Source organism: Streptomyces sp. G-G2, from assembly GCF_030063135.1.
Lineage (GTDB): Bacteria > Actinomycetota > Actinomycetes > Streptomycetales > Streptomycetaceae > Streptomyces.
In genome coordinates, this window is sequence record NZ_JASISO010000005.1 from 1 (window position 1) to 55,291 (window position 55,291).

General features: G+C 72.7%; 56 protein-coding genes and 2 pseudogenes (1 of these 58 cut by a window edge). 34 read left to right on the forward strand and 24 right to left on the reverse strand.

Features of this window, described 5'->3' with window-relative positions; translation table 11 throughout:
• Both QMF80_RS05585 and QMF80_RS05590 read right to left on the reverse strand, forming a co-directional pair.
• Window positions 1-1,523: hypothetical protein (locus tag QMF80_RS05585; protein WP_283450064.1), on the reverse strand; the 1,523-nt coding region annotated here is incomplete at its 3' end.
• A 19-nt stretch (window positions 1,524-1,542) separates the two neighbouring features.
• Entirely contained in the window at window positions 1,543-2,994 is a 1,452-nt protein-coding gene (locus QMF80_RS05590; protein ID WP_283450066.1) for a lipase family protein, read from the reverse strand.
• A 341-nt stretch (window positions 2,995-3,335) separates the two neighbouring features.
• Here QMF80_RS05590 and QMF80_RS05595 point away from each other — a divergent pair, with 341 nt between their 5' ends.
• Window positions 3,336-4,430, forward strand: coding sequence for a P1 family peptidase (locus QMF80_RS05595; protein ID WP_283450068.1), 1,095 nt, complete (start codon window positions 3,336-3,338; stop codon window positions 4,428-4,430).
• A 106-nt stretch (window positions 4,431-4,536) separates the two neighbouring features.
• Here QMF80_RS05595 and QMF80_RS05600 read toward each other — a convergent pair whose 3' ends face one another.
• Window positions 4,537-6,006, reverse strand: coding sequence for an MFS transporter (locus tag QMF80_RS05600; RefSeq protein WP_283450070.1), 1,470 nt, complete (start codon window positions 6,004-6,006; stop codon window positions 4,537-4,539).
• A 194-nt stretch (window positions 6,007-6,200) separates the two neighbouring features.
• On the opposite strand from QMF80_RS05600, the gene QMF80_RS05605 reads away from it, so the two are divergent.
• Together QMF80_RS05605 and QMF80_RS05610 are read left to right on the forward strand one after the other, a co-directional pair.
• On the forward strand, window positions 6,201-6,818 hold the full coding sequence (locus QMF80_RS05605) for a TetR/AcrR family transcriptional regulator (protein WP_283450071.1): 618 nt from the start codon (window positions 6,201-6,203) through the stop codon (window positions 6,816-6,818).
• A 165-nt stretch (window positions 6,819-6,983) separates the two neighbouring features.
• Window positions 6,984-7,205: a hypothetical protein gene (locus QMF80_RS05610; RefSeq protein ID WP_283450072.1), complete on the forward strand. Its 222-nt coding sequence runs from the start codon at window positions 6,984-6,986 to the stop codon at window positions 7,203-7,205.
• A 103-nt stretch (window positions 7,206-7,308) separates the two neighbouring features.
• Here QMF80_RS05610 and QMF80_RS05615 read toward each other — a convergent pair whose 3' ends face one another.
• Window positions 7,309-8,556 (reverse strand): MFS transporter, encoded by a 1,248-nt coding sequence (locus tag QMF80_RS05615; protein ID WP_283450074.1) that lies wholly within the window; start codon window positions 8,554-8,556, stop codon window positions 7,309-7,311.
• Between the two features lie 133 nt (window positions 8,557-8,689).
• Here QMF80_RS05615 and QMF80_RS05620 point away from each other — a divergent pair, with 133 nt between their 5' ends.
• Entirely contained in the window at window positions 8,690-9,637 is a 948-nt protein-coding gene (locus QMF80_RS05620) for a LysR family transcriptional regulator (RefSeq protein WP_502962778.1), read from the forward strand.
• A gap of 130 nt (window positions 9,638-9,767) precedes the next feature.
• Here QMF80_RS05620 and QMF80_RS05625 read toward each other — a convergent pair whose 3' ends face one another.
• The 3 genes from QMF80_RS05625 to QMF80_RS05635 form a co-directional block, all read right to left on the reverse strand.
• Window positions 9,768-10,760 (reverse strand): anti-sigma factor RsbA family regulatory protein, encoded by a 993-nt coding sequence (locus tag QMF80_RS05625; RefSeq protein ID WP_283450076.1) that lies wholly within the window; start codon window positions 10,758-10,760, stop codon window positions 9,768-9,770.
• Window positions 10,757-11,554 carry an MEDS domain-containing protein gene (locus tag QMF80_RS05630; protein ID WP_283450078.1) on the reverse strand — a complete coding sequence of 266 codons (798 nt, stop codon included), beginning with the start codon at window positions 11,552-11,554 and terminating at the stop codon, window positions 10,757-10,759. The genes QMF80_RS05625 and QMF80_RS05630 overlap by 4 nt, the downstream gene beginning before the upstream one ends.
• 533 nt (window positions 11,555-12,087) lie before the next feature.
• Window positions 12,088-12,588 carry a VOC family protein gene (locus QMF80_RS05635; protein ID WP_283450079.1) on the reverse strand — a complete coding sequence of 167 codons (501 nt, stop codon included), beginning with the start codon at window positions 12,586-12,588 and terminating at the stop codon, window positions 12,088-12,090.
• Window positions 12,589-12,743: 155 nt separating this feature from the next.
• On the opposite strand from QMF80_RS05635, the gene QMF80_RS05640 reads away from it, so the two are divergent.
• Window positions 12,744-13,253: a cupin domain-containing protein gene (locus QMF80_RS05640; protein ID WP_283450081.1), complete on the forward strand. Its 510-nt coding sequence runs from the start codon at window positions 12,744-12,746 to the stop codon at window positions 13,251-13,253.
• A 63-nt stretch (window positions 13,254-13,316) separates the two neighbouring features.
• Here the strand turns inward: QMF80_RS05640 and QMF80_RS05645 are convergent, their stop codons facing one another.
• On the reverse strand, window positions 13,317-14,378 hold the full coding sequence (locus QMF80_RS05645) for an ArsR/SmtB family transcription factor (RefSeq protein WP_283450083.1): 1,062 nt from the start codon (window positions 14,376-14,378) through the stop codon (window positions 13,317-13,319).
• A 98-nt stretch (window positions 14,379-14,476) separates the two neighbouring features.
• Here QMF80_RS05645 and QMF80_RS05650 point away from each other — a divergent pair, with 98 nt between their 5' ends.
• Together QMF80_RS05650 and QMF80_RS05655 are read left to right on the forward strand one after the other, a co-directional pair.
• Window positions 14,477-15,403: an aldo/keto reductase gene (locus tag QMF80_RS05650; protein ID WP_283450085.1), complete on the forward strand. Its 927-nt coding sequence runs from the start codon at window positions 14,477-14,479 to the stop codon at window positions 15,401-15,403.
• A 179-nt stretch (window positions 15,404-15,582) separates the two neighbouring features.
• On the forward strand, window positions 15,583-15,855 hold the full coding sequence (locus tag QMF80_RS05655) for a hypothetical protein (protein ID WP_283450087.1): 273 nt from the start codon (window positions 15,583-15,585) through the stop codon (window positions 15,853-15,855).
• Window positions 15,856-16,487: 632 nt separating this feature from the next.
• Here the strand turns inward: QMF80_RS05655 and bla are convergent.
• Window positions 16,488-17,208, reverse strand: a pseudogene (bla, locus tag QMF80_RS05660) (class A beta-lactamase).
• Window positions 17,209-17,758: 550 nt separating this feature from the next.
• On the opposite strand from bla, the gene QMF80_RS05665 reads away from it, so the two are divergent.
• Window positions 17,759-19,069: a GNAT family N-acetyltransferase gene (locus QMF80_RS05665; RefSeq protein ID WP_283450089.1), complete on the forward strand. Its 1,311-nt coding sequence runs from the start codon at window positions 17,759-17,761 to the stop codon at window positions 19,067-19,069.
• 218 nt (window positions 19,070-19,287) lie between these two features.
• Here QMF80_RS05665 and QMF80_RS05670 read toward each other — a convergent pair whose 3' ends face one another.
• The gene (locus tag QMF80_RS05670; protein WP_283450091.1) at window positions 19,288-19,956 is read right to left on the reverse strand and encodes a TetR/AcrR family transcriptional regulator; all 669 of its coding nucleotides are present in this window, start codon (window positions 19,954-19,956) and stop codon (window positions 19,288-19,290) included.
• A gap of 80 nt (window positions 19,957-20,036) precedes the next feature.
• Between QMF80_RS05670 and QMF80_RS05675 the strand changes: the two genes are divergently transcribed.
• The gene (locus QMF80_RS05675) at window positions 20,037-20,309 is read left to right on the forward strand and encodes a hypothetical protein (RefSeq protein ID WP_283450093.1); all 273 of its coding nucleotides are present in this window, start codon (window positions 20,037-20,039) and stop codon (window positions 20,307-20,309) included.
• Complete coding sequence (locus QMF80_RS05680) at window positions 20,306-20,467, forward strand: hypothetical protein (RefSeq protein ID WP_283450095.1); 162 nt, start codon at window positions 20,306-20,308, stop codon at window positions 20,465-20,467. The genes QMF80_RS05675 and QMF80_RS05680 overlap by 4 nt, the downstream gene beginning before the upstream one ends.
• A gap of 104 nt (window positions 20,468-20,571) precedes the next feature.
• Here the strand turns inward: QMF80_RS05680 and QMF80_RS05685 are convergent, their stop codons facing one another.
• Window positions 20,572-20,775, reverse strand: coding sequence for a hypothetical protein (locus QMF80_RS05685; RefSeq protein WP_283450097.1), 204 nt, complete (start codon window positions 20,773-20,775; stop codon window positions 20,572-20,574).
• A 157-nt stretch (window positions 20,776-20,932) separates the two neighbouring features.
• On the opposite strand from QMF80_RS05685, the gene QMF80_RS05690 reads away from it, so the two are divergent.
• From QMF80_RS05690 to QMF80_RS05710, 5 genes are all read left to right on the forward strand, one after another.
• Window positions 20,933-21,139 carry a hypothetical protein gene (locus QMF80_RS05690; protein WP_283450099.1) on the forward strand — a complete coding sequence of 69 codons (207 nt, stop codon included), beginning with the start codon at window positions 20,933-20,935 and terminating at the stop codon, window positions 21,137-21,139.
• A 90-nt stretch (window positions 21,140-21,229) separates the two neighbouring features.
• Complete coding sequence (locus tag QMF80_RS05695; protein WP_283450101.1) at window positions 21,230-21,685, forward strand: SRPBCC domain-containing protein; 456 nt, start codon at window positions 21,230-21,232, stop codon at window positions 21,683-21,685.
• Window positions 21,682-22,071 (forward strand): ArsR/SmtB family transcription factor, encoded by a 390-nt coding sequence (locus tag QMF80_RS05700; protein WP_283450103.1) that lies wholly within the window; start codon window positions 21,682-21,684, stop codon window positions 22,069-22,071. The genes QMF80_RS05695 and QMF80_RS05700 overlap by 4 nt, the downstream gene beginning before the upstream one ends.
• Before the next feature lie 200 nt (window positions 22,072-22,271).
• A complete protein-coding gene (locus QMF80_RS05705) occupies window positions 22,272-23,126 on the forward strand; it encodes an arylamine N-acetyltransferase family protein (RefSeq protein WP_283450105.1) in 855 nt (284 codons plus the stop codon).
• 118 nt (window positions 23,127-23,244) lie between these two features.
• Entirely contained in the window at window positions 23,245-23,835 is a 591-nt protein-coding gene (locus QMF80_RS05710; protein WP_283450107.1) for a GNAT family N-acetyltransferase, read from the forward strand.
• On the opposite strand, the gene QMF80_RS05715 is transcribed toward QMF80_RS05710, so the two are convergent.
• The 4 genes from QMF80_RS05715 to QMF80_RS05730 all read right to left on the reverse strand — a co-directional run bounded on the left by QMF80_RS05715 (window position 23,822) and on the right by QMF80_RS05730 (window position 28,192).
• Window positions 23,822-24,451, reverse strand: coding sequence for a TOPRIM nucleotidyl transferase/hydrolase domain-containing protein (locus tag QMF80_RS05715; RefSeq protein WP_283450109.1), 630 nt, complete (start codon window positions 24,449-24,451; stop codon window positions 23,822-23,824). The two genes, QMF80_RS05710 and QMF80_RS05715, sit on opposite strands and share 14 nt — an antisense overlap.
• Window positions 24,452-24,580: 129 nt before the next feature.
• Window positions 24,581-25,318 (reverse strand): class I SAM-dependent methyltransferase, encoded by a 738-nt coding sequence (locus tag QMF80_RS05720; protein ID WP_283450111.1) that lies wholly within the window; start codon window positions 25,316-25,318, stop codon window positions 24,581-24,583.
• Window positions 25,319-25,351: 33 nt separating this feature from the next.
• A complete protein-coding gene (locus QMF80_RS05725) occupies window positions 25,352-26,053 on the reverse strand; it encodes an aspartate/glutamate racemase family protein (protein WP_283450113.1) in 702 nt (233 codons plus the stop codon).
• Between the two features lie 180 nt (window positions 26,054-26,233).
• The gene (locus QMF80_RS05730; RefSeq protein ID WP_283450115.1) at window positions 26,234-28,192 is read right to left on the reverse strand and encodes a S53 family peptidase; all 1,959 of its coding nucleotides are present in this window, start codon (window positions 28,190-28,192) and stop codon (window positions 26,234-26,236) included.
• Between the two features lie 366 nt (window positions 28,193-28,558).
• Here QMF80_RS05730 and QMF80_RS05735 point away from each other — a divergent pair, with 366 nt between their 5' ends.
• Window positions 28,559-28,828, forward strand: a complete 270-nt coding sequence (locus QMF80_RS05735; RefSeq protein ID WP_283450116.1) for a hypothetical protein — start codon at window positions 28,559-28,561, stop codon at window positions 28,826-28,828.
• 163 nt (window positions 28,829-28,991) lie between these two features.
• On the opposite strand, the gene QMF80_RS05740 is transcribed toward QMF80_RS05735, so the two are convergent.
• Together QMF80_RS05740 and QMF80_RS05745 are read right to left on the reverse strand one after the other, a co-directional pair.
• Window positions 28,992-29,129 carry a hypothetical protein gene (locus QMF80_RS05740; RefSeq protein ID WP_502962779.1) on the reverse strand — a complete coding sequence of 46 codons (138 nt, stop codon included), beginning with the start codon at window positions 29,127-29,129 and terminating at the stop codon, window positions 28,992-28,994.
• A gap of 57 nt (window positions 29,130-29,186) precedes the next feature.
• Entirely contained in the window at window positions 29,187-30,068 is an 882-nt protein-coding gene (locus QMF80_RS05745) for an NAD(P)H-binding protein (protein ID WP_283450117.1), read from the reverse strand.
• 334 nt (window positions 30,069-30,402) lie between these two features.
• Between QMF80_RS05745 and QMF80_RS05750 the strand changes: the two genes are divergently transcribed.
• Entirely contained in the window at window positions 30,403-30,639 is a 237-nt protein-coding gene (locus QMF80_RS05750) for a hypothetical protein (protein WP_283450119.1), read from the forward strand.
• Window positions 30,640-30,780: 141 nt separating this feature from the next.
• On the opposite strand, the pseudogene QMF80_RS05755 reads toward QMF80_RS05750, so the two are convergent.
• Window positions 30,781-30,885, reverse strand: a pseudogene (locus QMF80_RS05755) (aldo/keto reductase); the annotation flags it as partial.
• 185 nt (window positions 30,886-31,070) lie between these two features.
• A complete protein-coding gene (locus tag QMF80_RS05760) occupies window positions 31,071-31,808 on the reverse strand; it encodes an SDR family oxidoreductase (protein WP_283450121.1) in 738 nt (245 codons plus the stop codon).
• 92 nt (window positions 31,809-31,900) lie between these two features.
• Here QMF80_RS05760 and QMF80_RS05765 point away from each other — a divergent pair, with 92 nt between their 5' ends.
• On the forward strand, window positions 31,901-32,749 hold the full coding sequence (locus QMF80_RS05765) for a LysR family transcriptional regulator (protein ID WP_283450123.1): 849 nt from the start codon (window positions 31,901-31,903) through the stop codon (window positions 32,747-32,749).
• On the opposite strand, the gene QMF80_RS05770 is transcribed toward QMF80_RS05765, so the two are convergent.
• Window positions 32,652-33,233 (reverse strand): PaaX family transcriptional regulator C-terminal domain-containing protein, encoded by a 582-nt coding sequence (locus QMF80_RS05770; protein ID WP_283450125.1) that lies wholly within the window; start codon window positions 33,231-33,233, stop codon window positions 32,652-32,654. The genes QMF80_RS05765 and QMF80_RS05770 overlap by 98 nt on opposite strands.
• Here QMF80_RS05770 and QMF80_RS05775 point away from each other — a divergent pair.
• From QMF80_RS05775 to asnB, 4 genes are all read left to right on the forward strand, one after another.
• A complete protein-coding gene (locus QMF80_RS05775; protein ID WP_283450401.1) occupies window positions 33,184-33,399 on the forward strand; it encodes a hypothetical protein in 216 nt (71 codons plus the stop codon). The two genes, QMF80_RS05770 and QMF80_RS05775, sit on opposite strands and share 50 nt — an antisense overlap.
• A gap of 490 nt (window positions 33,400-33,889) precedes the next feature.
• The gene (locus tag QMF80_RS05780) at window positions 33,890-35,389 is read left to right on the forward strand and encodes a SulP family inorganic anion transporter (RefSeq protein WP_283450380.1); all 1,500 of its coding nucleotides are present in this window, start codon (window positions 33,890-33,892) and stop codon (window positions 35,387-35,389) included.
• Between the two features lie 372 nt (window positions 35,390-35,761).
• Window positions 35,762-36,805, forward strand: coding sequence for a zinc-binding dehydrogenase (locus QMF80_RS05785; RefSeq protein ID WP_283450127.1), 1,044 nt, complete (start codon window positions 35,762-35,764; stop codon window positions 36,803-36,805).
• Between the two features lie 502 nt (window positions 36,806-37,307).
• Entirely contained in the window at window positions 37,308-39,149 is a 1,842-nt protein-coding gene (gene asnB / locus QMF80_RS05790; RefSeq protein ID WP_283450128.1) for an asparagine synthase (glutamine-hydrolyzing), read from the forward strand.
• Window positions 39,150-39,204: 55 nt separating this feature from the next.
• On the opposite strand, the gene QMF80_RS05795 is transcribed toward asnB, so the two are convergent.
• On the reverse strand, window positions 39,205-40,299 hold the full coding sequence (locus QMF80_RS05795) for a glycosyltransferase family 2 protein (protein ID WP_283450129.1): 1,095 nt from the start codon (window positions 40,297-40,299) through the stop codon (window positions 39,205-39,207).
• 327 nt (window positions 40,300-40,626) lie between these two features.
• On the opposite strand from QMF80_RS05795, the gene QMF80_RS05800 reads away from it, so the two are divergent.
• From QMF80_RS05800 to QMF80_RS05820, 5 genes are all read left to right on the forward strand, one after another.
• Entirely contained in the window at window positions 40,627-40,962 is a 336-nt protein-coding gene (locus QMF80_RS05800; protein WP_283450132.1) for a hypothetical protein, read from the forward strand.
• Window positions 40,963-41,544: 582 nt separating this feature from the next.
• Window positions 41,545-43,191: a M4 family metallopeptidase gene (locus QMF80_RS05805; RefSeq protein WP_283450134.1), complete on the forward strand. Its 1,647-nt coding sequence runs from the start codon at window positions 41,545-41,547 to the stop codon at window positions 43,189-43,191.
• Between the two features lie 89 nt (window positions 43,192-43,280).
• On the forward strand, window positions 43,281-43,418 hold the full coding sequence (locus tag QMF80_RS05810) for a hypothetical protein (RefSeq protein WP_283450136.1): 138 nt from the start codon (window positions 43,281-43,283) through the stop codon (window positions 43,416-43,418).
• Entirely contained in the window at window positions 43,415-43,990 is a 576-nt protein-coding gene (locus tag QMF80_RS05815; RefSeq protein ID WP_283450138.1) for a hypothetical protein, read from the forward strand. The genes QMF80_RS05810 and QMF80_RS05815 overlap by 4 nt, the downstream gene beginning before the upstream one ends.
• 193 nt (window positions 43,991-44,183) lie before the next feature.
• On the forward strand, window positions 44,184-44,645 hold the full coding sequence (locus QMF80_RS05820) for an RICIN domain-containing protein (RefSeq protein WP_283450140.1): 462 nt from the start codon (window positions 44,184-44,186) through the stop codon (window positions 44,643-44,645).
• Between the two features lie 157 nt (window positions 44,646-44,802).
• Here the strand turns inward: QMF80_RS05820 and QMF80_RS05825 are convergent, their stop codons facing one another.
• Entirely contained in the window at window positions 44,803-45,252 is a 450-nt protein-coding gene (locus tag QMF80_RS05825; RefSeq protein WP_283450142.1) for a hypothetical protein, read from the reverse strand.
• The gene (locus QMF80_RS05830; RefSeq protein ID WP_283450144.1) at window positions 45,237-45,506 is read right to left on the reverse strand and encodes an SH3 domain-containing protein; all 270 of its coding nucleotides are present in this window, start codon (window positions 45,504-45,506) and stop codon (window positions 45,237-45,239) included. Before QMF80_RS05830 ends, QMF80_RS05825 begins: the two co-directional genes overlap by 16 nt.
• Before the next feature lie 481 nt (window positions 45,507-45,987).
• On the opposite strand from QMF80_RS05830, the gene QMF80_RS05835 reads away from it, so the two are divergent.
• Complete coding sequence (locus QMF80_RS05835) at window positions 45,988-47,379, forward strand: AfsR/SARP family transcriptional regulator (protein ID WP_283450146.1); 1,392 nt, start codon at window positions 45,988-45,990, stop codon at window positions 47,377-47,379.
• Here the strand turns inward: QMF80_RS05835 and QMF80_RS05840 are convergent.
• Window positions 47,359-48,045 carry an NUDIX domain-containing protein gene (locus QMF80_RS05840; protein WP_283450148.1) on the reverse strand — a complete coding sequence of 229 codons (687 nt, stop codon included), beginning with the start codon at window positions 48,043-48,045 and terminating at the stop codon, window positions 47,359-47,361. The genes QMF80_RS05835 and QMF80_RS05840 overlap by 21 nt on opposite strands.
• A gap of 49 nt (window positions 48,046-48,094) precedes the next feature.
• Here QMF80_RS05840 and QMF80_RS05845 point away from each other — a divergent pair, with 49 nt between their 5' ends.
• From QMF80_RS05845 to QMF80_RS05870, 6 genes are all read left to right on the forward strand, one after another.
• A complete protein-coding gene (locus tag QMF80_RS05845; protein WP_283450150.1) occupies window positions 48,095-48,853 on the forward strand; it encodes a DeoR/GlpR family DNA-binding transcription regulator in 759 nt (252 codons plus the stop codon).
• A 382-nt stretch (window positions 48,854-49,235) separates the two neighbouring features.
• Window positions 49,236-49,787, forward strand: a complete 552-nt coding sequence (locus QMF80_RS05850) for a putative immunity protein (RefSeq protein ID WP_283450152.1) — start codon at window positions 49,236-49,238, stop codon at window positions 49,785-49,787.
• 325 nt (window positions 49,788-50,112) lie between these two features.
• Window positions 50,113-50,832: a two-component system response regulator CseB gene (gene cseB / locus QMF80_RS05855; protein WP_283450153.1), complete on the forward strand. Its 720-nt coding sequence runs from the start codon at window positions 50,113-50,115 to the stop codon at window positions 50,830-50,832.
• A 5-nt stretch (window positions 50,833-50,837) separates the two neighbouring features.
• Entirely contained in the window at window positions 50,838-52,196 is a 1,359-nt protein-coding gene (locus QMF80_RS05860; protein ID WP_283450155.1) for a sensor histidine kinase, read from the forward strand.
• Window positions 52,197-52,347: 151 nt separating this feature from the next.
• Window positions 52,348-53,130: an ABC transporter ATP-binding protein gene (locus QMF80_RS05865; protein WP_283450157.1), complete on the forward strand. Its 783-nt coding sequence runs from the start codon at window positions 52,348-52,350 to the stop codon at window positions 53,128-53,130.
• Between the two features lie 69 nt (window positions 53,131-53,199).
• Window positions 53,200-55,291, forward strand: partial view of an ABC transporter permease gene (locus tag QMF80_RS05870; protein WP_283450159.1) — the 5' portion only. Its footprint extends 548 nt past the window's final position; the window shows 2,092 of its 2,640 coding nt (coding positions 1-2,092); its start codon is at window positions 53,200-53,202; its stop codon lies beyond the right edge, outside the window.

Consider the following 55,291-nt stretch of genomic DNA (forward strand, 5'->3'; position numbering starts at 1 on the left):
GACAAGCGCCGCGCGGCCCGCCGTACGTCGTCGGCAGCTCCCGCGCACCGGTCGGCGTGTCCCAGGAGGACCATGCGGAACCGTTCGGCCGCCGCGCTCGCGTTCCATCCGGCGTCGGCGGCGCAGCGGGCGAGGCTCTCCGCGTGACGGTCCAGCCGGTCCGCGTCCGCCTGCGCCGGCGCCCCGTACGAGCCGGGAGCGCACCCGTACGCGGAGGCCGGCGCGGAATCCGACGAGCCGTCGCCGGGGCCGTCGAACGGAACGAGGGCCACGACGACGCTCCCGGGATCGAGGCTCTCCGGCAGGCGGTCCGCCGTGAAGCGCGGCGAGCGGAGCACGGGGCGTCCCTCGGCGGTGACCCCGCGGACGACCTCCCGGCCGACGAGCGCGGCGAACCGTGCACCGGCACAACCGGAGGGATGCGGGCACAGGGCCGACGCCGGGTCCGCGCGCTCCCCCTCGCCCCGGCGCACCAGCATGCGCAGGTCCAGGATCTCGGTTCCGGCTTCGATGGTCAGGCCGTCCGCGGCCAGCGGCGCGCGCACGGGGTGCACCGTGGCGGCGAGCGGCGGGTAGCGGTCCAAGGCCTGCTCCACGGCCCACTGCGCGCCCCACTCCAGGCCCTGCTCCACGCCCTGCTCCGATCCCTGCTCCACGGCCCACGCCGCGGCCTCGTCGACCGTCGAGGGGTTCCGCTCGGCAGACCCGTCGCCCGTGCCCGCGCCGAGCAGTGCGAGCGCCTGGAGCGCCGACGTGCCGGTGGCCGTCGACACGAGCGCCAGCGCGTGCGCGACGGCCAGATGGGCCTCCGGGCCGCCATCGCCCCGGGCCAACAGCCGGCCGGCCAGGGAGTCGGGCACCGGATCGGCCAGGTACGGCTCCAGCCGACGTCGTACGGCGGCTGCCCGCGCCTCGTACGCACGGCTGCCCGCGGCGTCCGTGGCCGCCGCGACCACCGTGCTCAGCAGGGTGTCCTCCGTGGCGGCGGGCCCCACCACGACGCGTCGGCTCAGCCGCAGCATGCCCTCGTGCCAGTCGGCCCGGTCCAGGACGCGGTCCTCGCGCCGGGCCGCCAGTACCGGGGTCAGGTGCTCGGCCACCCGCACGCTCAGCCCGTCACGTTCCTCCTCCGTCAGGACGTCCCAGGTGCCGGGCGGAGACACGTGTGGTGAGAGCCCGTACCGGCGCCCGTCGGAGGCGAGACCGGAGGCGGGCCCCAGGACACCCGCTCGATCGGCGCTGCCCAGCAGGCTCGCGGCGTCCGCCCCGGTCAGGGGCACAAGGAACGTGCCGAAGGGCGTGCGCAGCCGCACGGGGCGCCCGGACCGGCTGCCCCGCAGGTGCGTCATCAGCCGGCGGGTCAGCGCCTCGCGGGTCAGTGCGTCCAGACCGAGCGCACGCGCGGGCAGATCCGCCCACGGCAGTCGCCGGGCGATCAGCGCGGCGCTGAACAGGACGTTCTCCACGGGCCACGCCGTCTCGGGGCGCGGCGTCGTCGTGGCCGGGCCGTCGGTACGGGTCATCGGTCGGTCTCCCTCGTGGTCACTTGTCGCGGAGCATGTACGTCTGGTTCCCGGCGACTTCGCCGTCGTACGCCCTGATCAGTTCGTTCACCCGGTCCCGGAGGTGCGTCATCTCCCCGCGCAGGGTGTCGGAGTACGCCTGCGGTGCGTGGGACAGCGGATAGTCGTACGACTCGTCCAGCCAGGTCAGTTCGACCCAGCTGTCGGGGATGTCATTGGGTGAGGCGGGCCCGCGGCCGTCGAGCATCGGGATCACGTCGTGGTTGTTGACCAGGCTGATCACCTGGGTGGTGTGGTCGACCGGGCGCTTGTTGTCGATGGGGGAGCCGAGGGTGACCACGTGCGTGACGCGGTACGTGGACGCCAGGTCGACGTCCATCGCCAGGTTCATCGCCGTCAGCCCGCCCAGACTGTGTCCGACGAACATCAGCTCCGTTCCGGCCGGGACGCCCGCGCGCAGCAGCAACTGCTTCGCGGCGCGGGTGTAGGTCGTGTCGACGCGCACACACCCGTCGAAGGCGCCGATGAGGTCCTGCGGTGTGCTGTTGCTCGGCAGGCCGAAGCTCGTACCCGGCAACAGCAGTACGTACCTGACGCGGCCGTCGGCGCACTCGACCCGCCGGAGCAGCACCAACCCGTGGTTCCCCAGGGCGCCGATGTCGTTGATGTAGCTGACGACGTCGTTGCGGGACCCCGCGAGGATCTTCGTCAGGATGGAGTCCGGCTCGATCCGCTCCGCCCGCCCGGGGCCGGGATTGAGGTACTGGATCAGCGAACTCGGCAGCCCGAAGAAGGGGTCCGTGGTCGGCACCCCTCCGGCGAGCGTCACCCACGAGAAGCTGTCGTTGGCCGGATTCTCGTCGAGCAGCCCCAGCAATGCCAACAGCTCCATGATCACGGGGCTCACGGTCGTCAGGGCGCGGGTGAAGCCCAGCCGCTCGACCAACGCGCGCAGCGCCCGCAGCGCCTCCCACCGGTTCCCCGCCACCATGGCGTCGGTGAGCCGTTTGGCGAGCGGCGAGTCGAGGTTCGGGTGCTCGACCGCCGCCGCCTCGATCCGCAGCGCGAACGCGTCCACGGCCATGGCCACCGCGGCCGGACGGCGGTACGTCACGCTCCCCGCCACCCGCGCCAGCTCCCCGACGAACCCGCCGTTCGAACCGAACGCGAGCCCCGCGGGGTTGGTCAGCGCCTTCGCGCAGGACGCCGCCGTGGCCAGTGCCCAGCCGGGACGGCGTACGGCCGCCAGCCCGACGCGCCAGCTGCTCAACGCGCCGGTCAGCTGCGCACCGGCGCGCCGCGCGGTGAGGGCGGCGTCCGCCAGCAGCACGGACGCGGCGAGCAGGAGTTCGGTGTCGATCTGCCCCGACGCAGGCCCCGCCACCGCGGGGTGGGCTCCGGGGGTGTGCACGTGCGGCTTCGTCTGTTCCGGAATGGGCTGCGCTGCTTCGTCGACCACCTGAGGCGCCACGGTCCTCCCTCTCATCACGGTGCGGCCGCTTCACCGCGTTCCACCTGTTTTCGCCAGGCATGGTGGCACCGAAAGTGATCTACGCCGCGCAGGCGTGAGGCCGGGGGAGGACCGATCCGGCCTCCGCCGCCCCGGGCACGCGTGCCGCGCGAGCGGGGCGGAGCCTGATGGCAGGGGGTGGCGGCCGGACGCGGTCACGCGGAGCGAGCCCCACGGGATTCGCCGCCCCGGGGGATGAGCACACGATCACCGCGTTGACCCGTACCGACCTGGACCCTCTCGCTGCGCCGGTGGCCCGCTAGTGCCGCACTAGGGCCGCGGGGGCGGTGAGAATCGACGCCATGGAACTCATGGACGCGATAACGGCGGTTGCGGGAGTACGGGTGGGCCATGCCCGCGTCGCGGGTGCGGGCGCGCTGACCGGCACGACCGTCGTACTGGCCCCGGTGGGCGGGGCCGTGGCCGCCGTCGATGTACGCGGCGGCGGACCCGGTACCCACGAGACCGACGCGCTCGACCCGCGCAACCTCGTCCAGCGCGTCGACGCGATCGTGCTGACCGGCGGCAGTGCCTACGGTCCGGCCGCCGTGCACGGGGTGATGGGCTGGCTGGAGGAGCAGGGCCGCGGCGTGCGGGTCGGGCCCCTGTCGCACCAGGTCGTGCCGGTCGTACCGGCTGCCGCCCTGCTGGACCTCGGTCGCGGCGGGAACTTCCGGGCCAGGCCCGACGCGGCCCTCGGCCGCGCGGCCGTGGAAGCCGCGGCGGCCACCGCACCGCGAGCCGCGGTACCCCAGGGGTGCGTGGGTGCGGGCACGGGCGCAGTGGCGGGCGGCTTGCGCGGGGGTACCGGATCGGCCGCCGTCCGACTGGAATCGGGTATCACCGTCGGAGCGTTGGCCGTGGTCAATGCCGCTGGATCCGTTCTCGACCCCGACACCGGTGTGCTGTACGGGGAGTTCTACGGAGCGCGTACCGACCATCCGCGACCGTCGGTCCACGAGGCCGCGCAGCGCCGCCTCGCATGGGCGCGGGACGAGACCCGGCGCCGCCGCGACGATCCCGACGGCGCCCACGCTCTGCTGAACACGACGCTGGCCGTCGTGGCCACGGACGCCCGGCTCACCAAGGCCCAGGCCCAGAAGATGGCGGGTGTCGCGCACGACGGCCTCGCACGTGCGATACGGCCGGTGCACCTGATGAACGACGGCGACACCGTGTTCGCCCTGTCCACGGAGGCGTTCGAGGTGCCCGACACCGCCACGATGAACGCGGTCCTGGGGGGCGCGGCCGATGCCGTGATGCGGGCCATCGTGAAAGCGGTGCGCGCGGCCCAGGGCTTCGACGGCCCGGGCGGCGTCTTCCCCGCGTACGCCGACCTGTACGGTCCTGCCACGGGCCGGCCCGGCCAGTCCTGCCAACCCGGCCCGCGGCACTAGCCCGACGGGACACGACGTCGGCCACCTCGTGGCGCAAGGACCCCACGCCTCGCCTCCCCGGGTCGCCCGCTCCGCCTCGCGCCGTACGGGACGCGGGGTGGGGCCGCTACCTGCTCACCGAAGTGTGCGCGGAATCGGTCTCGTTCGCGGTCCCCGCCGGGTTCCGCGGCGCGAGTCGTTCCGGCCGGGGCGCGGGGATGAGGGCGGCGATCGCCGCGGACACCAGGGCGAAGCCGCCGCCCAGCAGCAGGCCGGTCCGGAAGCCGTTCTCGGAGGTGAAGGTGACACCGCCGACCGAGGTGGTCATCTGGGCCAGGACGACACCGATGACGGCGGCGCCCACCGAGGTTCCGAGGGAGCGCATGAGCGCGTTGAAGCCGTTGGCGGCGCCGGTCTCGGCCAGGGGCACCGCGCCCATGATCAGGGCGGGCATGGCTCCGTAGGCGAGGGCGATACCACTGTTCATGACCACGATGGCGAGCATCAGTCCGGGGGCCGTCGCGGACAGCAGCAGCGCGGCGCCGTAGCCCGTGGCGAGGACGACCGCTCCGCAGACGAGGGTGACCTTCGGGCCGCGGGCGTTGGTGAGCCTGCCCCCGAGGGGGGAGACCGCCATCATCGCCAGGCCGCCGGGGAGCATCCACAACCCGGCCGCCAGCATGGACTGGCCCAGGCCGTAGCCGGTGGCCGCGGGGAACTGGAGGAGCTGCGGTACGACCAGCATGCTGGCGTACATGCCGAAACCGATGAAGACCGACGTGAGGTTGGTCAGCAGGACGCGGGGGCGGACCGTGGTGCGCAGGTCCACCAGCGGGTCGGTGGTCCGCCATTCGAACCAGCCCCACGCGGCCAGGACCACCACGGCGGCAACGGCCAGGCCGAGCGTGGTGGGCGAACCCCAGCCCCAGTCGGCGCCCTTGGACACGGTGAGCAGCAGGCACACCAGCCCCATCGCGAGGCCCAGCGCGCCGATCGTGTCGAAGCGCTGCCCCTTGGCGGCGATCGGGACATCCGGTACGAAGGCCAGGATCAGGACGGCGACGGCGGTGGCGAGCGCCGCGGACCCCCAGAACAGGAAGCGCCAGTCGGCGTACTGCGCCACGGCCGCGGAGACGGGAAGGCCGATCCCGCCGCCGATGCCCATCGAGGCGCTCACCAGGGCGATGGAGGAACTGAGCTTCTCGGCGGGCAGGATGTCACGCAGCAGAGCGATGCCCAGGGGGATCATGCCCATGCCGATGCCCTGCAGGCCGCGTCCGGTGATCATCAGGACGGCGCTGCTCGACAGCGCGCACACCACCGATCCGGCGATCAGCGGTATGCAACACACCAGGAGCATGCGCCGTTTGCCGATCATGTCGCCCAGGCGGCCGCTGATGGGGACGCACACCCCCGCTACCAGAAGGGTGGCGGTGACGACCCAGGCGGCGTTGGAGTGGGACGTGTGGAGGATCGTCGGCAGGTCGGCCAGCAGCGGAGTGACCAGGGTCTGCATGACGGCCGCGGTGACTCCCGCGAGCGCGAGTGTCGCGATCACTCTTCCGGTGCGGGGGACGGCCATGAGCGGCTGTGACATCGAGAGTCCTCGGGACGTAGGTCGGGTGCCCGGCCGGCCGGACGGTTCGGGACGTACGAGGTACGGACCGGGCTGCCCGGCGGCGGTGGGCGCGCGATCGGCGCACACCACAAGCAGTAGTCAACTATCAGTTCGAGGCGGACGGCGTGTCAACAAAATCCGAGGGTCGACTACCAGTTGGTATTCTCGGTGGTGTGCCGAACGACAACGTCAAACCCCTGCGCGCTGACGCCGTGCGCAACGTCGAGAAGATCGTCAGCGCCGCACGCGACGTCTACGCCGAGCGGGGACCCGACGCGCCGCTCGACGAGATCGCCCAGCGGGCCGGCGTGGGGATCGCGACGCTCTTTCGCCGCTTCCCGGACAAGGCGACCCTCCTGCGGGCGGTCCTCGACCAGCAGTTCACCGAGGACGTCCTTCCCGTCATCGACCGCGCGCTCGCCGACGAGGACCCCCGTCGCGGCCTGACCGTCGTGATCGAAACCGCCCTGGACTCGGCGGCCGACGAGCACCACGTACTCACCGCGGCACGGAACGCGGGCGTCTTCTCCGCGGAGACCAGCGCCCGCTTCTTCGGCGCGCTCGACCCGCTGGTCGCGCGGGGCCAGGAGGCCGGGGTGATCCGGGGTGACCTCGTGCCCGACGACCTGAAGCGGATCATGAGCATGCTCGTCAGCGTGCTGTGGACCATGGACCCGGCCGAGGGTGGCTGGCGCCGCTACGTGACCCTGGTCCTGGACTGCCTCGCCCCCGCGACGGCCACCCCTCTGCCGAACCCGGCGCCCCCGCTGCTGCGCAGGCAGCAGAGCTGACGCGTGGGTGCACGGCGGGCGGTGGGACGCCGGGGCGGGGCCGTCGGCGGCCGCCGGGGCCGTCGGGGACCGGGGGCCGGACCGCGCCCGTCGGGAAGCGGCGCCCGCTCACCGGCCGGACCCTTCCCAGGTGCGGCCTCGCTTCAGCGCGGCGAGGCTGGGGCCATGCAGAAGCCGCGCCTGGTCGTCCACCCGCCCGACGAGAACGGGTGGCGGAGAATTCGCTACGACGATGTCGCCATCGGTGTGGCCCACCGCCCCTCGGACATCGCGGTGCTCCTGGAGGCGGCCGGACTGGAGAATGCCGAGAGCCTGGACCTCGCCGATCCCGAACTCGTCGAGTGGCGCGGCGCCGGTCCCGAAAGCTGGGCCGAATCCCCGCCGTAGACCGAAGCGGCGCACCTCGGCCGCGCGGCGGCAGCCAGAACCACGGGAACGCCCCGATCGCCCCCACGCACACGCCGCGGCCCTCGCGGCCGCGGCGGCCCCGTCAGGCGCGGCTCTCCGCCGAGTCCGCCTCGGAGCGCTCCTGTGCCGCGCCGCGGGGGAGCAGGAGGGGAGTCGCCAGCAGGAGCACGCCGGCCAGGGCGATGGCCGTCCGAGGGCCGAGCAGGGTGCCCAGTACGCCCCAGAGGGCCGTCAGCAGTGCGGTCGAGGCCTTGGTGGTCACCGCCCACGCGGACAGGGTGCGGGTCACCCGGTCGGCCGGGGTGCGTTCGAGGCGGAAGGTGGCGGAGACGGGGTTGAAGACCCCGCAGCCGAAGATGAGCCCGAACTCGACCCCCATCGCCAGCAGCAGCCCGCCCGTCCCGGGCCCCACGAAGGCCAGGCCGACGGGCCAGACCGCGCGCGACGCCCCGGCCACGACCAGCACCCGGTGTTTTCCGTACCGGGTGGTGAGCGGTCGGGCCAGCCGCGAACCGAGCAGGCCGCCGATCGCGGGCGCGGCGAAGGCGAGGCCGTACTGCCACGGTGCGAATCCGAGCCGACCGAGCATCAGGACGGCCAGTAGCGGCTCGGCCGCCATCACCAGGCCGTTGAACAAGGCGGTGTGGAAGAACAGCGGACGCAGCGTCGCGTCGGTGAGGATGAACCGCCAGCCGTCGAGCAGGTCCCCGGCCCGCATGCGTCGCGCGGCCTTCCGCGGCTCGGGCAGCGGCTCGGGTCCGCCCATCGCACGGATGCCCAGGGCCGAGAGCAGGTAGCTGACCGCGTCGGCCACCAGCGTCACCACCGGACCGAGGAGCCCGATCGCGGCGCCGCCCAGCGGCGGCCCGATGATCGTGGTCGTCCAGGCCGTGGACTCGAACCGCGCGTTGGCGACGAGCAGGTCCTCGGCCGACAGCAGTGTCTTGAGGTACGCGCCGGAGGCGGCGCGGAACGTGATGTCGGCCGCCGCGACGACGACCGAGACCAGCAGGAGCTGGAGGAAGGTGAGCGCGCCGAGCGCGAACGCGGCGGGGACCGTCAGCAGCGCCGCGCACCGCACCAGGTCCATCGTGATCAGCACCGGCCGCTTGGGGCGGAACTCCACCCACGGGCCGAGCGGCACCGCCACGGCCGCGCCCACGGCGGTCCCCACGGAGGAGAGCGCGGCGACTTCGGCCGGCCCGGCGTGCAGCACTTGGATGGCGATCAGGGGGAACGCGCCGAAGGCCAGCCAGGTGCCGAGCGCACTGGTCCCGTACGCGCCCCAGAGCCACCCGAACCGCCGCCCCAGCCGATGCCCGCTCCCCATGCCCACCGCCCCTCGTTCCCATCCGTACAACCAACTAGCGATCGGATGTATCAAAGCGAGTCCTGCGCCCGGGGGTCAAACACCCACTGAGGCACCCATCCACAACTACGAGTTGTGACAGTACGCTTTCGGCGTGGACATCGGACTCGACCTCGACACCGTGCGTACTTTCGTGGCCGCCGCCGACGCGGGCCGGTTCCAGGAGGCCGCCGCGCAGCTGGCGGTCACCCAGCAGGCCGTCTCCAAGCGCATCGCCGGGCTGGAGCGCGACCTCGGCGTGCGGCTGTTCACCCGCACCGCGCGCGGTGCCGAGCTCACCATCGACGGGCAGGCGTTCCTGCCCCACGCGCGCGAGTTGCTACGCGTCGCCGAGCGCGCGATCACGTCCGTGCGCACCGGCCGCCGCCCGCTGCGCGTCGACGTGATCAACTCGCGCGGCGCGGCGTCGGGCCTGATGCGCGGCTTCCACCGAGGTCACGCCGAGATCGACCTCGACGTGCTGATGCTGTTCGACATCGAGACGGCCGTCGCCGCCCTTCGGTCGGGTGCGATCGACGCGTCCTTCCGCGCCGTCGCCGCGCCCGGCCGGCCTCTTCCCGCGGACATCGAGTCCGTCCGGGTGGTGGACGAGGTGCTCCAGCTCCTCACCGGCCCCGCCCACGCGCTGGCGGGCGCCCGGTCGGTGACCGTGGCACAGCTCGCCGGGCACCGGATCTGGATGCCCGGCATCGTCCCCGGTACCGAGTGGGCCGCCTACTACGACGGCCTCGTCGCCGAGTTCGGCCTCACCATCGAGGCGACCGGCCCCAACTTCGGGTCCGACGTGCTCCTCGACACCGTCGCCGACACCCCGGCGCTGGCCACCTTCATGGGCGAGCAGACCCGCCTCGTCTGGCCCGCCGGCCACGGCCTGCGCCGCATCCCGGTCACCGACCCGACCCCCGTCTACCCGCACTCCCTCATCTGGCACCGCGACAACCCCCACCCGGCGCTGGCCGCCCTCCGCGCGCACCTGGCCGCGACAGCGGCCGGCCACGACGCCGCCGGGACCTGGACCCCGGACTGGGTCAGCCCGGGCTGAACGCAACCACCGGCGCTCACCCGCAAGGTGACGTTCCCGACCACGTCCGGCATGGGCTCGGTCGCCGGAGCCTGATGCCTGATGCCGGGGGCGGGGGCGGGGGCGGGGACCGGTCGAGGTCGGCCCGTGGTCAGCCTGTCGTCAGCCGCATGTGGAGGCGGATGGTGGTTCCGTTCTGGGCGGTGGAGCGGATCTCGACGAGGTCGCACAGCTGGTGGACCAGCCACAGGCCGCGCCCTCCGTGCTGGTGGTGGGTGGGGCGGATCCGTCCGGCGAGGGGGTTCTGGATGTGTCCGGTGTCGTGGAATTCGCAGATGAAGGCGGAGTCCTGGGTCCAGGTGCGCAGGGTGCCGCGGCCGCCGCCGTGGCGGATGCTGTTGGCGGCGACTTCGGTGGCCGCGAGGAGGAGTTCCCCGAGCCGGGATTCGGGGAGTTCCGCCCGGGTGGCACAAGTGGTGATCTTGTCGCGTACGGCCGTCAGCCCGCCCCGGGCGTAGGCCAGCTCGTCCTGCGGCCCGCACGGATCGGTGAGGTCCTCGAAGCTGTACGGCGCGTCCCGGTCGTAGTCCTCGCTGGCTACGGCGCTCCCGTCGCGGCGGACGAGGGGATGGCAGCGGGCCATGGCCTGGAGCGAGACGGGGTCGTCGTCGGCGGTGTCGTACGGACAGAGCAGCCACCAGGCGGCGCTGTCCGCGAAGGCCAGGTTCAGCAGCCACTCGTGGTAGCGCAGCTCGGCCGCCTCCGACGGCGTACGGGCCTGGCGCCAGGCGGACTCCCCGATGCCGCGCAGCGGACGCCCCTCGGCGGCGTGCCGGGCGATCTCGTCCTGCCAGACGGCGAGCAGCGTGCCGGGGTTGCGGCCGGGCGTCGCCCCGTCGATGAAGGCGACCGACGTACTGTCGGGGAGTTCGGCGCGCAAGAGGGCTTGCCGGTCGCTGGGTACCGAGACGATGACCGTCTCCCGCGCGTCCTGGGCGTCGTGGATGAAGCCGAGGGCGCCGTCGAGGAACTCCTCGTCGCCGAGGTAGGGGTAGAACTCGTGGCGGAAGCCGCCCCGCGGCTGTCCGGGCTGTTCCGGGTGGTCGGGCCGGTCCGGCTGGCCGGGCTGCGTGATGGTGGTCATCCGAGCACCTCCACCGGTACCTCGGGGACGGCGAAGCCGGACAGTTCCCAGGACATCCTGACGAGGCGGTTGGCGCCTTCGATGACCACGGAGCGGTCGGGCAGGTGCAGTGCGGCATCGACCAGGGCGCGCATTCCCGCGGCGTCGATCAGGTCGACCTCGCCGAAGCACAGCCGGACCGCGGGGGTGTGCAGCACAGCGGCCCGGAGGACGGAGCCGAACGCGTGCGCCCCGTCGGAGTCGATCACCCCTGTCACCTTCCAGCCCTTGCTTCCCGATCGGAACATGTGGAACCCCGGCAGCCCCGGTCGGCTGCCCAGAGTCTGTGGATGTACGCACATGATCTGCTCCAGCTCGGCCCCGTTCCACGGGCCGGGCAGGTACGCGCACACCACGGTGGCACCGCTGCGGGCGGCAACCTCATCGAGCCCCAGCTCGCTGTCCAACAGCTCCGTGCGGCCGTGCGTTCCGGGCTCACGGCACGCGAGGACGCGGGCCGAGTGGAATCCGGCGTCCTTGGCCCGCCGCATCTCGTGCTCCACCGCGGACGCCAGGGGGCCCGCGGTCTCCCATGCATTGATCATCACGGTGGAGGCAGGCACCGCACGCAGCCGCTTGACCTCGGCCAGCAGCCCGGGAGAACCGACGATCACGAGCCGGTCGCCGAAGAGGGCTCCGTCTGCCGCGAACGGCTCCAGCCCGACGAAGAGACCGGGGCCGGTATCGGCCATCCAGTAGACGTGGTCCCCTGAGCCGACCCCGTCCAGAGTCGTCAGGGCTCGCGCTGCCCTCACTCCCGCTCCCCGATCGTCGCCCCGGCGGATACGCCATCGGCTACCCGTGATCATCCCCTTCAAGCGTACGCGGAGCGCGCGACGGCTGGGCGTCGGGCCGGACAGTTTTCCGGGGCCGGGGCCGGGGCGGGAGCGGGAGTGGGAGTGGGAGTGGGAGCGAGGGTGGGGGTGTGGTGTACGGACGCGACGATCGGGCCGGCGGTACGCGGAGAGCGGCGCCACAGCGTGCCCAGGTGTGACGGGACCGGGACGGCCGTCGATCGGTGGAGGTGAGCAGGTCCCCCTGCTGCGTCACGGCGGCCGTCCCGGCTGTTACGCGCCTACCCGCGCCACCGGAATGCTCACCGGGCATTCGGCAGAACCGGAACATGACGGCGTGGCGGTGGCGACGCTGCGGGGACCGGTCCGGGCCAGGGCGCTGATCACCGGGTGGGTCACTCGTCGACGGCTGGGCCCAGGTTCTCCGTCAGGCTCCGGTACAGCCCGGTCCGCGAGCTCCGCGGTTCCCGGGCCACGGAAGTCTGTGGCGTCGTTCAGCTGGGAGAGCCCGCCGCCGAGCCGGTCTTGAGGTCCGTGCCCCAGCGGGTGATCGCCGCGGGCAGGTCGAGGGGGCCGGGGCGGGTTTCGGTGTCCTGCGACGGCCAGTCCTCGCGAGGGACGCGCCACATCAGTTCGAACTCGTTGCCGTCCGGGTCCTTGGCGTAGAAGGACTTCGAGACCAGGTGGTCCGTCGCGCCGACCAGCGAGCCCAGCTCGCCGAGCTTCTGGCCCAGTTCCGCCAGCTCGCCGAGGGTGCCGACCTCCCAGGCCAGGTGATAGAGGCCGACGCGGCCCTGTTCGGGGCCGGGGGCGTCGGCGCCGAGCGCGAAGAGGCCGAGGTCGTGGTCGTTGAGGCTGCCGGGGGCGCTGAGGAAGGCGGCGCGGCCGGGGATGAGGTGGTCGACCTGGAAGCCGAAGACGTCGGTGTAGAAGGCGACGGAGCGGTCGACGTCACGGATCCAGAGCACGGCGTGGTTCAGGCGGCGGACGGACACGGCGGGTCTCCTGCGGGGTGCGTGGTGCGGGGTGCGTTGGTTCGCGCAGCATACAGTTCAAATTCGAACTACTCCTTGAGGGCGGGTAATGGCCCACTCGATCGCGCGCTCAATTGGCCTGGTCAGGGGCATTTCCAAGATCGTAAACTTGAGGCATGACTCACCAGCCGTTCCAGCCCGTCCTGACACGTGGCGCCCATGCCGAGACCTGTGCCGACCCCAGTAGTGTCATGACCCTGCTCGCCGACTCGGACAGCACCGCCGACGGTTTCACCACCTACCGGTCCACCTTCGCCGAAGGGGCTGTGGGGGCGCCCGCGCACTTCCACACCAAGGCGACGGAGCTGTTCTTCGTGATCAGCGGCTCGCTCCGGGTGCTGGTGGGGGAGGAGGTCACTGTGCTGGGGGCGGGGGACTTCCTGGCCGTGCCGCCCCACACGCCGCACGCCTTCGCGGCGGCGCCCGGCTCCGGGGCGGACGTCCTGTTCGTGTTCACGCCGGGCATGGGCCGGTTCGACTACCTGCGCCTGCTGGGCCGGGTGATGCGGGGCGAGGCCGACCCGAAGGAGATCGCCGAGTCGGCGGAGCGGTTCGACAACCACTACGTCGACAGCCCCGTCTGGCGCGCGGCGCTGGAGGAGGCGTCGGGGGAGGCGTCGGAGTGACGGTCGCCGACGCGGACGGCGACCGGCTGGTGTCGTGTGTGCCTACCTGGGTCTGAGGGGCGGCTACGCCGACGGGCTCGTGGCGGCGGCCTTCAGGAGGGTCTCGGCGGCGGCGGTGCGGGCGTAGAGCACGGAACGCCCGGCGCGGTGGCCGCTGATCAGCCCGGCGCCCCGCAGCGCGGTCAGGTGCTGGGACACCCCGGCCGGGGACAGGCCGGTGCGGTGGGCCAGTTGGGTGGTGGAGGCCGGACTGTCCAGCTCGGTCAGCAGGAGGGCGCGTGAGCGGCCGACCACGGCGGCCAGCGCGTCGGCGTCGGCGGCGGGCCCGGGGGCCCACAGCGAGCCGAGGCCGCGCGCCGGATAGGCGAGCTGTGGCGGTTCGGGCGGTGCGACGCGGGTCAGCAGGCGTGGCCCGGTGAAGGCGGAGGGGATCAGCAGCAGCCCGGATCCGGCCGTCGCCCGGGACAGGGAGTCCCCGCGGCGACCCAGGCGCAGCGCGTTGTCATCCCACCTGACCGAGGTGTGCAGGTCGTTGAGGAGGTGGACCGCGCCGTGTTCGGCGACCTGCCGGGCCCGGTGGAAGACGTCGGCGTCGAGCACGGCCCGGATCCGCGCCCAGTAGGGGGCCAGGGCGAGTTCCCAGTAGGTCCGGATCTCTTCGGTCAGCCGGTCCATGTGGGCGCGGGGCCGGGCGTACAGGGCGCGCAGGCGCGGGCCGAGGTCTCCCGGTGCCCGGTCTCCTCGTGCCTGGGTTCCCGGTACGCGGCTTCCTGGTGAGGGACTGCGCTGTTCGAGGCGCAGGCGGTCGAGGTCCTGGCGGATCCGGTCGGCGGGGACGGCCCGTATCGCGGCCAGTTCCGTCTCCAGCGTCGGGGCGGGCCCGGCCGGGGCCGGGTTGAGGAAGTCGGGGACGTAACTCTCGGGCCGGATCAGCTCGGCGAGCCACCCCCGCTCCAGCCCGGCGGCCGTGGCGCGGGGCCGTACCTGGTCGAGCCAGCGCTGGTGCAGGGGATGCGCGGAACCCGAGTTGAGCAGCTTGAAGCCGGTTCCGACCTCCCACATCGGTGAGACGGCGAAGCGCATCTGGGCCAGGTCGTCGGCGGAGAAGGTCAGTTGTGTTTCCACGCTTGCGAAACCGCCGCTTCCAGGTTGCCGTCATGCGTTCTGATTCACGCAGGTCTTAATCTTTCGCGGTCAGCATAGGGTGCGGTGATCATTCGGGCATGACTTCGGAAAACATCACCGCGGCGGCATCGGGTACCTGGAAGCTCGGCGACCTGGTCGTCAACCGGATCGGGTTCGGCGCGATGCGCCTCCCGCAGACCGGCGAGGCCTTCGCCGCCGGCGCCGAGCCGAGAGGCCGGGACCAGGCGATCGCCGTCCTGCACCGCGCGGTCGAACTCGGCGTGAACCACATCGACACGGCCGCTTTCTACTTCTCCGCGTTGCGCTCAGCCAACGAGCTGATCAACCGGGCGCTGGCCCCGTACACCGACGACCTCGTCATCACCACCAAGGTGGGTCCGGGACGCGATCCGTCGGGCGAGTGGATCGAGCACGCCACACCGGAGCTGCTGCGGGGCCAGGTGGAGGAGAACCTGCGCCAGCTCGGCCGCGACCACCTCGACGTGGTGAACCTGCGCATCCTCGGCACCGGTTCGATCGCCGACCGCTTCGGGGCGCTGGCCGAGTTGCGCGAGGCCGGGCTCATCCGCCACCTCGGGCTGTCCAACATCCAGCCGCACCACCTCGCCGAGGCCCAGGAGATCGCGCCCGTGGTCTGCGTGCAGAACAGGTACGGGATCGGCGTCCAGCCCGATCACGACGAGTTCGTGCGGGAATGCGGAAGGCAGGGCGTCGCGTTCGTGCCGTTCTACTCGATCGCGGGTACGGGCGCCCAGGCGGGCGTGATCGGCGAAGCGCAGGAGGCGGTCCGGGCCGTCGCCCGGGCCCACGGGGCGAGCACGGCGCAGATCCGGATCGCGTGGACGCTGCACCGGGGGCCGCACGTGCTGGCCATTCCGGGGACGGGGGATCCGGAGCATCTGGTGGCCAACGTGGCCGCTGGGGCCCTGCGGCTCTCGGCGGAGGAGCTCGGGACGCTGGACTCGCTTCACCACGCGGGAGAGGGCGAGGAGAAGGACGGATGAGGTGAGCGTGCCGGGTGCTGAGTGCCGCGTGCCGGATGGTGGCCTGTGGGGGCGGTGCCCCGTCCGGCGGATACGGTCCGCACACCCGGGGCTTGGCGCACGGGGCGGGCGCCAGGGGCGGGTGTAGGCCGTAGGGGGCGTGGGGTGTCACCACGCGGGCGCCCCCTCGTTGCACCTACATGACTGATCTCATGGTGCAGATCCCGGCGGACTGGCTGGCCCGGGCGTTCCTCTCGCTCCGCAAGGGCGCGTCGGCCGACGCACAGGCGCTGGCCGCCGAGCTGGCGCCCTTCACGGAGATGCCGGGCCAGCGCGTCCCGGTTCCCCGGGCCACGGTGCTGCGCACCGAACTGGCCCTGCGCGGGGAACTCGAACGCGCCGAGGAACACGGGCGCGGGGCGCGCCTGGCAAAGGAGGCCGCGTACCTGATCGAAGCCCGCCGCGGCGAGTAGGCCTGCCGCGGGGAAGTAGGCCCGGCGTAGTGGCAGGGGTGCCTGGCCGGGGCGCGGGCGTGTCCGTCGTCGCGCCGGCCGCGTGTACCGGTGCGGCCGGCCCCGTGCGTGGGAGATGACCACCGCCCGGGTGCGGTGCTCCAGCTGAGGCATGCGCGGGACGCAGGCCCCTGACCTCGGAGACCGGCAGGCGCGGTTCGCGGCGATCCGGGCGTGGCTCATGCCCGCGCCGAGCGGCGCCGGTAACCGTCGCTCGGCCCGTTCCGCAGCGCGAGCGGCTCGTCCACCCGCCAGGGCGGCCGGAGCCGCCGACCGGGGCGGGTCCCTCTGATCCGGAGGGCCCGCCCGGACCGGCGCCCCGGCGCCCCGGCGGACACGCCCGATACGAGGCCCAGCGGCAGCCGGCCGGGTGGCGGGGGCGAACGGCACGACCCGTGTGGGGCGCGGCCGAGCCGTCCTGATCGGCCCCGCCCGCCTCGGTCCCGCCTCGGTCCCGCGCCGCGCCATCCGCCGGCGGCGCGCCGCACGGGGTCCGGTCCAGCACCCGACGGGCCGGACCACCCGCTTGGTCTGGCGGAATCCACGCCCTCGCGCCGACCGGCTCATCGCGACGACGGTTCGCCGCGGTCCGGTCAGGCCAGTGCTCTTGCCAGCAGTGCGGCGGTTTCGGCGATCAGCGGGCTGTCGCCCGTCGCTTCGGGCTCGTGTTTCGTCGTCAGGACGGCCATGACGACGGGTGCGCGGTCCGGTGGCCAGGTGATGCCCGCGTCGTGGCTGGTCCCGTACTTCCCGCTCCCCGTCTTGTCCGCGACGGTCCAGCCGACGGGCAGGCCCGCCCGGAACTTCTCGCCCCCGGTGGTGTTGGCCAGCATCCAGCCGGTCAGCCGCTCACGGTCCCGCGGGTCGAGCGCCGCACCGAGGGCGAGGCGTGCGTAGGTCTGTCCGATGGCGCGGGGGCTGGTGCTGTCGGTCGCGCGCCACGGTTCGGCCGAGTTCAGCTCCGGCTCCCACCGGTCGAGCCGGGTGGTCCCGTCCCCGAGCGAGCGGCAGAACCGGGTGATCGCGGGGGGTCCTCCCAGCTCACGGAGGAGGAGGTTCGCGGCGGCGTTGCCGCTGTAGGAGAGGGAGGCGGCGCACAGCTCCGCGACGGGCATGCCGTTGGCGAGGTCGGGCGTACACCCCCAGCCGGGCGGAATGCCGCTGTTCGAGCGCCTTCAAGCGGCGTGACATCTCGTTCTCGCCGAGCGTGGAGGCGTAGGCGTTCCCGCTCATCGGTACGGCGGCGGCCAGTGCCGCTCCCGCCCCCAGCGCGAGCAACGTGCGCCGGGACGAACCGGGTCCTGTGGTGTCCAAGGTGGTCCTCTCCCTTGATCAAGGAATATAAGGAATATAAGGAATTTTCCGTCATAGACGTGAAATCGTGAGGAATGGTTGCGCGTTGAGGAGGAATGCTTGCGCGTTGAGGGTGGGGAGCCGTCACCTTTCCACCTCTGCGCGTCCACCCGCACCGACAGCGGCCGGGCGCGGGGTGCTTCGGGGCTCGGGGAGTTCGGGTGCTGCCCGACCGACAGCTGGTGACCCGCGCGATCCCGCTCGGTGCGCCGCGCCCGCAGGGCCGGATGCCGCCGCGCGGTACTTCGTACGCGCTGCCGAGCCCCACGCCCACCCGGACCGGCTGCGGCGTCGCCCCGAACCGGCCAAAGAAGGGTCGGGAGCCGCGGCGCTGAATTGCGTGACGCGGCTGTCGTGAGGCCATGGATAGCAAGGCGTGGCCGCGGGTCAAGCGGCTGAATCCAAGGGGTGCATCAGATGGCGTGAAGCGGCCTCACCCTCTGTGAACATGCGGTTTCGATTGATAGAGAGGGGCGGCGACCGACTATCGGACTCCAGAAGGGTGCAGACGATGTCCTCGTCGACCACGCGCGCCACCTCCGTCCCTCGCGCTGTCACGCCCGTCCGCGCGCCCGTCTGGGACGTCCGGGCCCTGCTGTCCGAGGAGTGGGACGCCTTCTACGCCGCCGTCCTCGACGCGTTCCACGAGACCGAGCCCGCTCAGGCGACGGCCCTGTGGAGGCGTCTGGGTGAGCCCGAGCGCTGCGTGGTCGTGCGCGACGGTGCCCACCTCGTCGGCACGGCGGGGATCTTCTCGTTCCGGATGACCGTCCCCGGTGGGCAGTTGGTCCCGGCCGCGGGCGTGACGATGGTCGGCGTACGCCCCACGCACCGCCGCCGCGGCATGCTCGCCGACCTGATGCGCCACCAGCTGGAGTCCCTCCAGCGCCAGGGTGAACCCCTCGCCGTGCTGACCGCCTCCGAGGCGCCCGTCTACGAACGCTTCGGCTACGGCGTCGCGGCCCGCCGGCTCTCCCTCGACGTACAGTCCCGCCGGCTCTCCCTGCGCGTGCCCGCCGCCGACGAGGTGACGCTGACCCTCGAAGACCCGTACGCGGCACTGGATCTCACCGAGGAGCTGTACGCCCGCCAGGTCCCGGCCCGCCCCGGCATGCTGGCCCGCGCCCCCGGCTGGGAGCACCTGCCGCTGCTGGACCCGCCCGCGACTCGCGCGGGCGCCCGCCCCCTGGAGTGCGTCGTCGCGCGGATCGACGGCAGGGCCGCCGGCTACGCCCGCTACACGGTGACGGTCGAGTGGTCCGCCCTGAACACCGCCCAGGGCACCGTCCGCGTCCGCGACATCGAAGCCACCGACCCGCGCGCCTACGCGGCCCTGTGGCGTTTCCTGCTCGACACCGACCTCACCTCGCGGCTGCTGGCCCCCAACCGCCCCGTGGACGAAGCCCTGCTGCACCTGGTCTCGGACGTACGCCGCTGCGCGCCCACCGTGCTGGACAGCCTCTACGTCCGCGTCGTCGACGCGCCGGTCGCGCTGACCGCCCGTTCCTACGCCGCCCCGCTCGACGTGGTCCTCGACCTCGACGACCGCCAGGCCCCCTGGAACCGGGGCCGCTGGCGGCTGAGCGGCGGGGCCGCCGGAGCCGTGTGCGCCCGTACGTACGACACCCCGGACCTCTCGCTGGACGCCGCCGCCCTCGGTTCCGCCTACCTGGGCGGCACCACCCTGACCGAACTGGCCGCGGCGGGGCGGGTCCGCGAGCACACCCCGGGCGCCCTCGCGAGGGCCACCACGGCCTTCGCCTCCCCCGCGGCCCCGTGGCTCCCGCACAGCTTCTGCCGCTCCCTGCTGTCCCGTCTGTGAGCCACGGCGGGCCGCAGGGGCGGCGGGAGGCGCGAGGCCGTCCGGACGGCCGACGCGTCGATGCCCGTCCGCCGCGCGGCGGACGGCCAGCCCGGTGGCCAGTTCGGTGGCCACCTTCGGCCCGCTCGGACGCGGGCCGGCCTCGGTCCGGCGCCTGCGGGGACCGCGAGTGAGGGCATCGGGCGCAGGTAGCCGGTGAGGGAGCCCCGCGCGGCCCGTCAGCCGTCGGCCGTTCCGTTCCCGTCAGCCCCGTCAGCCCCGTCAGCCCCGTCCGGTTCGAGCCCGTCGAGATGCGCCCGGAGCGCCGCGACGCAGTCAGCCGCGCTCACCAGCTCCGGATGCAGCACCGCGTTGAAACCCAGCCCGTCCAGCAGGGCCCACAACCGCACGGTCTCGGTCTCCAGGTCGATGCCCGCCCGCAGGGCCCCGGACCGGGCCAGCCCGGCGAGGACCCGCCCGATGAGCGCCCTGGTGCCGACGGCGGCGTCCCGGGCGGGTCCGGCCAGCGCCGGGTTCGTCCTGGCGGCCGTCGCGAACTCGACGAACACGGTGACCTCGGCGCGGCGCACGTCATCGAGGGGCAGCAGCTCCTCCAGCAGGCCCGCCACCACCTCCCGCCGCTCCGGGCGAGGACGCGCCCCAAGGTTGGCGGCGGCGTCGACGTGCCGGAGCAGCCGCCCGCTGACCCGGTCCACCATCGACCGCATCGCGAACAGCATCAGCTCCTGGTGAGTGGCGAAGTAGTGCCGCACCGACCCGATGTTCAGGCCCGCCTCGTCGGCGACATTGCGCAGGGAGGCCTGTTGCAGCCCGTCCCTGATCGCGACCCGGAAGAGGGCGTCGACCACCTCCAGGCGGCGGGCGGCGGGATCTACGACCTTGGGCATGTCTCTTTCTATCACGACCGTGATACGTTGGTTTTGTATCACGGTCGTGATATTTCCCGAAGGAACATTTGGGAGGAACCATGGAAACGGTCCTCAACCTGCTGCTCATCAGGTTCGCCGTGGTCGTCGGCGGTCTGGTCGTGCTGGCCCTGGTCGTCTTCGCGATCGCGCTGGCCCTCAAGCGCCGGGGCAAGGGCGAGCTGGACGCCGTACGCCGCCGCGCGACCCCCCTCGCACGCGAGGCCGGGCGGCTCCTCACCCGGCGGGCCCTCTCCCGTGGCCGCCAGGGCCTCGGCGGGCGCGGAGGCGAACGTGGACGGGAGCGCGGGCGCGGGCGGGGCGCCCGGTGGTGACCGCCGCGCAGGGCGAGGCGGGCGAACTGGCTCACCAGCTCGTCATCGACTACCTCGTCAAGGGCGCGATCCTGGCCGCGGCGCTGATGATCCTGCTGGTGGGCATGGCGCTCATGTGGAAGAAGGCGGGGCGCAAAGGGCGCGGCCATGACCGTTGACGATGCGTCAGAAATGCCTGAAACGGCCCTGACTGGGGGTCTTCCCGCCGTGCACTGGCCGGGTAGTGGGCCCCCCGTACGCCGGCGCAGACTCGGGATCAGGCTCAACGCGCGGGCAAGGCGAGGGGGCGTGAGGCGACCCAACGCGCGATGGACGCCCTGGTGGCCGCCGGAATCAGCCGGTACTCGGCCTCCGGAAACCCGCCCCCGGCCAGCCGGTTCACCGCGAACCCCGCGACCAGGACCCCCGCGAGTGCGACGGCGACGATCGCGATCACCCTCCCGGTGCGGCTGCGTCCGGGGGGCACGGCATTAGGGCATCACTCCCGCGGTCCGGACCTCGGGCGTCCCGTTCCGTCGCCGCGCAGCGCCGCGCCCCGGCCCCGTCCGTCTGAGAGGATCGACGACTGCGGGGAGTGGGGCCGAGGAAGTAATCAGAGGTGCGGAGATGCGGAGTTGGGGAGCATGACGGTTCTGTTGCTGGTCGGCGTCCTGGTGCTCGTCGTCGGCGGATGCGCGTGTGTGGTGTGGGCGGAGCGAGGCGGTCCCCGTTGGGCCCGCGTCGTGGCCACCGCGACGCTCGCCGCGGGCGAAGTGCTGCGGGTTACGCGGAAGAGCCGCCGTCGCGGGCTGCGCGGGAACAATGACGGTGGTGGCGGGGACGGAGGATAGGACCCTTTCGCGCAACCCCAAGGTTGCGTCTGTGGGCGCCATGTGCAACTCTGGGGTTGCATTCAACCGTGGCGATGAAGGAGTCCTCAGATGAGCGAGAACCGGATCGAGCGCGAAACCCTGATCGAAGCCTCCCTGGAGCGGGTGTGGTCGCTGGTGGCGCGACCCGGCTTCTGGGTGGCCGACGAGGAGGGCCTGACCGCCATCGGCACCGGCACGGCCGAGGAGGGTGAAGTGAGCCTGGTGAGGAACGCCGAGTACGGCGAATTCCCGGTGCGGGTGGAGAAGGTCGAGCCGCCGACGTACCTGGCGTACCGCTGGGCCAGCGCGTTCCCCGGGCAGGAACTGCGCGAGGACAACAGCACCCTCGTGGAATTCACCCTCACCCAGGAGGGGGACGGGACGCGGCTGCGCGTCGTCGAGAGCGGATTCGCGGGGCTGGCCGGGTCCGAGGAGCTGCGCGGCCGCGCGCTGAAGGACAACACCGGCGGCTGGCCGCAGGTGCTGGAGGCGTTCAAGAAGCGCGTCGAACAGCCGTCGGCGTGACGGACGAACGACCCGCCGCCGGTCCCGTCGACGGCGGCGGTCACGGCGACGAGGTGGTGGACGGCGTCCTCGCCGCCCTGGCGGACCCCACGCGCCGCAAGCTGCTCGATCTGCTCGCCGTGCGGGGCGAGGTCAGCGCGACGACGCTCGCCGAAGGCCTGCCCGTATCGCGGCAAGCGGTGGTCAAGCACCTCGCCGTCCTGGACGCCGCCGGGCTGGTCTCCGGCAACCGGGTCGGACGCGAGGTGCGCTATGCGGTGCGCCCTGCGGCACTGGACGCGACGGCCCGGTGGATGGCCACGCTCGCCGCCGACTGGGACCGTCGACTGGCCACCGTCAAGCGCATCGCCGAGGCGGCGGAACGGACCGGCCCCGTAGGCCCTTGAGCGGACGCGATCAGCGCCACCAGGCGCTGGGTCCAGCAGGCGCACTGTTCGGTGGCGACGTCCGCACCGCAGCCGGCGCAGACCTGGCCCACGGGCGGAATAGCCGCACGGCGAAGATCGTTCCACAGGTCGTACGGAGACCGACGTGATGCGACGTGACGCGGTGTGGCGTGACGCGATGACGCGAGGAGACCTACCGCATGTGGAACGGCGACGCACTCGACCTCGATGCCTATCTGGCCCACCTCGGCTACGAGGGTGACCGCACTCCTTCCCTGGCCACGCTGCGCGCCCTGCACCGCGCGCACGTCCTCTCCGTGCGCTGGGAGAACCTGGAGGCGGTGTTGCGCAAGTACCGTCCGCTCGACCTCCCGTCGGTCCAGGCCAAGCTGATCGGCAGCCCGCGCGGCGGTACCTGTTTCGAGCACATCACGCTCTACGCGGCGGCTCTGGAGCGCCTCGGCTTCCGGTTCCTGACGGTCCAGGGCCGGGTCCAGATGGGTGCGACCAGTGTCCGGCCCGCGACGCACGCCATGGTGATCGTCGAGCTGGAGGGCAAGCGATGGCTCAGCGACGTCGGGTTCGGGGCGAGCCCGCTGGAGCCCATCGAGCTGACCGACGCGACGGATACGACGGACGGCGTGTGGGCGTACCGGCTGCGGCGCGGGGAGATCACCCCGGGCGCCGACGGGTGGACGCTCTACCAGCCGACGCGCGAGGGCGACGGCCAGGTCGACACCACGGGCGACGGGTGGATGGCCCGGCACACCTTCACGCTCAACCCGCAGTACCCGGCCGACCTCCGGGTGTCGAACCACTTCGGTGCCAGCAGCCCGCACACGCCCTTCAGTACCCGTGTGTTCGTGCAGCGCGTACGACCGGACCGGCTGGACTACTTGGACAACCGTCTGCTCACCACGGTCCGCCCCGGTGTCCCCGGCCCGCCCGAGACGCGGGAGCTGGCGCCGGACGACGTACTCGCGGTACTGGCCGACACCTTCGGGATCGAGCTGTCGGCGGCGGACTCCGCGCTGCTCCTGACCACACTCGCCTGAACCGCTCAGCGACGCGACGGCCGCCCCGGTGGCGTGGGCGAGGGCTGCCCCGTCAGACCCGCCGTAGCCGGCGTCGTGCGCCCGCCGGGGATCACGGGACAGCCCTTAGGGTCGGTCCATGACATCCACGGGCCCGTACGATCCCGGCCGGCTCTCCCCACCCACCCCGAGCCCCGGCGTGCGGCGGCGCTCGTACGCCGACCCGGTCCAGGGGGTCGGAGTCGCGCTCCACGTGATCTCCCCGGACGCCGCCGCCGACCTGTACGCGGGCGGTGACGGTGGTTTCGCCTGGGCCGGGGACGGCCCCGACGAAGGCACCCGCATCGCCTCCGGGATGCTGGGCCTGGCCCGGGAGGTCGGGGAGTACCGGCCGGGCTGGGGCCCGTACGCGATCGTCCGGCTGCGTGACCGGCGCGCCATCGGCGGGATCGGCTTCCACGGACCGCCCGACCCCGACGGTCACGTGGAGATCGGCTACGACCTCGTCCCCTCGGCCCGCGGCCACGGCCACGCCACCGAGGCGCTGCGCGCCCTGGCCGCCTGGGCCTTCGCGCAGCCCGGGCTGACGGAGCTGCACGCCACGGTCGCCGAAGGGAACCTCCCTTCCCACGCGGTGCTCGCCCGGACCGGCTTCCGGCGGGTGGGCGCGGGGGAGGACGGCGTCCGCTACGTGCTGCGTGCCAGGCCCGTGGACGTCAGCGGCTCGTGAGGCTCGTGAGGAGGTCGTCCAGCGGGGCCGGGACCTGTGCGGGGCCGAGGGCCTCGACGAGCAGGCGGCCGTAGCGGATCTTGCGGCCCTTCTTCGTGCCGAGAAAGCGCCGCAATTGCTGGTGCCGGGGCCGACCGTGCTGCGCGGGCTGGCGCAGGAAGGTCTCCCAGGCGCGGAGGTCGTCGCCCTCGGCCCGGACGGTCTCCTCGGCCCGCGTGGTGCCCAGCGCGCGGATGAGCTCGTCCTCCAGGTCCGCCACGCACACGAAGAAGTCCTGTCGCGGCGCCCGGGCCCGTTCCAGCCCGCGGTCGTAGAAGCCCCGCTCGTTCGCGTCGCACAGCCCGGCCAGGCGCAGGCCGAGGCCGGGTGGCCCGAGGAGGCCCGCATAGCGGGCGATGCTCATGGCCCCGCCCATCGGTACGACGCACACGCCCTCGGCGGCGAGGTCCCGGCCGCGCTGTCCGGCCAGCGCCTCAACGGCCTCGACATCACTCGGCCCTTCCAGCAGCACCGCCGTCCGCACCCCCAGCCGCACGGCCAGCTCACCCGCCGGTTCGCCGGGACCGCCGGTCGCCCAGCTGCTGATCGCGTCCTGGAATGCCCGCATGTCCGCCATGCGGCGAGTCTGCACCTTCACGGACGCGAGGGCACGGAAATATCCGACGGCGACGACTGTCCCGATGGTGACGTCGGTCCCGAGGGTCCCGGCGCGCCGGGCGCCCGGCCGGGCCGGAAGATGTCCCCGCTACCCCGGCTTCCGGGCCATCACATACGCCTGCCGACCCTGCACCGGCTTCTCCTGCTCGGTCGGCTCGCGGACCATCCGGGCGTCGACGGGCAGCCCGGCCCGGTCCAGCAGCTCGGCGACGCGGTCGGGGGAGACCCAGTAGACATCGAGGGAGAGGTCGTGCCCGTACGCGTTCTCCAAGTGCCTGATCTTGTCACCGGCCTTGAAGCCCAGCAGCAGGTGGCCGCCCGGGGCCAGCACGCGGTGGAACTCCGCGAACACCACCGGCAGCAGCTCCGGCGGGGTGTGGACGGTCGAGTACCAGGCGAGGACGCCGCCGAGTACACCGTCCGCCAGGTCCAGGGCGGTCATCGATCCCTCGTCGAACCGCAGGTTTGGATGCGCGCGCCGGGCGACCGCCACGGTCTCCGGCGACAGGTCGATGCCGAACGCGCGCACCCCGAGGGCGTGCAGATGCGCCGTCACGTGACCGGGCCCGCAGCCGAGGTCGGCGACCGGGCCGGCCTCGGCGCCCCGTGTGAGTTCGGCGAACGCGCTGATCATCGCGCGGCCGTACAGGTCGGTCTCGAACGTGGGCGGCACGAGCTGGGCGTAGGAGGCGGCAACGGTGTCGTAGGCCGCCCGCGTGGCCCGCAGGTACGCCGGACAGGGCGGACCGGCCGGGTGGGCCGAGGACGCGGGCTGGGCCGAGGACGCCGTCAGGGCGGTGGGGGCCGGGTGGGCCGGTTCGGTCATGGCAGACGACGGTAGCGCCGGGCGGCGCCTGTGTCAGCAGCCGGGGACGGACAGGGCCGCCTGCACGGCGGCCTCGGCGTGCAGGCGTGCGGTGGGGAAGACCAGGACCGGGCTGTCCTCGGGGCCGATGAGCAGCTCGATCTCGGTACAGCCCAGGATGACGCCTTCCGCTCCGGCCGCGACCAGGTCCTCGATGACCGTGCGGTACGCGGCGCGCGAGTCCTCCCGTACGACCCCCAGGCACAGTTCCTCATAGATCACCCGGTGGACGAGCGCGCGCCCCTCGGCGTCCGGGACGCGCACGGCGAGCCCTCCCGCTTCGAGGCGGCCCCGGTAGAAGTCCTGCTCCATGGTGAAGGCGGTACCGAGCAGTCCGACCGTCCGCACGCCCGAAGCGCGCACGGCGTCGGCGGTGGCGTCGGCCAGGTGCAGGAGCGGGACGGTGATCGCCGCTTCCACCTGGTCGGCGACCTTGTGCATGGTGTTCGTGCAGATGAGCACCAGGTCGGCGCCCGCCGCCTCCAGTGCCTGCGCGGCCGCCGCCAGGGTGACACCGGCCTCCGCCCAGCGGCTCTGGACCTGAAGCTCCTCGATCTCCGCGAAGTCCACCGAGTACAGGACGCAGCGGGCCGAGTGGAGCCCGCCGAGGCGCTCGCGCGTGAGCTCGTTCAGCAGGCGGTAGTACTCCGCCGTCGACTCCCAGCTCATTCCGCCGATCAGCCCGATCGTCTTCATCGCCGCGAACTCCTCATGCCGAATGCCGACAGGAGCGGGCTTCCACACCACAGGCACCGGCCCGCCTCCATAAGGCATCAATGGTCTCACGTGGCGGTCCATAAGGATTGCTTTGATGGGTGCCCTGCACGCGACGCGGGCGCACTCCGCCCGCGTCGCGCGCACAGGGGACCCGATCCGTCAGCGCAGGTACGGGAACCGGTACGAGTCCACGTAGCCCGGCGCCGGGGAGCCGACGCCGGTCACCACGTCGTAGCCGGTCAGCGCGGGCAGCGAGCTGTCCTTGCCCAGGCTGCGCACCGAGGTCAGTACGCCTTCCGAGGCGTCGGCGGTGTTGGCGAAGTCGTTGCGGGCCACCGCCAGATCGCGGTTCTTGCCCAGCGGGTGGTCCGTCACGTCGTGGTAGAGCGGGGAGCCGTAGCGGGCGTAGATGCCCGGGTTGGCGAAGCCGATCGGCAGGTGGCGGGCCTGCTGGGCCAACGCCTGAACGCCCGCGATGACCGGAGCGGCCAGCGAGGTGCCGCCGATGCGGTACTCGTCGTACGACACCGATCCGTTCGGCCAGGTCTGCGTCTGGCCGACCAGGAAGCCGGTGTTGGGGTCGGCGATGGCCGCGATGTCGGGCACGGTGCGCATCCGGGTGGCGCCGTTCGCCTTGGCGAGCGCGTCGGGCACCACGCCCCGCTGGTACGACGGCTGGCGGACGGCGCCGCTGGTGCCGCCGCCCGCGCCGCTGGTGTAGTTGCCCGGGAAGCCGGTCCAACTGGCCCCGTCCGCGGCCAGGGTGGCCTTGAGGGTGCCCCAGCCGGTCTCGAACTGGTAGGTGTTGTGCTGGCCCACGGCGAGCGAGGTGCCGCCGACCGCCGTCACCCAGGCCGAGTTGGCCGGGGTGTCGACCTGCTTGGTGCCGGTGTTGGCCACCTCGTCGCCGTTGTCACCGGAGGAGAAGTAGAAACCGATGCCCTCGATGGCGCCGAGCTTGAAGGTCTGGTCGTACGCGGCGGCGATGTCCGGGGTCTCGTTGGCCTCGATGTCGCCCCACGAGTTGGAGACGATGTCGGCGAGGCGCTTGTCGACGACCTTGTTGAGCGCGTCGAGCAGGTCCGGGTCGTTGCAGGAGGCGCCCGCGACGTAGACGACGTCCGCGTCCGGGGCGACCGCGTGCACGGCCTCGACGTCGAGGGTCTCCTCGCCGTACCAGCCGGACGCGTCGCAGTCCTCGGTGTGCGTGTACTCGGCGGGGGTGACCTGGCTCAACTGGCCCCGCCGATAGGACTTGTCGGCGTTGCGACCCGCGTACTTCTGCGCGTCCGCCGCGATCGTCGGGGAGGCGTAGGCGTCGGTGATGGCGACGGTCACGCCCTTGCCGGTGTAGCCGCCCGCACCGTAGGCCGCGCGCAGCTGCTGCCCGGTGTAGCCCTTGACGGCGTAGGGGACCTTCGCGCCGTACGCGTCCGGCAGGGTGCTCGCCAGGTTCGAGCCGTAGTAGGAGGAGAAGGGGCCCGCGTTGCGGAAGCCGGCGCCGGGCCCGGGGAGGGTGTCCTGGTGGGTGGAGCGGTGCGGCGCGTTGTCCAGGCCGGTCACCGTGAGGACCGCGTTGGCGAGCGCGCCGGGTGCGGAGGGGGTGGTGGCCGGGGCCCGGTAGGTCGCGCCGCCCTTGCGGAAGTCGTGCAGCTGCGTGGCGAACGCCCGCTGGGCCGCGGCCACATCGCCGGATACGGCTATGTAGTGCTGGTCGGAGCCGGTGACGGTGAGCCCGGCGCCCTGGAGCCACTGCGTGACCGCCTTGACCTGCTCGGCGGTGGCGCCGAAGCGCTGCTGGGTCTGCTCCGGGGTCAGGTACGTGCCGTAGGAGGGCGACTTCGGGTCCGAGACGGCCGCGGCGTACGCGGTGAGACCCTGCGGGTCCCGGCCCGCGAGGTACACCCGGGCGTCGACCCGGGCGGACTGGGCGGCGCCGCCCTGGTCGGCGGAGTCCGAGGCCCAGCCGGGCCGGGCGCCCTCCAGTGCCACCCGTCCGCCGGGCACCGGTGTGGCGGCCTGTGCGGACGGTAGCCCGAGGGCGAGCGCACCAGTGAGCAGCGGCAGCGCCGCCGCCATGACCACTGATGCGCGTCGCAGCGTGAGGCTGCTTCCCATGTCATCCCCTGTGGTGAGGCGTGCGTGAACTGCGCGCGGACGCGCAGCGGGTACCGCGCCACTCTTGTCAGGAACAGTTCACGCTGGGGGCAGGGAGTGATCAAGAAAGGCCAAAGACCTGTCAACGAAAGGGAATTGACGGAGCGCCGAGACATACATCGGGCGCCGGGGCGCCACGGAACCGCACGATCCGTCCGGCGAACGGCCCATTCCGCGATAAATGGACCGGCCGCCTCCGAACGCCGCCATTGCCACCCCACTCCTGTGTGTCGGCGCGTGTCCCGCCCCCGCGGCCCCTACCTTCTGGGGCGTACCACCTCTTTCCACCCCTTCTCTCCTTTTCGCCCCCTCTTGAAAGCCGCCGTCATGCAGCGTTCCGTCCGCGGCCGTGTCCTGGCCACCCTCACCGTGCTCGCCGCCGCGGGCGCGCTGGCCGGTATCGCCACCCCGGCCCTGGCCGCCGGCACCGATACGAACGTCTACATCGTCGGCAGCAACGGCGTGCAGTACGCCGGGGACGACAACTTCAACGCGGGCCGGGACAACACCGTGGGCTCCAACGACGGCACCGCCCCGCCGGCCGTGGCCCTCGGCACGCCCCGCGCCGCCGCCATCGACTGGACCACGACCTTCTAGCGCCGTAGTCGGCGTCGTGCGCCCGCCGGGGGTGAGTGGACAGCCCTTGGGCGCCGCGCCGTCGGCCGGCGCCGGACGACCGGAGCATGGTGGCGCTCCTCGCGGCGCCACCAACCGGAGCATGGTGGCGCTCCTCGCGGCGCCACCGGCTCTGTCCGGTACGTCAGGACGGCCACGAAGGGCTCGGGGAGGCGTGGGTGCGGGTGGCCCGGTCGTGGACGATGACGGCCGCTACCAGGACGGTCATCGACGCGAGAGCCGGTTCGAGGGTGGGAGGGCCTTCGCTGGTCCGCTGGGCCACGGTGTTCCCTTCCGGGGGCGGGCGTTCTGATGGAGCCGTTGCTCTTGGCCGGGCTCCTTACGACGCGCCGACGATCTGGGGCCGGAGGCGGTCGTAGGCCCAGGCGGCGAGGGTGGTCGGGGTGGTGGTCCGGACGGTGCGGTGCTGTTCGGGCGCGAAGTCTTCGCGCAGACCGGTAGACATTCCCAGCACGGCCTCGACCAATCCGTCAGTCATCCCGGACTCGTGCAGCTGCGTGCGCATGGCGTCGTCGGTGATCTGTTCGACGTCGATCCGCCGACCCGTGGCCGCGGTGAGGATGTCGGCGACCTGCCGCCAGGTGAGGTCGGCGGGTCCGTGGACTGCCTGTACGCAGCGTCCGGACCAGGCGGGGGAGAGTAGACGGGTGGCGGCGACCTCGGCGATGTCGCGAGGTGCCACCCAGGCCATCGGCTGGTCGAGCGGCAGGACCACCTGGAGGGTGCCTGCCCGCAGGGCGTCGAGTTGCAGTTCGAGATTGGTGAAGAAGTAGCCGCAGCGCAAGTGGGTGACGTCGACGCCGAGGTCGTCCAGAGCGGTTTCGGTGTACGCCAGGCCGTCGATCTCCCCGGCACCGTGACGCTTCTCGGCGCCGACGCTGCTCTGGAAGACGACGCGGCCGATCCGGTTCTCGGTGACTGCGCGGACCACGCTGGCGGTGGCGCGGGCGTAATCGGCGAGGGGGTCCTCGCTGCCGGTGGACGGGTCCACCCAGAACAGTGCGTCGACGTCCTGGGTGGCGGCCACCACCGTCTCGGCATCGAACTGGTCGACCGGGACGGCATCGACCTCGTCCCGCACCTGCGGAGCCAGCCGGGCGGGATCGCGCAGCAGCACGCGCGGGCGCAGCCCGGCGCGGACCAGCGTGGCGACGACGTGGTGGCCGACGTTTCCGGTCGGGGTGGTCACAGCGATCCGCATGGTTTCTCCCTCTCGTTCGGCGACTCCACCACCAGGCTAGTGCCGCGTTGGGGAGCGGCGTCCGGTACGGCGAGAGTGCGTGCGGGGAGTCGCGACGGGGCGAACGTTGCCCGACGCGGCACCAGGAGACCGCACGCCGCCGCGGTCGTCTCCGGCTCGCCGGTACTCATGACGAAGCCCTCGGCGTTCCGTCCCGGCACGGTGGTGAGGTGGCTCTTCGGCAACGTACGACTCCTGCCTCCGGGCAGCGGGATTGCGCCGGGACGCCTCGGGACCGCGGGATGAGCGCGAGCCGCGGAGGCCGCGAGAGCCGCGGAGGCGGGAGAATCGCTTGGTGAGCACACCAGCGCAGTCCCATCGCGTCGTCGGACGCGGCGTCAGCACCCTCATCCCGCAGAGCGCCACGGACCAGGCGATGGCGGCGCTGACCGGGCTGGAGACCGTACCCGTGCACGTCGGGCTCCTCCAGGCGGCGGCCCTGCTCCTGGAGGAAGCCGCGCGGACCGCGCCCGACGAGCCGACGCGAGCCGCCATGAGCAAGACCGCGGGCATGCTGCGCTCCGCCATGTAGGGGCCGGGGCCGCGAGGAGGTCCGCGGCACCCGGGTACGGCTCAGGGACCGCGAGGAGGAGCACGAGACGGCTGCCCGGGCGCGGGCGGAGGAGCTTCGCCCCCACCCGCACCGGCGCTCGATCGGGTATCAGCGGCGAGGTTCGATCTGCGGCGCGACCAGCGCCGACCAGCCGCGCAGGTCGGCGATCGCCCGCACGCGCGACACCTGCCAGGCCGGGGCGTTGGAGATGGCGACGTACAAGACCTAGTGCCGCGTCAGGCAGTGTTTGCCCGTTGAGGAGCGGCGTCCGGTGCGTGCTCCGGGCGGGCCGGCCGGAAGCCCGTGTACTGGACGTACGTGGGCTTTCGGCCGGTGCGGAGAGAGTGCGTGCGGGGCGTCGCGACGGGGCGAACGTTGCCTGGCGCGGCGCTAGCCCCCTGCCCGGTGGATCACCAGGGGATGACGCCGTCGTCCTCGAAGAACCCGCCGGTCGGGCCGTCGTCGGGCAGGGTGGCGAGGCGGATCGCTGTGGCCGCGCCCTGTTCGGGTGTCCGGGGACCGTGGAAACCGTTGAAGTCGGTGGCGACGAAGCCCGGGCAGGCGGCGTTGATCAGGACGGCCGTGTCGGCCAGCTGCCGGGCGTACTGCACGGTGACGGCGTTCAGGAACGACTTCGAAGGCGCGTAGACCGACATGATCGGGCCGACCTCGATATCAGGGTCGGCCTGCCGCGTCAGGGAGGCGACGCTGCTGGAGACGTTGACGATGCGCGGAGATGGCGAGCGCCGCAGCAGCGGCAGCATCGCGTTGGTCACCCGTATGACACCGATGACATTGGTCTCCACGACCGTACGGAGGTCGCCGACGTCGATCGCGGTGGGGTCCTGCGCCCAGTTCGGCCCCAACGGCCCCGCGATTCCCGCGTTGTTGACCAGGGCGTCCAGGCGGCCGGTCCGTCGCTCGACCAGGTCGGCTGCCCCGGTGACGCTCCGGTCGTCGGTCACGTCCAGCGGAACCCCGAACGCGTCCACCCCACCCGCCCGGAGCTTCTCGACCGCGGCCTCGCGCCGGGTCCGGTCGCGGGCTCCTACTCCGACGCTGTATCCGAGAGCCCCCAGCCCGGCCGCGATCTCGTACCCGATCCCCTTGTTCGCGCCGGTCACCAGCGCACTCTTCTGCTCGCTCATGACGTCGATGCTGTCCCGTCGGCGGGCAGAGCTCCAACACCGATCCGGTCTCCTGTGATACCCGCCAGGTATCACCACCGTACGCTGGGGCGATGGACGCTCTGGAGACCCGTGAGTTGAGGTACTTCGTGGCCGTCGCCGAGGAGTCGCACTTCGGCCGCGCCGCCGAGCGCCTCGGCATGGCCCAGCCGCCGCTGTCCCGGGCGATCCAGGCTCTGGAGCGGCGCCTTGGTGTCCTGCTGCTGGAACGCAACCGCCGCGGCGTCGCCCTCACCCGTGCCGGGGAGGTGTTGCTGAACGAGGCCCGCGCGACCCTCGACGCCGCCGCGGCAGCCGCCCGCCGCACCCGGCGCGCCGCGTCACCTCGCAGCCGGCTGGTCCTGGCGACGAAGGCCGCCGGGTCCCACGAACTCCTCCAGAAACTGCTCGACGCCTACGCCGCCGAACCCGACGCGGCCGAGGTCGAAGTGGTGTTGTGCGGAATCGGTGAGGAAGAACGGTTCCTGCGCGACGGACGCGCCGACGTAGCGCTCCTGCAGCCGCTCTTCAGCTCCCTCGCCGGGTTCGACAGCGAGGAGCTGCTCATCGAGGAGCAGGTCGCCATCCTGCCCGCCGGGCATCCCCTCGCCGCACGCCCGTTCCTGTCGATGGCCGACGTCAGCGATGTCCCCGACCTGCCGTTCCCCCGATGGCCCCGCCGGGACGGCACCTACCCGCCCGGTCCGGGCCCCGAGATCCGAGACCCGGCGCAGTTGGCCCAGCTGATCGCCCTCGGCCGCACCCTGGCGGTGATTCCCGCCTCCGCCCGCGCCTGGCTGTGGACCGCGCACGCCGCCGTCCCGCTCACCGACGCGCCCCTGGTGACCACCCACATCGCCTGGCCCCCGCACAGCCGCTCCCGCGCCCTGGCCGGACTGATCCGCACGGCCACCCGGCTGTGAGAGGCGACTCGCCGCACGCGCCGCGAAGTTCCCCGGGTCCCGGCGCGGCCTCCCCGGCCATGTCGGCGTAGCGGCGGAAGAGGGCGGGGCGGGTGGGGTCGTGGTCGCGTTCACCGAGGGCTGCCCAGCAGCGGGCGACGAGTTCGCGTGCCCGGGTGCCGGGCCAGGGGTGGGGGAGGAACTGGGGCGGTGGCAGTGGGTCGGGCTCCATGGCGCGGGTGAGTTCGGCAGCCGGCTCGACCGCGATGGTGAGGACCTCGGACGAGGAGAGAGCGGCGCGGCCGGTGAGCCGGTCGAGGCGGGGCCGGGCGATGCGGCTGAGGCGGTGGTAGCGCTCGGCGATCTCGTCGACGGGCCAGGAGGCGGGCCAGTTCGGCTGGTTCCAGGGTGGGGTCCCGGCGCAGGTCCGTCGTGGTGAGGAGAGTGAGGGCGCCGTGGGCGCCCAGGCGGTGGGCCGCGTCCTCGACGTACGGTTCGCCGACACGCGGCGCGTGTACCGCTCGGTGCTGGACGCGGGCGGCGCGCCGGCGGTCAAGCGCTATCCGGACGCGACCCACTCACTGCTCAGGCGGTCCATCGAAGGCTCGGACACCAAGACCGTGCTCACCGGCTCTTCACTCCCCGCTCGCTCTTCGCCGACGGATTCCTGAACGACAAGCGGCAGTTCCTGCGGGGTCTCGGCCGAGGTGGTCCGCGGTGAGGTTCAGGGGGCGCTCGGCCGCGGTGGTCCGCCTCAGGACTCCAGCGGGACCCGCTCTCGCGTCAGGGTAGAGTTGCGGGCGCCGAGCCGGGGTCGCTGGTGCCCCCGCGAAGATCCGAATGGTGCAGGAGACATGCGTGCGCGAGCCCACGCCGCCCGACGCCGCAGTCTGCCCGCCGTGACGCTGCGCCGCCGCTGGGTGTGAGCCCGCCCGGCCGTGCGCTCGTACGGGCTCGGTTCGGTCATGCGCCCCGTTCCTGGTCCGGTCTCCTTCGTCCGACCCCTTCGTCTTGCGGCTACCGTCCCTCGCGGGGCCGTCCGCGGGGTGCCGACCCGGCTCTTCCGCGTCCTCCCGTACGCCCCGGCCCGCCGTGGGGGTGCGCCCGAGCACGACAGGTTCGACTTCCTTGTCTTCTGCCTTGGACCCTGCTGCCACCGCCGTGTCCGCGGCCGCGCGCCTGCGCGGCCTGAAGCCCGACTGGCTGCGCGACCCGAAGGTCTGGCGTACCGAGGTGCTGGGCGGTCTGGTGGTCGCCCTCGCGCTGATCCCCGAGGCGATCTCGTTCTCGATCATCGCCGGGGTCGATCCGGCGATCGGTCTGTTCGCCTCCTTCACCATGGCCGTCGTCATCTCGGTCGTCGGGGGGCGGCGGGCGATGATCTCCGCCGCCACCGGCGCCGTCGCCCTCGTGATCGCCCCGCTGAACCGGGAGCACGGGCTGGGATACCTGGTCGCCGCGGTCATCCTCGCCGGTGTCTTCCAGGTGGTCCTCGGCGCGTTGGGGGTGGCGAAGCTGACGCGGTTCATTCCCCGGTCGGTGATGGTCGGCTTCGTCAACGCCCTCGCGATCCTGATCTTCATGACCCAGGTGCACGAGATGGGCGACGTCCCCTGGGCCGCGTACGCCCTGCTCGTCGCCGGTATCGCGCTGCTGGTGTTCCTCCCGAGGATCACCACCGCGGTCCCGGCCCCGCTGGTGTCCATCACCGCCCTCACCGTGATCACGGTCGCGGCCGCGATCGCGGTGCCGACCGTGGGCGACAAGGGCGCCCTGCCGTCCTCCCTGCCGGTGCCGGGGCTGCCGGACGTGCCGTTCACCCTGGACACGCTGACGACGATCGCGCCGTACGCGTTCGCGATGGCGCTGGTCGGTCTGATGGAGTCGCTGATGACGGCCAAGCTGGTCGACGACATCACCGACACCCACTCCAACAAGACCCGTGAGTCGATCGGCCAGGGCATCGCCAACATCGTCACCGGCTTCTTCGGCGGCATGGGCGGCTGCGCGATGATCGGCCAGACGATGATCAACGTGAAGGTCTCCGGCGCCCGGACCCGGCTGTCGACCTTCCTCGCGGGAGCGTTCCTGATGGTCCTGTGCATCGCCTTCGGGCCGGTCGTCTCCCGTATCCCCATGGCCGCGCTGGTCGCCGTCATGGTGATGGTGTCGTTCGCGACGTTCGACTGGCACTCCATCGCCCCGAAGACGCTGAAGCGGATGCCCGCGGGGGAGATCGTCGTGATGGTGATCACCGTCGCGGCCGTGGTCGCCACCCACAACCTCGCCGTCGGCGTGGTCCTCGGCTCGGTCACCGCCATGGTCATCTTCGCGAAGCGGGTCGCCCGCTTCGCCGAGGTCACCGCCGTCAGCGGGCCCGACGACGCGCATCGCGACACCGTGGTCTACCGGGTGACCGGGGAGCTGTTCTTCGCCTCCTCCAACGACCTCGTCGGGCAGTTCGACTACGCGGGAGACCCGGAGAAGGTGGTCATCGACCTGAGCGCGGCGCACATCTGGGACGCCTCCTCCGTCGCCGCCCTCGACGCGATCGAAACGAAGTACGCCCAACGCGGCAAGACCGTCGAGATCACCGGCCTGAACGACCCGAGCGCCGATCTCCACGGCAAGCTCACGGGCGAACTCGTCGGCGGCCAGTGACCCCCGGCCGAGGGCGCGCGCACGAGGGTCCCGGTCGCTCAACGGGGACGGGAACGGGAGCCTGACCGGGTCGCCACCACGACCGGCGCGTTCCTGGCCGCGTACTCCCGCATCGCAGTGCCGCTGACCGGCCGGCCGGGCCGGTCCCGCCGCCGGGCTCGCGCCGCTGGTCCTCGTCGGTTTCGGCCTCGGGGTGAACCCGGGTGTTGACGGGCCCTGGTCGTCCGCTCCCCGGGCCCGGCACCAGATGCCGCGGGCTTCCGGAATGCGGCCACCGCCCGCACCGAACAGGGTTGAACCGGACAAGGCACCGAGCTGGCCCCGCACCCCCTGACGACGGCTGTCGGCAGTCACCCCAACGGAGTACACCTCATGCGCGCAACCCTCCTGTACGGCGCCCACGACGTCCGGGTCGAGAACGTCCCGGACTCCGTCATCAAGCTGCCCACCGACGCGCTGGTCCGCGTCACCGGATCCTGCATCTGCGGCAGTGACCTGCATCCCTACGGCTCGATGAGGCCGGGGGACGGGCCCGCACGGATGGGCCACGAGTTCATCGGCGTCGTCGAGGACACCGGATCGGAGGTGACCACCGTCAAGCGCGGCGACCTGGTCGTCGCGCCGTTCGCGATTTCCGACAACACCTGTGCGTTCTGCCGCGGAGGTCTGCACACCTCCTGCTCGCACCCCCAGGCCAACTTCTGGGACGGCGAGGCGGAGGAGGGCGGTCAGGCCGAGGCCGTCCGCGTCCCGCTCGCCGACGGCACCCTCGTCCGGCTTCCCGTTGCCGCCGATTCGGCGCTCATCCCGTCCCTGCTGACCCTCTCGGACGTCCTGGGCACCGGCTACCACGCCGCCGTCGCGGGCGGCGTCGACGAGCGCACCCGCGTCACCGTGGTCGGTGACGGCGCCGTCGGCCTGATGGCGGTGCTGTCGGCCAAGCGCCTCGGCGCCGAGCAGATCATCCTCATGGGCCGCCACCAGGCGCGTACCGACCTCGGCCGGGAGTTCGGCGCCACCGACGTGGTGTCGGCCCGCGGTGAGGAAGGCATCGCCCAGGTCAGGGAGCTCACCGGCGGGCACGGCACGCACGTGGTCCTCGAAGCCGTCGGCCACATGCCCGCGTACGAGCAGTCCCTCGGCGTCGTTCGCCCGGGCGGCGTCATCAGTCGCGTCGGTGTCCCGCAGTACGAGGACGCGCCGATCGGCATGGGCAGCCTCTTCCGCCACAACCTCGGCCTGGCCGGAGGCCCGGCGCCGGTGCGCGCGTACATCGAGGAACTGATGCCCGACATCCTGAACGGCGCCATCGAGCCGGGGAAGGTCTTCGACGCCACCACCACCCTCGACGGCGTCCCCGCCGGCTACCAGGACATGGCCGACCGCAAGAGCCTCAAGGTCTTCATCAGGCCCTGAGCCCGGGGCCCGGGCAGGCCATGACGGGGGGAGGGGTGCGGCAGCGGTACGGGCCGCGTCCCGTCCCGTCGGCGGAAGCCCTGAACGCACCCCGCGGGCCCGGGCACCCCGTGGGCTGGGACACTCTGTGGGCTGGGACACCCTGGGCTCGGACGCCCCGGGGCCCGTACGGCCCACGGGGACGGGGTCCCGGTCCGCCCTCGCTCAGGCGCCGCCGCCGATGCGCCGCGCAGGAAGGGGGCTGCCCCCGCGTGCGTGGGCGTGGCCCCCGGTCGGCCGTCGCGTGCCGGGGCGGTTGTTGGGGGAAGTTTTGCCCGTGGCCGGATCTCGCCCGAGGGACACGGTGGTGGGCGGGTCGCGGGTCTGGCGTGGGTAAAGCGCGGCCGGAAACGGTGGGGTGGGGGTGCGGGGTGCGGGGCGGGCGTGGTTGCCCCGTCCCTCGCCGAGGCGCAGGCTCGTGATCTAGTGCCGCGTCAGGGGGACCGGACACGGGAGGTAGCGCATGTGCGGCATCACCGGATGGGTCTCCTTCGGCCGTGATCTGCGGGCCGAGGGCAGGACGTTGGACGCGATGACGGAGACGATGGCCTGCCGGGGCCCCGACGACCGGGGCACGTGGTGCGAAGGCCCCGCCGCGCTCGGGCACCGCAGGCTCGCGGTCATCGACCTGCCGGGCGGCCGCCAGCCGATGACCGCCGTGACCCCTGACGGCACCGTCGCGCTCGTCTACTCCGGGGAGGCCTACAACTTCACCGAGCTGCGCCGTGAGCTCACCGACCGCGGCCACCGCTTCTCGACCGACTCCGACACCGAGGTCGTCCTGCGCGGCTACCTCGAATGGGGCGAGGACCTGCCCCAGCGCCTCAACGGCATGTACGCCTTCGCCGTCTGGGACGGCCGCCACGACACGCTCGTGATGGTCCGCGACCGCATGGGCATCAAGCCCTTCTACTACTACCCGACCCCCGACGGTGTCCTGTTCGGCTCCGAGCCCAAGGCCATCCTCGCCAACCCCCTCGCCCGCGCCCGGGTCCGCCTCGACGGGCTGAGGGAACTGTTCACCCTGGTCAAGACGCCCGGCCACGCCGTCTGGGACGGCATGCGCGAGGTCGAGCCCGGCACCGTCGTCACCGTCAGCCGCTCCGGCACCCGCCGCCGTGTCTACTGGCAGCTGGAGACCCGGCCGCACCTCGACGACCGCGCCGACTCCATCGCCACCGTACGTTCCCTCCTCGACGACATCGTGGGCCGCCAGCTCGTCGCCGACGTGCCGCGCTGCATCCTGCTCTCCGGCGGCCTCGACTCCTCGGCCATGACCGCGCTCGCCGCCCGCCGTCTCGCCGAGCGGGGCGAACAGGTCCGCACCTTCGCCGTCGACTTCGCCGGACAGGCCGACCACTTCGTCGCCAGCGAGCTGCGCGGCACGTCCGACACGCCTTTCGTGCACGACGTGGCCCGCGCTTCCGGCACCGACCACCAGGACATCGTCCTGGACTCGCAGGCCCTCGCGGACCCGGACGTACGGGCGAGGATGATCCGCGCCCGGGACCTCCCCGCGGGCTTCGGCGACATGGACGCCTCGCTCTACCTGCTCTTCCGGGCGGTCCGTGAGCACTCCACGGTCGCCCTCTCCGGCGAATCCGCCGACGAGGTCTTCGGCGGCTACCTCCAGTTCTTCGACGAGGAGGCCCGGCGCGGCGACACCTTCCCCTGGCTGGTGCGGTTCGGCCGGGACTTCGGTGACGACGCCGACGTACTGCGTTCCGACGTGGCCAGGGAGCTGGACCTCGCCTCGTACGTCGCCGACAGCTACCGTACGGCCGTCGCGGGCATCCAACGCCTCGACGGCGAAAGCGACTTCGAATACCGGATGCGGCGCATCTGCCACCTCCACCTGACCCGTTTCGTACGGGTCCTGCTGGACCGCAAGGACCGGGCGAGCATGGCGGTCGGGCTGGAGGTGCGGGTGCCGTTCTGCGACCACCGGCTCGTCGAGTACGTGTACAACACGCCCTGGTCGATGAAGTCCTTCGACGGGCGGGAGAAGAGCCTGCTGCGGGAGGCGACCGCGGACGTGATCCCGCGGTCCGTGTACGACCGGGTCAAGAGCCCGTACCCGTCCACCCAGGACCCCAAGTACGCGGTCGCGCTCCAGAACCACGTGAAGGACCTGCTGGCGCGTCCCGCCCACCCGGTCTTCGGCCTCGTCGACCGCGAACGGATCAGCCGGGCCGCGCACAGCGACGCCCCGCGGGTCACGCAGGCGTCGCGGCGCGGACTGGAGCGGACCCTCGACCTGGCCCAGTGGTGGGACATCTACAGCCCGGAGGTCCAGCTCAGCTGAGAAACGGCAACCTCATGGGGCAGGGCGGACACGGGCATTCCTCGCGGTCGCTCCCCTATCGGTGCCGGGCCGTGGTCAGCTCGGCGGCCGGGCCGGGTACCGGGGTGAGGCGGCCGCGGGCGAAGTCACGGTTGGCGAGGGTCTGCGCCCGGTAGGGGCCGGGCAGGTCCGTCATGTCCAGGAGGCGGTCGCAGGCCTGGATGGACGCGGCGTAGTCCCCGGTCCAGTACGCGGTGATGGAGTACTCGAAGAGCAGGCCCCAGCGGTACACCCACGGCTGGGTGAACAGCAGGTCCTCCTCGGGGAACCCCCGGTCGAGTCCGGCCCGTACGAGGGCGTGGGCGCATTGGTGGTGGCCCATGGTCCGCAGCCGTGAGACGAGTTCGTAGCAGGCCTCCAGCCGTTCCGGCCGGATCTCCCAGGCCCGGACGAGGGCGTCCATGGCGCCCGGCCAGTTCCCGGACTCCGCGCGCAGGACCCCGGCCTGGAGCAGCGAGTAGTAGATCTCCTCCACCCAGCCGCCCATCGCCGCGCGCCGCTCGTACAGGGTGATGGCCTCGTCGGCCCGGCCCATGTCGCGCATCGTCTGGGCGAGGTAGAAGACCGTCCGTGGGTTGCGCGGATCGCGCTCCAGCTCCGCGCCGAGCAGCCGGGCGTCCCGTTCGAACTTGTCGTGGCGGGAACCGCCGTCGGCGAAGTCCGCGATCCACAGTGCGTCGAGGTTCCGCTGTCCGGTGTCACCGTCGCGGTCGGCGGTGAGGTACTCGTGGGTGACGCCCTCGTAGCGCCACGGGAGGTCCCCGCGGACCAGGCGCTTGATGCGGTAGGTGGTGGCCCCGTCGTGGCGCAGCATGTACGAGTCGGCGGTCAGCGGCGGCAGGGGGCCGTCCTGGCGGAGCACCAGGTCCGCGTCGAGCAGCAGCAGGTAGTCCGCCGTGCCCCGGGCGTGCGCGATGTTCAGGCTGCGGTTGTGCCCGAAGTCGACCCAGGGTTCTTCGTGGAGCTCTCCCGGGATCCCCGCCAGCGCGCCGCGGATCAGATCCTGGGTTCCGTCGGTCGATCCGGTATCGGAGATCACCCAGGTGTCCACGACGTCGCGGACGGAGGTGAGGCAGCGTTCGATGACCCGCGCCTCGTTCTTGACGATCATGCAGAGGCAAATGGACGGCTTCACAGCGGCACCCACCGGGTCCGAGGTGTGGTGGCTCAAGGAACGACGGCGCCGGGAGGGGTCGGCCGTGTGCCGGGAGCTCGGGCCGGGCCACTGTGCCACGGGGGTGGCGCGGTACTCGGTATCCACGCGGAGCGACGCGGCCCGTCGACCGATCGGCGTAAAGATCGTTGTTCTGATAGCCCGACGTGATGATTGTCCGGCGCCCGGTTGTGGTGCGGCACCCGGACCGGGGGAGCCGCCGCAGACTCTCCCCGCGTTCGACGAACCCCATCGTTCCTTCTCCTCACACTGGGAGCACAGCACATGGAGCCTGACTACACGACGGGGTCACGCCTGGGACCGCTGCCCCGCCGGGGCACGTGGCTCGCCGCGAGTGCCTTCGCCTCGCTCACTCTGGTACTGGCGGGAGTGGCCGCTCCGGCCGTGGCCGCGGCGCAGAACGCGGATGCCCGGGTGACGCGGCCGGGCGGCGGGAACCCGTGCGTGGGCCATCCGCAGGAGGACGACGAGGACCAGCCGAACAGAGTGGCCGCGGGTGGCGGGGGCGGCGACGAGCACTGCCGCTCGGGTCCGCCCGGGCCCACCGGCCCGCGAGGCCCCAAGGGTAAGACGGGGGGCACCCCCCACCGCGCTCCGTAGGACCGCATCCGGCGGGAGCCGGACCGGTAGTGACGACGTGCGCTGTGCCCACCGTGCTCGGTGTGGGGGCGGCGCACGTCGCGCTTTTACGTCGCCGGTCCCGCCTACCCGCACCGGCACGACTTCACTCTTACCGCCACCACTGCGCGGGGTGGCGATTACCCGCCACCGCCGCTCCAGGCCCCACTTGAGGACACGCCACGGCAATGCGGCCGTAACGTTGACGGCTATGTCGGAGATGGCGCCGATTCCCCGAAACGCACCCCGAAGTACCTGCAGTAACCACACTTCCGCGGCCCTGTTCGGCCGTTATGCGCAATTTCCCTGATGGGGCCTCAGTAAGTTACGGACCGTCAGTCGTGGCGGAACTGTGCCAATTCCTTTTCCCCTCTGTTCATTTGACCAAGCCGATTGTCATGCTTCCGACAGCTTCGTACGGCACCGCCGGTCGATCCCCACCCCGGCAGGCGCGTTGACCGCACGGAGTCGCAGCGCCCGTTCCGCCCCCTGCGAGCACTCACCCAAGTGCCCCGGAACGAGGTGCGACCGCGCACACGCGGTTGGATCGGAAGGAAGACCCACGTGAAGCGAAAGCTCACTGTCGGAGCCGTACTCTCTGCCTCGGCCCTGCTCGCCGGTGCCATCCAGGTCAGCGCCGGTGCGGCCCAGGCCGCTCCTGCCCCCGCTCCCGCTTCCGGCCCCGCGCAGCAGCACGCCGCCGATCTCGCCCGCGCCGCCGCCGAGGCACCCGCCGCCGCGGGTGCCCTGGGACTGGGCAGCACGGAGAAGCTGGTCGCCAAGGACGTCGTGACGGACGCGGACGGAAGCCGTCACGTCCGTTACGAGCGCACGTACAACGGTCTGCCGGTGCTCGGCGGCGACCTCATAGTCCACCAGGACGCCAAGGGGGCCGTGAAGTCGGCCGACAAGGCGGTCCAGGCTCCGATCGCCCCCGCTTCGCTCTCGCCGAAGCTCTCCGCGGGCCAGGCGGCCACCAAGGCCGCCGGCGCCGTACAGGCCACCGTCGGCATCACGAAGGACGCCGACGAGCCCGCCCTCTCCTCGGTCGGCCGGACCGGCACCCCCCGCCTCGTCGTCTGGGCCGCCAGCGGCACCCCGCGCCTCGCGTACGAGACCGTCGTCGAGGGCGTGCGCGCCGACGGCACCCCCAGCAGCCAGCGCATCGTGACCGACGCGGCGAGCGGCGAGGTCCTCTCCACCCACGAGGCGATCCAGACCACCAACGCCACCGGCAGCGGCAAGGGCGTGTTCGTCGGATCGGTGCCGCTGACCACCAACTTGAGTGGATCCACGTATCAGTTGAAGGACGCCACGCGTGGCGGGCAGTACACCACCAACCTCGCCAACAAGACCTCGGGCAACGGCACCCTCTACACCGACGCCGACAACGCCTGGGGTACCGGAACCGTCTCCAACGGCCAGTCCGCGGCGGTCGACGCCCAGTACGGCGCGGCGGCCACCTGGGACTTCTACAAGAACACCTTCGGCCGCAGCGGCATCCGCAACGACGGTGTCGGCGCCTACAGCCGGGTCCACTACGGCCGCAACTACGTCAACGCCTTCTGGGACGACAACTGCTTCTGCATGACGTACGGCGACGGTGCGAGCAACACGCACCCGCTGACCGAACTGGACGTCTCCGGCCACGAGATGAGCCACGGCGTCACCGCGAACACCGCCGGTCTGAACTACTCCGGCGAGTCGGGCGGCCTGAACGAGGCCACCTCTGACATCTTCGGCACCGGAGTGGAGTTCTACGCCAACCTCGCCTCGGACAAGGGCGACTACCTCATCGGTGAGCTGATCGACCTCAACGGCAACGGCACGCCGCTGCGCTACATGGACAAGCCCTCCAAGGACGGCGGCTCCGCCGACTCCTGGTCCTCCGGCGTCGGCAACCTCGACGTCCACTACTCCTCGGGTGTCGCCAACCACTTCTTCTACCTGCTGTCCGAGGGCAGTGGCGCCAAGACCATCAACGGCGTCTCCTACAACAGCCCGACCTCCAACGGTTCCGTCCTCACCGGAATCGGCCGGGACAAGGCCCTCAAGATCTGGTACCGCGCGCTCACCGTGCACATGACGTCCACCACCAACTACAAGGGCGCCCGCACCGCCACGCTCAGCGCGGCGGGCGAGCTGTACGGAACGACGTCCGCCGAGTACACGGCCGTCGCCGCGGCCTGGTCCGGAGTCAACGTCAACTGATCCGACGGCCACACGGCCGCCACCTTCCACGAGAGTGCCGACAGGGCCCGGACGGGTCCTGTCGGCACTCTCGTTTCGTCCGTGCCGATGTGGCCCGGCCGGTGTGGGAGGAGCTCAAGGCGCTGCCCCTGCCCGAGCAGCGGCAGCGGATCACCGCGATGCACGCCGCCACGCTCTCCTGCTCGGGCGACGCGCTCGCCGCGCTGAACGGCGGTGCGGCCCAGTGAGATGGCTGACGCTGTACGCGCGTTCGCGGCGGGTACCCGCCTCACTGGCCGCCGTGCTGCTCAGCGCGGTCGCGGTGTGGGCGCTCGCCCGGATCGGCGGCGGGGGACCGGGAGATCCACGGCTGGCCACGCTCGTCCTCACCGCGGGGGCGACGGCGCTCTCGGTCGGACTCGGCGGCCAGGAGCTGGGGTTGGACCGCACGGCGGCGGTCCGCTGGATGCCGCGCAGGGCGGCGCACGTACTGCTCGGCGGAGCGCTCATCGCCGCGGTGCTGCTGGCGGTGCGGACGATGAGCGGCCAGCCCGCCGAGGCCGCCTTCGTCGTGCGCAACAGCGCGGGGCTGATGGGACTCGCCGCCTTCGGGGCGGCCTCGTGCGGGTGGCGGCACGCGTGGATCCCGCCGTTCGCGTGGCCGTCGCCGTCCTTCGTCGTCCCGGCCGCGCCGGACGCGGCCACCCAGGCCCTGACCCGGATGCTCCTGTCACCGGGCACGGCAGCGGCGACCTGGACGGCCCTGGTCCTGGCCGTGGCGGGCACGGCGACGCACGCGGCAGGAGGCCCGAGGCGGTAGGGGGCGGCGCGTGGGCCACCCGGGCCCGGCGGGTCCGCGGGTCGGCGGGTCCGCGACGTCCGGTACGGAATATCCGAACCGGCACACGTAACGGAATCCGCCGAACCTCTGGGTGCGTACTTTCCCTCCGGGCCCGCCTTGGGCAGACTCGGTGTCATCTCGGCGGACCCGGGCCGAGCGGAGGAGGGCTGCCGTGTTACTGAAGAAACTGGCTGCTGTAGGGGTGGGGGTGGTGGTCGCGGTGGGCCTGAGTGGCGCACCGGCGAGCGCGGCGCCGTCGAGTTCCGCCTTCCAGGATCGGTCTTCGTCCCCGAAATGCCTGGACTTCCGGGCCGACTTCGGCCCGTACGTAACGACCTGCAACTACGGCGATTACCAGGTGTGGTACTGGGACAACGCGATCGCGCACACCGCGTTGCGGCAGCGGGCGACCCGGCTGTGCCTCACGCTGCGCAGCGGGCAACCGACCATGAAGCCCTGCGCCGCCGCCGACCAGGCGGCGCTGTGGGCCATCGACGACACGTCGGCCGCCGGAGCGCTGATCAAGAACAAGGTGAGCGGCACGTGTCTCGCGCGGACCGCGAACGACCGTGTCAACGCCACGACGTGTACCGGGGGCGCCTCGCAACGATGGGACGTCATCAACGGCTTGTGACCCCCGACCCCTACGGACAGGGCGACCACGACCCGAACGACCCCGCGGACCACCAGACGGGCGACGCGTGGTCGATCAGCGTGTCACCGGCCTGGTGGGGTCCGGGGTAGCGACGGCTCCGGCAGAGCCGGCGCGCACCCCGATCCTCGCGGGGCTGTCAGCAGGGCACCACGTAGTACGCGGGGCTCAGGTCGGCGTAGTAGTTGAAGCCTTCCGGCCAGACGGACCAGATGGTGTTGTGGCGGCTGTCCTGGATCCGGGCCACCGCTCCGCCGGTCTGGTTGCTGTACCAGCCGCCGATCCCGTTCCAGTTGTTCAGGTTGTACGTGGTGCAGTGAGGCAGCTCGAAATGCGTGGAGCCGCCCGCCGTGTCGTACAGGCAGAAGGCGCCCTCGGCGCAGGGGACGTCACCGCCGAGAAGCGGGAGCCGGCCTTCCCGCGGTCCCCACACGCTGGCGTTGGAGTTGTCGCCGCTCGCGGAGACGGGGGCGGCGGCGGGCGCGGTGCCGGAGGGGGTGGTGGAGGCCGTTCCGGTGACCGCGGTGGCGATCAGGGCGATCGACGCGGCCGCCACTGCGGCCGACTTGGCTGTCATACGAAGCGACATGATGACTCCTTCGGAGAGCTGGGTGTGGTCCTTCGGGGCGTCCTGTGGCCGCGCGCGTATAGATGCTGGAGCACGTACTGGGCGTGCGCCTCGCAGGAGATGAGGACGCTGGTGCTGCCCGGGAGGGAAGTGACCACGACCGCACCGGTGTTGGGCTGTGCGCGGACGTTCAGGGTGTCGCCCCAGGTGGCGTGCCTGAGCTGGCCGGTGCCGTCACCGCCGCCCGGGGTGGGGCCGGGTACCTTCGACTGCATCCGCCGGGCGCCCGCGTAGTCCAGGGCTGTCTGTGAGACGTCGTCCTGGTGTTCGCGTGGCTCACACGGCGCGGCGGTGTGAGCGGGGGCGGCGGCCGCCGTCAACGACCCGACGGCGCCGAGGGCGGCCGGTCGCCAGTACTGTCGTCATCGGCCTGGGCGCGAGTCTTCGTGAGAGTCCGCGCACATCGGTCCTTTCTGCTTGGTCTCCCGGGTCGCCGGGGTCGCTCGGTTTATGACCGGCCGAGGAGGACTTCACTGTGCCCGGTCCCCGCTATGCGTCCGCCAACCGCGCGCTATACGGCGGCGCAAACCGCCTGGACCAGGACGAACGCCCGTGGTCCGGCAGGGCGGATCGCGAACCCCGCGATGCGAAGCCTGGTGACGCGAACCCCGCGATGCGAAGCCTGGCGACGCGGAGACCGTCCGACGCGACGACTGTCCGACGGGAAGACTGCGCGCATCCGAGGGGGAGCCAGCCATGCGGTTCACGGTTCTGGGACAGGTGGGGTTTGAGGGGGCCGACGGGCTGATCGAGGTGCAGTGCCCGCAGCGGCGGGCCGTCCTGGCCTACCTGCTCCTGCACGCGCGGCAGCCCGTCACCCTCGACCGGCTGATGGACTCGATCTGGGCCGACGAAGCACCGAGCAGCGCCCGGACCCAGATCCACAGCGCGGTCTCCGCCCTGCGCCAGACCCTGCGCGGGACCGGCCTCGCCGACCGGATCCAGACCACGGCCGACGGTTACACCTGCGCAGTCGGCGACGGCGAACTCGACCTGCTGGACTTCCGCGCCCTGGTCCGCCGGGCCGCCGGGGAGATGGCCGCTCACCAGGCCGAGCAGGCGTCGGAGAGCCTGCGCGCCGCGCTCGGGATGTGGCGCGGCGAACCGCTGTCCGGCGTCAACGCCGCGTTCGCCGAACCGGCGCGGGCGCGTCTGCACGAGGAGCGGCTGGACGCCTGGCAGCGGCTGGCGGCCTGCGAGCTGCGCCTCGGACGGGAGGCCGAGCTGGTGCCCGTACTCACCGAACTCGTCGAGGCCGCCCCGCAGCGCGAACAGCTCGTCGGGCAGCTGCTCATCGCGCTGTACCGCACCGGCCGTCAGGCCGACGCGATCCAGCGCTTCGCCGAGACCCGGCGCCACCTCGCCGACGAACTCGGCCTCGACCCCGGACCCGAACTCTCCGCGATCCACACGGCGATCCTCCGCGCCGACCCGGAACTGTCGGCGCCGTCGCCGAGCCCGGCGCCTGCGGTGATCGCGCCGAGCCCGGTGCCCCGGCCGTCAGAGCCGGCCGACCGCCGTTCCACGTCGTGGCCCGGGTCGCGGCGCCGTTTCGTGTTCCTGTGGCTGGCGGTCACCGGCGCCGCCGCCCTGGTGGGCGCGGCCATCTCCATCGGGCTCCAGGACCGGGACACCGCCGACGTCCTGATGACCGACGCCGAGACCGGGAGCGCTACGTCGTCCCGGGCGTCCGCGTCGTCCGTGCCGCCCCTGTCGCCTCCGCCGTCCCCATCGGCCCCTGCCGTCCCGACGGGCCCGGTCGGCGCCCTGGCACCCATCCGGATATTCGACATCGACGGCGACTGCAAGCCCCAGTCCGAGCGCCTCCCGGCCTGTCGGCTCAGCCTGGCCAAGAACCCGTATGTGACCTATGACCTGCACAACGCCGTGGCGCACCACGTGTGGCACGGCGATGTCCTGATGGCCGACTGCATGGTGACCAACGGCATCCGGATCGAGGACGAGCACGGGGTGGGGACCCCCAACTGGTTCCGCGTCCATCTGGCGGACGTTCCCGACGGCGGCGCCGCCTGGCTGCCCGCCGTACGGACCCACGACGACCCCGGGCTACCCGTCTGCTCCGCCTGACGCGGCGAAGGGGCCGTCCAGCGCCGCCCACTGCAGGAGCAGGATCGTCTTGCCGTCGGCGATGCGCCCGTCGCGCGTCATGGCGAGGGCCTCGGCGAAGGGCAGTTCGAGGACCTCGATGTCCTCGCCGTCCTCCTCCAGGCCGCCGCCCGGCCCGGTGCGGTCGGCCGCGGTGTAGGGGGCCGCGAAGAAGTGGAGGCGCTCGGTGACGGAGCCGGGGCTCATGTAGGCGGCGAGGACGGGGGTGAGCGGGCCGAGCTCGACGCCCACTTCCTCGGCGCTCTCACGTCGTACGGCGGCTGCCGGGTCGTCCGCGTCGAGCAGCCCCGCGGCGGCTTCGACGAGCATGCCGTCGGGGTGGTCGTTCACGTAGGCCGGGTAGCGGAACTGGCGGGTGAGCAGGACGAGGCGGCGCTCGGCGTCGTACGGCAGGACGACCGCCCCGTCGCCCCGGTCGTAGGTCTCGCGCTGCTGACGGCCCCAACGGCCGTCGCGGCGGCGGTAGTCGAAGGTCGTGCGCCGCAGGACGTGCCAGCCCCGGGAGGTGAGTTCGACGTCGCGGATCACCACGTCGGGGTTGCGGTCGAGGTCGCGTCCGGCCCGGTCGAGGCCGGTGCGGCCGCGGTGGTCGGGTGTGTCGGCGCCGGGCATGGGCTGGTCGGTCATGGGGCGCTACACTACATGCAGAAACGTGTAAGAACAGGAGAGAATGCGGATGCTGGCTGCTGAACGCCGTGACCACCTGCTGGGTCTGCTGACCAGCGAGGGCAAGATCGTCGCCAAGGACGTCGCCGCCGACCTGGGGATCTCCGAGGACAGCGTGCGACGTGACCTGCGCGACCTCGCGGCCGAGGGGCTGTGTCAACGGGTCTACGGCGGGGCGCTCCCGGTCTCCCCGGCCGTGGCGGACTACGGCGCCCGGCAGGGCGTGGCCGCCGACGGCAAGCGGAAGGTGGCCGCGGTGGCCGCCGGGCTGGTGCGGCCGGGCAGCGCGCTGATCCTCGACGGCGGCACCACCGCCCTGGCCGTCGTACGGGCGCTCCCGCAGGACCTGGCCTGCACCGTGATCACCCACAGCCCGACCGTCGCGGCCGCCCTGCTCGACCATCCGCGGGCCGAGATCTTCCTGCTCGGCGGCCGTGTCTTCAAGCACTCGGCGGTCGCGTGCGGCGCCGCCGCGGTCGAGGCCGCGCAGAACGTGTCCGCCGACCTGTACCTCCTCGGCGTCACCGGGGTACACCCCGAGGCGGGACTGACCACCGGCGATGCCGAGGAGGCCGCGATGAAGCGCGCCCTGGCCGCACGGGCCGCCGACACCTTCGTCCTGGCCTCCTCCGAGAAGATCGGCACGGCTTCGCGGTTCCGCGTCCTGCCCTGGGAGGGGATCAGCGGCCTGATCACCGACGCGGCCCAGCACGACGCCGTCGTCAGGCAGCTCACGGCCCTCGGCGTGGAGATCCTGCCGGCCGCCTGACGGCGGACCGCCTCTGCTCGGGGCGCTGACGGCGGACCGCCTCCGCGCCGGGCACTGGCAGCGGACCGCCTCTGCTCCGGGCGGCGGCCGGGCCACCCGGAGGTGCTGCGCCGTACTGCCCCTGGGCGCCCGGTGGTTCACCTCGCCGGCGTGGCCACGCCCCGTAGCGCCCGGCTACTGCCAGGAGCGAAGGCGGTCGGCGATGTCGAAGACGGTGGTGCGCAGGGCGCGGATGTCGGTGATGAGTTGGGCAGCCCACCGGACGGGGTGAACTCCGTTCATGGGTAACAATCGGATCATCGGGAGAACGCCGGGAGGCCATGGGACGAGCGAACGGCCGCGCGCGGTGGCCGCCCCGGCAAGGATGCAGGAGGGGAGAGCGATGGGTGCCGAACCCGACAGCGATGCCGGTACGAGTGCGATGACGCTGAGCGAGGAGGAGCGGCGAATGGTCACCCTCTGGGCTGTCGCTTGCGCTGGGCGCGCGCTGCCGCTCTTCGAGGCGCGGGCCCCCTCGGACACCCGCCCGCGCGATGCGATCGGGGCCGCGCGGGAGTTCGGGCTGGGCGGGAAGCGGACGGGACAGCTGCGTTCCCTCGCGTGGGCGGCGCAGGCGGCCGCGCGCGAGGTCGGCGATCCGGTGGCCGCGGCCGCCGCGCGCGCCGCGGCCTGCGCGGCGGCGGCGCCCTACATGCACGCGTTGGCCAACCTGCACCAGGCGAAGCACGCCCTCGGGCCCGCGATGTACCAGGCACAGGCCCACGAACTCGCGGCGGGCGACGACCCCGGTGTCGGCGACGCGGAGATCCGGTGGGCGATCGAGCAGGCGTCGCCGGCGGTCCGCGAGGTCGTACGGCGCTTCCCGGTGCGCGGCGCCGGCCGGACCCGGCAGAGCACGTTCCTCCACCAGCTCGACGCGGGCCTTCGCCGCTGACCGCCACCGCGAGCGCCCCCGGGCCGTGTATCCGGCGGGTATCAGGAACCGCTCTGTTGTCCATCGAAGCGGTACGCCCGCCCGCCGCGGCGAAGGGCGCGCGGAGCGCCGTACGGGCCCGGTAACGGCCCCCGACAGAGCCGAGGTACCCCACCTGACCTGCTGGTTCTCGGGTGGGTGCGGTGTGCGGGAGGGTATCGCGTGCCCGTCGTGCGAGGCGGTCGCGCTCCCCGTCGCGCGCCCGGTACCTGCCGTATCGTTCCGTGCGAGTCGCCCGTCAGCCTCGCCCCCGCCCCGCCGGACCATCCCCACAGGAGTCGTCGCCGTGTCCTCGTCCGCCGCCGCCCCGGCCCCCGTCCCGCGCCCCGTGCGCGTGCTGCTGGTGGAGGACGACGACCTGATGCGCCGGTCCTTCACCGTCGCCCTGGAGCGCTACGGCTACCAGATGAAGGCCGCCGCCGACGGCCTGACGGGGCTGGAGCTCTTGCGCGAGCACACCTTCGACCTGCTCATCCTCGACGTGATGCTGCCCGGACTGGACGGGATCGGCCTGTGCCGCCGCGCCCGGGAGACCAGCCTGGTGCCGATCCTGATGATGTCCGCCCGCGGCGACGGGCTCGATGTCGTCGCCGGTCTGGAGGCCGGGGCGGACGACTACGTGGTGAAGCCCGTGGACACGTACGTACTCGTGGCACGCATCCGCTCCCTCCTACGGCGGGCGACCTACGCGCCCCCGCAGCCCTCCGAGCCCTCCGCGGGTGAACGGCTGGTCTTCGGGGACCTGACCATCGACACCGGTGGGCTGGAGGTGGCCCTCTCCGGAAGCCCGGTGGCGCTGACCCCGACCGAGCTGAAGCTGCTGCTGGAGTTCGCCGCCCACCCGGGCGTCGTGCTGGAGCGGCACACCCTTCTGCGCAACGTCTGGGACTACGGCTGGGACGGCGACAGCCGCGTCGTGGACCTGTGCGTGCAGCGGCTGCGCAAGAAGGTGGGCCGCCACCGGATCGAGACGGTCCGCGGCTTCGGCTACAAGTTCAGGCGCTGATCGCGGTGCGTCCGTTCCCCCGGTCGCGGTCGGTCCGGATCCCCCTGCGCTGGAAGACGGCCGCGCTGGCCGCGGCAACGGCCTGTCTGGTCGCGCTGGTGGTGGGCCTGTTGGTGCACGTGTGGACCGCGCACGACATCCGGCACCGGGCCGAGAGGCAGGCCTTCGACGCCGTGACCTCGGCCGTGGACGTCTACCGGCGCACCGGCGCCCTCACGAACAATGCCCGGCTCGATCCGGCCGAGTTGCCCTACGCCCTGCGGGACCCGGCCGACGGCGCCCGCCACGTGTCCTACGGCGGGAACACCCCCGGCAGCATGGACCCGACCGTCTGGGGCGCCCAGCGGGTCGGCGGCCCGGGCAGCCCGGTGCTGGCCGTCCAGGTGACCCTTTACGCGGAGTTCCAGGAGCTGTACCGGCTCGACGTGACCATGACCGTGGCCTCGCTGGTCGCGCTCGCGGCGGCCACACCGCCGGCGTTCTACGGGGCCGGGCTGCTCGGCCGACGGCTGCGGCGGGTCTCCGAGACCGCGGGCCGCATCTCCGCCGGCGACCTGGACGCCCGTACCGGGCCGACCAAGGGCCGCGACGAGGTGGCCGACATCGCCGCCACCGTCGACCTGATGGCCGACAGCCTCGGCCGACGGCTGCGTACCGAGCGGCAGTTCACCGCGGACGTGGCCCACGAGCTGCGCACCCCCGTCGGCGGGCTGCTGGCCACCGTCGACCTGCTGCCGCCCGGTGAGACGGAGGACCTGCTCCGCAACCGGGTACGGGACCTGCGCGGCCTGGTCGAGGACCTGCTGGAGATCTCCCGGCTGGACGCGGGCGCCGAACATCCGGTCCGCGCCCACGTGCCGCTCGCCGCCGTCGTCCGCGAGGCCGTGGCACGCACCGGACTCGACGCCTCCGTCACCGTCACGGTGGCCGATCCTCCGCACCCGGGCGCCACGACCGTGGAGACCGACCCGCGCCGCCTCGAACGGATCGTCGGCAACCTCGTCCTCAACGCGCACCGGCACGGGAACCCCCCGGTCGAGGTCAGCGTCGAAGCCTCCGGGGAGGACCGTACGGTCGTCGTCCGCGACCACGGCCCCGGATTCCCCCCGGAGCTGCTGCGCGACGGCCCGCGCCGTTTCCACACGGGCACTGCGGGCACGGGCACTGCGGGCACGGGCACGGGCACTGCGGGCACGGGCACGGGCACTGCGGGTACGGGCGTCGCGGGCGCCAACGAGCGCGGCTCGGGCCACGGCCTGGGCCTGACCATCGCCCTGGGCCAGGCCCGGGTCCTCGGCGCCGAACTGCGCCTGGACAACGCCCCGGACGGCGGCGCCGTCGCCACCCTGCGCCTGCCCGCCTGACCGCGCGCCCGCCCGCTCCTCCACCGCGGCCCGCGGCCCTACAGAACTGCCGCACAGCGGCGCGCAAGCCGATACACAGCGGCTGAGGCCCCGATACGTTCCCCGGACACCCTTCGAAGTGCAATCCACCGCACCCGAAGAGGAGTCCCCTGTGACGCCCGCACCCTGTGAGGCTCTCGCACCGCACCCGACGACCGGGATCGCGGCCGCCACCACCGGCCTCTCGAAGGTCTACGGCAGCGGCGACACCCGTGTCGTCGCCCTGGACGATGTCAGCATCGGCTTCCGGGAAGGCCAGTTCACCGCGATCATGGGCCCTTCCGGCTGCGGCAAGTCCACCCTGATGCACTGCGCGGCCGGGCTCGACTCGGTCAGCTCCGGCTCCGTCCGCATCGGCGGCACCGAGCTGAGCACACTGGGAGACCGGCAGCTCACCGAGCTGCGCCGGGACCGGATCGGCTTCATCTTCCAGGCGTTCAACCTGCTGCCGACGCTCACCGCGCTGGAGAACATCACCCTGCCGCTGACCATCGCCGGGCGCCGCCCCGACCAGCAGTGGCTGGACCGTCTGGTGGCCATGGTCGGCCTGTCGCAACGGCTCGGCCACCGGCCCGGCCAGCTGTCCGGCGGGCAGCAGCAGCGCGTTGCCGTGGCCCGCGCGCTGGTCTCCCGCCCCGCGATCATCTTCGGCGACGAGCCCACCGGCAACCTCGACTCCCGCGCCGGCGCCGAGGTGCTCGGCTTCCTGCGCGACTCGGTGCGGGACCTGGCACAGACGGTGGTCATGGTGACGCACGACCCGGTCGCCGCGGGCTTCGCCGACCGCGTGGTGTTCCTCTCCGACGGCCAGCTGGTCGACGAGATGGTCCAGCCCACCCCCGAGCGGGTCCTGGACCGGATGAAGGCGCTCGACACCCGCTCCCGCACCGGCTGACCCGCCCCGTCCCCCTCTCCACCCCGCCCCGCCCCACCTCACCCCACCCCACGGCCCGGAAAGCTATCCATGCTGAGAACAGCCCTGCGCAACGTCCTGGCGGCCAAGGCCCGTCTGGCCATGACCGTCCTCGCGGTCTGCCTGGGTGTCGCATTCATCTGCGGCACCCTCGTCTTCGCGGACTCCTCCGCCGCGGCGCAACGCGCCGCCACGTCGCGCGACTTCGCGGACATCGCGGTCACTGTGAACCCGAAGGCACCCAAGCCCGGTGCCGCCTGGGACGAGAAGGGGGGCGCGCTCGACGACGCGCTCGTACGCGAACTCGCCGCCGTACCCGGCGCCGCCGCGGTACGCCCCGCGGCCGACGGCTCGGCGGCACTGAACGCCGCGGACGGTACGCCGCTCCGCTCGGGCACGGCGTGGGCGAACCCGGCGGGCGCGTACGTCCCGGACAAGGACGGCAAGGACAGCCGCTACCCGGTGGTCGAGGGCCACGCCCCCCGGAACGCCGATGAGGTCGCCGTCGACAGGGGGACCGCCGCCGCGGGCGGGTTCGGCATCGGGGACGAGATCACCCTCGCCACCGACGGCCCGGTCATGAAGAAGCGGCTCGTGGGCATCGTCACCACCAAGGACCCGCGGGTCAACGCGGGCGGGACCCTCACCCTGTTCGACAGGGCGACCGCCCAGGAGTTGTTCGCGACCCCGGGCCACTACACCTCGATCGACCTGTCCGCAGCCCCCGGCACCGACCAGTTCACCCTCTCCGAGCGTGTCACCGCCGTACTCCCGGCCGACCGGGCCGAGGCTGTCAGCGGCGCCGCCCAGGCCACCCAGCAGGCCAGCTACGTCAATGCGCTGACCCGGGGCTACCAGAAGCTGCCGATGATCTTCGCCGGGGTCTCGCTCTTCATCGGCTCGTTCCTCATCGTCAACACCTTCACCATGCTCGTCGCCCGGCGCACCCGCGAGACCGCCCTGCTGCGGGCGATCGGCGCCTCGCGCCGCCAGGTGGTGCGTACCGTCCTCTGGGAGGCGGCCCTGGTCGGCCTCGCCGCCTCGGCGATCGGTTTCGTACTCGGCCTCGGCATCGCCTCCGTACTGCCCGACGTCCTGAGCACCTCGCAGGACACGCTTGCGCGCGGTCCCCTGGTGATCGGCCCGTTCCCCGTCGTGGCGGCGCTCGGCGTGGGCGTGGGCATCACGGTGCTCGCCGCGTGGCTGCCGTCCCGCAAGGCGGCGAAGGTCGCGCCCATCGAGGCGCTGCGCGCGGCCGACCAGCCGCACACCGCCACCGCGTCCCGGATCCGGGGCGCGGCGGGACTGGCCCTGCTCGCCCTCGGCGGCGGATGGCTGGTGTCGCTGACCGGGGCCGAGGACGCCTCGGAGGCGAACCTGCGGAACGCGATGCTGGGCTGCGCCCTCCTCGTCGTCGCCCTGATCGTGCTGGCACCGCTCCTCGCGCCCCCCGTCATCCGGCTGTGCGGAGAGCTGGGGGGACGGCTCACCGCCCGGCTCACGGGCCGTCGGGCGGGTCACCGGACCGGCCGCCCCGGGATCATCGGCCGCCTCGCACGCGAGAACGCGCTGCGCGACCCCCGGCGTACCGCCGCCACCGCCTCCGCCCTGATGATCAGCACGGCGCTGGTCGCTGGGCTCGCCGTCATCGGCAACTCCACGGGCCGGGCCCTCGACCGCCAGGCCGCGGCGGGCCTCAGCGCCGACTACGTGATCAGCACCCGTACCAGCACGACCGCCATCGACCCCGCCGCCGAGCAGCGGGTGGCCGCCACCCCCGGGGTGCGGACGGCGACGGCCGTCACGGACTCCGTGGTGATGACCGGCGGCCAGGTCCGGGAGATATCCGGCGTGGACACCGATCATGGCGCCGGACAGGGCGCCGACGCCGTGAACAGCGTCATGAAGCTCGACTTCGTCAGCGGCTCGCTCAAGGACCTCGGTCCGGGCCGGATCGCCGTCTCCAGCACCGTCGCCCGGGAGCACGCACTGACGACCGGCGGCCGGATCAGCGCCAGTATGGGCCGCGCCCAGAACGACAAGCAGTACACCGTCATCGGCGTGTACCGGGACAACCCCACCGCACACGACGCGGTGGGCGCCCGGAGCGAGGTGCGGGAGAACAGCTTCAAGCCCGGGTCCG

What these genes read in the sequence shown, in the direction of transcription:
- QMF80_RS05595 (WP_283450068.1), top strand. Translation starts at nt 3,336, where the DNA reads ATGGAACTCATGGACGCGATAACGGCGGTTGCGGGAGTACGGGTGGGC.
- QMF80_RS05785 (WP_283450127.1), top strand. Translation starts at nt 35,762, where the DNA reads ATGCGCGCAACCCTCCTGTACGGCGCCCACGACGTCCGGGTCGAGAAC.
- QMF80_RS05800 (WP_283450132.1), top strand. Translation starts at nt 40,627, where the DNA reads ATGGAGCCTGACTACACGACGGGGTCACGCCTGGGACCGCTGCCCCGC.
- QMF80_RS05610 (WP_283450072.1), top strand. Translation starts at nt 6,984, where the DNA reads ATGCAGAAGCCGCGCCTGGTCGTCCACCCGCCCGACGAGAACGGGTGG.
- QMF80_RS05670 (WP_283450091.1), bottom strand. Translation starts at nt 19,956, where the DNA reads ATGCCCAAGGTCGTAGATCCCGCCGCCCGCCGCCTGGAGGTGGTCGAC.
- QMF80_RS05825 (WP_283450142.1), bottom strand. Translation starts at nt 45,252, where the DNA reads ATGTCGCTTCGTATGACAGCCAAGTCGGCCGCAGTGGCGGCCGCGTCG.
- QMF80_RS05720 (WP_283450111.1), bottom strand. Translation starts at nt 25,318, where the DNA reads ATGACCGAACCGGCCCACCCGGCCCCCACCGCCCTGACGGCGTCCTCG.
- QMF80_RS05690 (WP_283450099.1), top strand. Translation starts at nt 20,933, where the DNA reads ATGACGGTTCTGTTGCTGGTCGGCGTCCTGGTGCTCGTCGTCGGCGGA.
- QMF80_RS05735 (WP_283450116.1), top strand. Translation starts at nt 28,559, where the DNA reads ATGCAGCGTTCCGTCCGCGGCCGTGTCCTGGCCACCCTCACCGTGCTC.
- QMF80_RS05795 (WP_283450129.1), bottom strand. Translation starts at nt 40,299, where the DNA reads ATGATCGTCAAGAACGAGGCGCGGGTCATCGAACGCTGCCTCACCTCC.
- QMF80_RS05760 (WP_283450121.1), bottom strand. Translation starts at nt 31,808, where the DNA reads ATGAGCGAGCAGAAGAGTGCGCTGGTGACCGGCGCGAACAAGGGGATC.
- QMF80_RS05835 (WP_283450146.1), top strand. Translation starts at nt 45,988, where the DNA reads ATGCGGTTCACGGTTCTGGGACAGGTGGGGTTTGAGGGGGCCGACGGG.
- QMF80_RS05655 (WP_283450087.1), top strand. Translation starts at nt 15,583, where the DNA reads ATGACTGATCTCATGGTGCAGATCCCGGCGGACTGGCTGGCCCGGGCG.
- QMF80_RS05705 (WP_283450105.1), top strand. Translation starts at nt 22,272, where the DNA reads ATGTGGAACGGCGACGCACTCGACCTCGATGCCTATCTGGCCCACCTC.
- QMF80_RS05765 (WP_283450123.1), top strand. Translation starts at nt 31,901, where the DNA reads ATGGACGCTCTGGAGACCCGTGAGTTGAGGTACTTCGTGGCCGTCGCC.
- QMF80_RS05715 (WP_283450109.1), bottom strand. Translation starts at nt 24,451, where the DNA reads ATGGCGGACATGCGGGCATTCCAGGACGCGATCAGCAGCTGGGCGACC.
- QMF80_RS05640 (WP_283450081.1), top strand. Translation starts at nt 12,744, where the DNA reads ATGACTCACCAGCCGTTCCAGCCCGTCCTGACACGTGGCGCCCATGCC.
- QMF80_RS05830 (WP_283450144.1), bottom strand. Translation starts at nt 45,506, where the DNA reads ATGCAGTCGAAGGTACCCGGCCCCACCCCGGGCGGCGGTGACGGCACC.
- asnB (WP_283450128.1), top strand. Translation starts at nt 37,308, where the DNA reads ATGTGCGGCATCACCGGATGGGTCTCCTTCGGCCGTGATCTGCGGGCC.
- QMF80_RS05650 (WP_283450085.1), top strand. Translation starts at nt 14,477, where the DNA reads ATGACTTCGGAAAACATCACCGCGGCGGCATCGGGTACCTGGAAGCTC.
- QMF80_RS05615 (WP_283450074.1), bottom strand. Translation starts at nt 8,556, where the DNA reads ATGGGGAGCGGGCATCGGCTGGGGCGGCGGTTCGGGTGGCTCTGGGGC.
- QMF80_RS05695 (WP_283450101.1), top strand. Translation starts at nt 21,230, where the DNA reads ATGAGCGAGAACCGGATCGAGCGCGAAACCCTGATCGAAGCCTCCCTG.
- QMF80_RS05625 (WP_283450076.1), bottom strand. Translation starts at nt 10,760, where the DNA reads ATGACCACCATCACGCAGCCCGGCCAGCCGGACCGGCCCGACCACCCG.
- QMF80_RS05725 (WP_283450113.1), bottom strand. Translation starts at nt 26,053, where the DNA reads ATGAAGACGATCGGGCTGATCGGCGGAATGAGCTGGGAGTCGACGGCG.
- QMF80_RS05665 (WP_283450089.1), top strand. Translation starts at nt 17,759, where the DNA reads ATGTCCTCGTCGACCACGCGCGCCACCTCCGTCCCTCGCGCTGTCACG.
- QMF80_RS05710 (WP_283450107.1), top strand. Translation starts at nt 23,245, where the DNA reads ATGACATCCACGGGCCCGTACGATCCCGGCCGGCTCTCCCCACCCACC.
- QMF80_RS05600 (WP_283450070.1), bottom strand. Translation starts at nt 6,006, where the DNA reads ATGTCACAGCCGCTCATGGCCGTCCCCCGCACCGGAAGAGTGATCGCG.
- QMF80_RS05850 (WP_283450152.1), top strand. Translation starts at nt 49,236, where the DNA reads ATGGGTGCCGAACCCGACAGCGATGCCGGTACGAGTGCGATGACGCTG.
- QMF80_RS05745 (WP_283450117.1), bottom strand. Translation starts at nt 30,068, where the DNA reads ATGCGGATCGCTGTGACCACCCCGACCGGAAACGTCGGCCACCACGTC.
- QMF80_RS05675 (WP_283450093.1), top strand. Translation starts at nt 20,037, where the DNA reads ATGGAAACGGTCCTCAACCTGCTGCTCATCAGGTTCGCCGTGGTCGTC.
- QMF80_RS05840 (WP_283450148.1), bottom strand. Translation starts at nt 48,045, where the DNA reads ATGACCGACCAGCCCATGCCCGGCGCCGACACACCCGACCACCGCGGC.
- QMF80_RS05845 (WP_283450150.1), top strand. Translation starts at nt 48,095, where the DNA reads ATGCTGGCTGCTGAACGCCGTGACCACCTGCTGGGTCTGCTGACCAGC.
- QMF80_RS05730 (WP_283450115.1), bottom strand. Translation starts at nt 28,192, where the DNA reads ATGGGAAGCAGCCTCACGCTGCGACGCGCATCAGTGGTCATGGCGGCG.